Source organism: Mycobacterium sp. 852013-51886_SCH5428379 (assembly GCF_001665575.1).
Lineage (GTDB): Bacteria > Actinomycetota > Actinomycetes > Mycobacteriales > Mycobacteriaceae > Mycobacterium.
Window position 1 is genome coordinate 1 of record NZ_LZSU01000044.1, and the last position, 55,579, is coordinate 55,579.

Sequence of the window (55,579 nt, forward strand, 5' to 3'; positions counted from 1 at the left end):
GAAAAGTAGGACACCGCCGAACACCCTTTCAAGCCCTCGGCCCCCAACCACACAGTTGGGGGCCGAGGCATTTCTGCGTTCAGGCCTATGTCTCGAAGAGCGTCGGAACGGCGCAATGGAATTGCTTTTCCATTCCGAGGAGCATTTTCTTTCTTTCGATTCCACCGCCATATCCGGTGAGGCTGCCGCCGGCGCCGATCACGCGATGGCACGGGACGATGATGCTGATCGGATTGTGCCCATTGGCCAGGCCCACCGCGCGCGAGGCGCCGGGAGCGTCGATCTGGCGGGCGATCTCGCCATACGACCGAGTTTCTCCGTAGGGAATGGTGAGCAACGCTTCCCACACCCGGCGGCGGAACGCCGTCCCGACGAGATCGAGTTCGAGATCGAAAGTCATCCGTTCGCCGCTGAAATAGGCGGCCAATTGTTCCACCGCGTCCGGAAACACACGGTCGTCCTCGACCCAGTCCGCCCGGCTGGGCTCGTAGGTCTGATCGACCATCCGCAGGTGCATCAACCTGCCCTCGCGGCCGGCGAGGGTCAGCGGCCCGACGGGGCTTTCGACGGTACGGAATTGCAGAATCATGCTGACTTCTCCTTCGGGGGCCATTCATTGACCACGTGATCTAGCGCTGTCCATAGGTGCTGGGTGGCGTACGCCCGCCAGGGTCGCCATCGAGCACTTCGCTCGCCCAGTCCCCGCACGTCGTGCGGGAGCGAGAGCGCACGCGCAGCGGCGCGGACGCCGAGATCGCCGACCGGGAAGGCGTCCGGGTCGCCGAACCCTCGCATGGCCACGACCTCGGCGGTCCACGGCCCGATTCCGGGTACGGCCAGCAGCTGTTCCCGCGCGCTGTTCCAATCGCATCCCGGGTCGAGCACCACGTCGCCGGTTGCCAGCGCCTCGATCAGCGCCACGACGGTGCGTTGCCGGGTCTTGGGGAGCGCGAGGTGCGAGGGGTCGATGACAGCCAGTTGTCCGACGCTCGGGAACACGTGCGTCAGACCACCCGCCGGGTCATCGATCGGCGCACCGTAATTGCGGGCCAGGCGGCCGGCATGCGTGCGGGCGGCCTTCAACGACACCTGCTGTCCGAGCACCACCCGCAATGCGAGCTCGGCTTCGTCCACCGTACGGGGGATCCGCTGTCCCGGTGCCTTCCGCACCAGGGCCGCGAGCTCCGGATCGGCGCAGAGGGCGTCGACGACCGCCTCGGGATCGGCGTCGAGATCGAGCAGACGTCGGCACCGGGCGATGGCGCTGGTCAGATCGCGTAGATCGCCGAGATGAAGCCGGCACTGCACGTGATCATGATGCGGCGTGAGGCTCACGATGGCGTTGCCGTGCGGCAGGCGCAGCGTTCGGCGCAGTGCTCCGTCCCGGAATTCCTCCACACCGGGGACGGCGCTGGCCGCCAGATGTCCGAAGAGTCCTTCGAACGCGAACGGAGCGCGAACCGGGAGCCGCAGCGACAACGGGCCCGGTCCCCCGGGTGCCGCTGACGGGTGCGCGCGTGCCCGGCGGCGCAGCTCGGTCGGCGTGAGATCGCAGACCGCGCGGACGGTGTCGTTGAATTGCCGGATACTCGAGAACCCCGCGGCGAACGCGACATCGGAGAAGGGCAGCTCCGTCGTCTCGATGAGGATCCGCGCGGTCTGGGCCCGCTGCGCCCGTGCCATCGCCAGCGGATTGGCGCCCACCTCGGCCTGCAGGATGCGCTGCAGCTGACGCGTTGTGTAGCCCAACCGGTCGGACAGTCCCGCGACGCCCTCTCGGTCGACCACGCCGTCGCCGATCAACCGCATGGCGCGGGCGACGACGTCACCGCGGACGTTCCATTCCGGAGAACCCGGCGATGCATCGGGCCGACACCGTTTGCATGCGCGAAAACCGGCGGCCTGTGCCGCGGCCGCTGTCGCATAGAAGCGCAGATTGCGGGCGAACGGCGGTCGCGCCGGACAACTGGGCCGACAATAGATGCCGGTGGTCAGCACGGCCGTGACGAACCACCCGTCGAACCGGGAGTCCTTGGACTGGACGGCTCGGTAGCAGCGGTCGAAATCGTCGTGCACAGTTCCACACTTACACGCACCCACCGACGGCACTGGCGGAAAACGGACATGGCGGTGCGACGCCTGACATACCCTGTACGGGTGTATAGCACCGAGTTCGACTACGTCATCGCGGGCGCGGGATCCGCCGGCTGCGTGCTCGCTGACCGGTTGTCGGCCGACCCGACGGTCAACGTGCTGCTGCTCGAGGCGGGCGGCGGCGACCGGAATCTGTGGCTGCACATCCCCAAGGGCGCCGGCAAGCTGTTCGACAGCGAGAAGCACATGTGGCATTACGAGACCACGCCCTTCGGCCCGACACCGCACGTCGAGCAGTGGATGCGCGGCAAGGTGATCGGCGGATCGAGTTCGGTCAACGGCATGATCTACAACCGCGGAACCCGCGCGGATTACGACGGACTCGACCAGCTCGGCAACAAAGGCTGGGGCTGGGACGACATCCTGCCGATCTTCAAACGGTTCGAAAACCACCAGTTCGGCGGATCTGCGACGCGTGGCACGGGTGGTCCGCTGCACGTGTCGGTGCCTCGGGATCCTGATCCGTTGTGCGAAGAGATGCTCGACGCGGCTGTCGGCGCCGGCTTGTCACGGGTCCAGGACATCAACGACGCCGATGGTGAGCGGATCGGATATGCGACGTCGACGATCCGTAACGGCCGCCGGGTCAGCGCCGCAACGGCCTTCCTCCGGCCGGCCCTGGCCCGCCCGAATCTGACGTTGCGCACGGGCGCCGTTGTGCAGAGGGTGCTGTTCGAGCGCGATCGTGCCGTCGGATTCGAGATCGCGACCGGCAGGGGGACCGCACAGGTCAAGGCGACCCGCGAGGTGATCGTCGCCCTCGGCAGCCTGAACTCACCCAAGCTGCTACAGCTTTCGGGGATCGGGCCTCGTGAGGTGTTGGCGGCGGCGGGCGTGCCCGTGCGGCTCGATCGCGAACATGTCGGCCGGCGGATGCGCGAACACCGTTGCGCCACGCTGCGCTACCGATTGAAAGACGATCTCGGCTACAACCGTCGGCTGGCCACCAGCGTCGGACAGGCCCTCACCGGGATGAAGTATCTGGCCACGCGCAAGGGTCCGCTCGCCGCTCCGTCGTTCGACGTCCTCGGCTTCGTGAAGACACATCCCGAAGCCGACCGTCCCGACGGTCAGGTGATGATGGGGCCCTGGACACTGCCGCCCTACAACACCGGTGAACCCGTCGTCATCGAGCGTCAGCCCGGCCTCTCGTGTCTGGGCATGGTTCTGCGGCCCACCTCGCAGGGGCATGTCGAGATCACCTCCGCCGATCCCGCCGAGCCGCTGCGGATCACACCGAACTATCTGAGCACCGCCGACGACCGTGAGGGCACGGCGAATCTGCTGCGCAGGATGCGTGCGATCTTCGAAGAATCACCGATCGCCGAGCGGATCAGCCACGAGACCTACCCCGGGCAGCAGGTGACGAGCGACGAAGATCTCCTCGACGCTGCGCTCGACGGCGGCTATTGCGGCTACCACGCCGTCGGCACATGCGCGATGGGCCCGGACGATCAGGATGTGGTCGACAGCCGATTGCGCGTTCGCGGTGTCGACGGTCTTCGCGTGGTCGACTGCTCGGTGCTGCCCACCATGGTGGCGGGCAACCTCAACGGCCCGATCATGGCAATGGCCTGGCGGGCGGCGGACCTCATCCTCGACGGCCGTTGACACGCGGTGGGCGTCAGAACAGGTAGATGACGAAGACCGCGCCGAACAGCACGACCAGCCAGGCGTCGGTGGCGCGACGCAGCCAACGCGGCGCCGTGTGCACCTCCATGAAGTACCGGAAGATCAAGCGAACCTTGATGACCGTGAGAGCCAGGACGAGCGCGGTCACCGGTGTGCTCGCCTGCACGGTGGCGGTGAAGTGGGCGGGCGCCAGCCACCACGACCCCAGGGTGATCGCGACCAGGGCGGCCCACCCCCAGGTGATGGTCCGCGCAATGTGGTCCGGGCGCTGTGCGGCGGTGTCGGACATCGTCACCTCATCACGTAGAGCAGGCCGAAGATGACGACCCAGAGCAGGTCGACCATGTGCCAGTACACGGCGCCGGATTCAATCAACGTCGTGCGCCGGCGACCGGTGTTGCGTAGCTCGCGAACCATCACTCCCAGCACGACGAGTCCGATGATTACGTGCACCAGATGGACGCCGGTCAACACGTAGTAGAACGAGTAGAACGTCTCGGAGTTGGTGTGGCCCGCGGTGACCTTGCTGAACCACTCGTAGCTCTTGAAGGCGATGAACAGCAGACCGCAGATGCCACCCGCCCAGACGAACCGGACCGCCTGATCGTGACGTTCGGTCCGGCAGGCCAGGACGCTGCGCGCCACGAACCAGGAACTGGTCAAGAGGATCACGGTGTTCAGCACACCGATGTTGACGTCGAGATGCTGCTGCGCGCGCAGGAACTGCTCGGGGTTCATGCTCCGGTAGACCATGAAGATGATGAAGTAGCCGCCGAACACGATGAGGTCGCCGAGGACCATCACCCACATGTGGATATCGCCAGGAAGATGGGCCGACGACGGTTGACGCGGCGGTGATTTCGGTGGGGACTGGGATTGACTCATGCGTCTGCGGGCTCACTCACGCACGCGCGGCGCAGCAACACGATCAACGCGCCCAGCCACACGGAGAACACCACGACCGCCAGCCAGAACGACACTGAACCATTCCACGCGAACGGGCCCGAGTGGAAGACGAACATCTGGGTGGCGATGACCTCGGTGATGATCTGCCAGATGCTGATGTAGGCGAACCATTTCGGGAAGATGTCGTTCTTGTCGTACAGGATCGCCACGGCGAGTACGAGATAGGCGGCCGTGAAGCACCCGAGCGATCCGTTGTAGGAGAGCATGCCGAGGTCGTAGAGAAGGCTGACGATCTCAGGGTCCCGATCGGCGCGGAACGTGGCCGTCAGAAAGCACACGCACACCAGGAGGAATCCCGGCAGGGCGCCGACGCCCATCCCGCCGATATAGCCGTAGGCGAAGACCGGGCCCACCGACATCCGCATCATCTGGTACGCGACAAGGCCATTGGTCACTGCCGCGCCGCCGAGCAGGATCAGCAGCACCATGAAACCGATCTGGATGGTCAGGCCGTTGTCGGCGAAGAACGCGACCTTGTCGGCTGCGGTCACATCAGGTCGGGGTGGCGGCGTCACGCGGGCCAGCACGCAGATGATCACACCGAACACCGCGTACCACACGGGAAAGAACCAGGTGACCAGCCGGACATCGGGTTTGCCGCCCGGCGGCAGCGCCGTCACCTTCCGCAGCCGGCCGGGGGTCAGGACGGTCACCGGACAAGACCCTCGTCGACGGCCTGGCGCTGCACGGCGCGACGCAGCACGAAGAACATCACGATGACGAACGCGGCGAAGGCCCCGTTGCGCACCCAGAACGACAACAGCCCGTCCCAGGCCAGTGGTCCGTTCTGGAACACTGCAGCACCTGCGGCGGGCACCATCGCGATCGCGGTGAACAGTGAGTAGTGGCCGACCCAGCGGGGAAACACCGGATCCGGCCCGTCGTCGAAGTGCACCGCCACCGCCAGCAGCACGAACTGGGCCACCACCATGCCGACGGGTGCGATGAACACGATCCAGGCCAAATCGTTGAGCAGCATGACGAGTTCGGGGTCGCGCTCCGGCCGGAACGCAGCGACGAGGAAGAAGATGTTGGACAGCGCGAAGATCGTCGCACCGCTCACGGCAGCGGTGAGATAGCAGTAGGCCAGGACATGGCTCTGGCTCTTCATCCGCTTCATCTGCACGACGATGACCATGAAGAACGGCAGGACCAGGATGCCACACAGGTTGAATGTCACCTGGCTCAGGCGAATCCACGCGGTGTGCTCGGCGTAGAACGAGGCGACCTCGGCAGCGCTCCAGGTCGGTGACATCGGCGGCCAGAACACCGGGCACGCCAGCATCGCCACGAGCAACACTGCGCCGACGGCGGGACCGGTCCACAGGCTGATCCACTGGGCCTTGATGTTTCCGGCCTTCGGCGTGTCCTGCACCTGCTCGAGGATCTGCACCTCGTACCTCCACTATGACTCGAGTCAACGTTCAGGCGTCTGCGCCGGGCCGGGTTCCGGGATGGCGACGTCGGCGTTCAGGCCCAGAACAACGGGGTTGTCGCGCTCAGGGAACGGTATCGGGTCGACAGATCTAAGGGAAGAGTTTCCTGATTCCAGTCAGTTTTGCGCGGCTCTGCGTATCGTGGGGCGGACCGACGAGCAGATCGGATCTCCAGGTGTTGAAGTCGAGAACGTCCGAGCGAGGGCGCAAAGGGGAGCAGACGCGCGAACGCCTGCTGGGCGCGGCGATCGCCGAGTTCCAGCGCGACGGGATGGCGGCGGCCGATATCGGGGCCATCGTCGCGGCGGCCGGCGTGGCGCACGGCACGTTCTTCTTTCACTTCCCGACGAAAGAGCATGTGCTCGTCGAGTTGGAGATCCGTGAGCAGCAACGCATGGCCGCCGAACTGGCGCGCTTCTACGGCAAACCCCACGACGTGCGCGCGACGTTGGCCAAGACGGTCGAGATCCTCGAGGCGCTCGAACGCCGGTTGGGGAGCCGGCTGTTCAGAGACTTTCTGGCGCTGCACTTCTCGACGCGGCGGCCGCCGTCAGAAGAATGGGCGGTGCACCCGGTGATCGTCGCAGTCATCGAAGAGCTCGGACGCGCCCGCGACCGCGGAGAGATCCCGGCCGAGGTTGACGTGATGCTCGTCGGTATCTCGTTTCTGGCGGGGCTCTACGCGCTGCTGATCACCTTGCCGGAGTCACGGGAAGTCCGCGCACCCGTCCTCGATGAGTACGTCACGACCTACATGTATGGTCTGCGCGCTATGTGAGAACCGCGGGCATGCTGTCCCAACCGCGGACCGTCGACGTGCGCGACCGCCGTGCCCGGCTCATGTCGACAGTCCATTCCGGCCACCTCTTGAGCACCTCCTCGAGCGCGACGCGGCCCTCCAGGCGGGCTAGTGGCGCGCCGACGCAGAAGTGGGCCCCACGACCGAAGGTCAAGTGGCCGCCGGGCTTTCGGTGGATGTCGAAGCGGTCCGGGTCGTCGAAACGGCGTTCGTCGCGGTTGGCAGAGGCAAGCATCATCAGCAGGGGTCGTCCCGCAGGGATGGTGACCCCCTGGAAGGTGAGGTCGTCGGTGGCTACGTACCGCGCGACGTGCGGACCGGGCGGCTCGTAGCGCAGCAACTCTTCGATCGCGTTCGGGATCAGGCCGGGATCGCCCACCAACTCCTTTCGCTGATCGGGGTGTTCGGCGAGCACCTTGCCCATCCAGCCGAACAGGCGTCCCGTGGTCTCGACGCCGGCGCCGGCGACCACGGCGAGAAACACGACGAGCTCCTGTTTGGTCAATCTGCGTACCGTCGCGGTCTCGTCCTCGAACTCCACGTTCAGCAACTCGGTGATCAGATCGTCGGACGGGTTCTTTTCCCGCCATTCGACGTACTCGCCGAACATCTCACCGGTGAAGTAGCGGTCCTTGTCGATCGCCATCGGCTTGCCCGCCTCGTTGCGCAGCACTTCGTTGGCGTGCGCACGCACCGCCGGTTGTTCGGAATTCGGGATCCCGGCCAGCATGCCGATCGTGCGCATGGGCAACTCGGCGCCCAGATCCACGACGAAATCGAACCGGTCGCCGCCGACCAGCGGGTCCAGACACGCGACACAGAAGGCGCGGATCTTGTCCTCGATCGCCCGCATCTTCTTGGGCGTGAATGCTCTCGAGACGATCGCGCGGTGAATGGTGTGCAGCGGCGGGTCTTCGTTGATGAAGATGCCCGGCGGCATCACGGGATCCGCCATGACGACTTCGAGGATGTCGCCCTTGGCGGAGCTGAGTCGTGTCGTGTCCTTGAGCGCCGCGTCGACGTCGGCGTATCGGCTCACGGCCCAGAAATCATGGCGCTCATTGTGATACACCGGCTGCTCGTCACGCAGTCTGCGGTAGGTCGCATACGGGTCGATGTCGATGTCGACGTGCCATGGGTCGTAGTAGAGATCGCTCATGTGTGCTCCTCGCCGGGTGTTGGGCCGAGCATAGACGCTGTGCTATACATTCGTACAGCGACGAAAGGTGCAGCGGTGAGTCGAGTGGCGGTGGTGACCGGCGGCGCGTCGGGCCTTGGTCAGGCGATCTGCGCGAAGCTCGCCGCGGACGGCCATCGGGTGGCCGTGGTGGACGTCGACGCGCAAGCGGCCGCGGCGATCGCCGCCGAGGTGCGCGGCGCCGGCGGTTGGGCTGTCGCGGTGGAGGCGGACGTGTCCGACGAGGTCGCCGTCGAATCGGCCTTCGCCACCGTGCGAGCCGAATTCGGACCCGTCGGCATCCTGGTCACCAGCGCGGCGATCGGCGGCTTCACCCGCTTCGACAGGATCACCCTCGACGAGTGGAACCGCTATCTGGCGGTCAATCTGACCGGGACGTTCCTGAGCATCCGAGCGGCGTTGTCGGACATGGTCGAAGCGCGCTGGGGCAGGGTCGTGACGATCTCTTCGGCCGCGGGACAACAGGGCGCACCGCGTCAGGGACACTACTCGGCAACCAAGGGCGGGGTGATCGCCATGACGAAGACAGTGGCCCGCGACTACGCGAAGTACGGGATCACCGCGAATTCAGTGCCGCCCTTCGCAATCGAGACACCTATGCTTCAGCGCCAGCAGGCCGAGGGCGCGCTGCCTCCGGCGGAGTATCTCGTCCAGGCCATCCCCGCAGGACGCGTCGGCGCGCCCGCGGATGTCGCGGCGGTGTGCTCGTTCCTGTGTTCGGAGGGCGCCGGGTACGTCACCGGACAGGTCATCGGCGTCAACGGCGGCGCGGTGCTGTGAACATCGAAGACTCGGCGCAGGAACCCCGCTACCACTTCGACCGGCACAGCCCGGAATACCGAGAGCGCTTCCTCGACATCACCCGCGAGATGCACACCAGGTGCCCGCTGGCATGGACCGACACCTACGGCGGGCATTGGGTCGCGGCCGGTAGCGACGAGGTCTTCGAGTTGGCGCGGTGCCCGCACGTGTCGAATGACCACGACGTGGCCAACGAGCGCCGCGGCTACAAGGGGATCTCAATTCCGGCCATGGTGGAGGCCGAAGGCTTTCGGGGCGGAATGCTCGAGATGGACGATCCCGAGCACCGGGTCTACCGGACCGTGCTCAACCCGTACTTGTCGCCGGCGGCGGTCAAACGCTGGGAGCCGTTCGTCGACGAAATCGTGCGCGCGTGCATCGACGATCACATCGATTCTGGCCATATCGATTTCGTCGACGATCTGGCCAACGTGGTTCCGGCCGTCCTGACGCTGGCGATGCTCGGTGTGCCGCTGGACAAATGGGAGCTCTACAACGAACCCGCGCACGCGTCGGTGTACACCCCGCCGGACTCTCCCGACGCCGAGCGGGTCCGTGAGCTGTATCTGGCCATGGGGGTGGACCTGTTCACCAACCTGATCGAGATCCGGCACAATCCCCGCCCCGGGATCATCGACGCGTTGGCGACGATGCGCATCGCCGGCGAGGCGCCGCCCGACATCGAACTCATCGGGATGCTGAACCTGTTGATCGGCGGCGGCTTCGACACGACCACCGCACTGACCGCCCATGCGTTGGAATGGTTGTCCGAGCATCCCGACGAACGCGCCCACCTCAGTGCGCAGCGCGACAGGCTGCTCAACCCGGCGACCGAGGAGTTCCTTCGGTATTTCACCCCCGCGCCCGGAGACGGCCGCACGATCGCCGAAGACATGACGCTCGGTCACGTCGATCTGCGAGAGGGTCAGCGGCTGTGGCTGTCGTGGGCCATGGCCAACCGTGACCCGGCCGTCTTCGCGGATCCGGACAGGGTTGTTCTCGACCGAAAAGCCAATCGGCACTTCAGCTTCGGCATCGGCGTGCATCGCTGCATCGGGTCGAACGTCGCGCGCACCGTGTTCAAGTCGATGCTCACCGCGGTGCTCGACCGGATGCCGGACTACCGGTGCGATCCCGAACGGGCCGTGCACTACGACAGCATCGGTGTGATCCAGGGGATGCGGCACCTTCCGGCCACCTTCGCCCCCGGGCGGCGGCGCGGTCCGGGCGTCGAGGAAACGGTGGCCGCATTGCAACGCATCTGCGACGAGCAGGGGCTCGCGCGCCCGATCACCGAACATCGGGAGTCGGCGAGAATCCAGGAGTGGTCATGACAGGACGTCGCCCGGTCGCGGTGGTGACCGGGGCGAGCCGCGGTGCGGGCGCCGGGATCGCGCACGCGCTGGGTGCGCACGGGTGCACCGTCTACGTCACGGGCCGCACCGTGGACGGCGGTGGCGCCGCGCGCGGCACGATCGGTGAGACGGCCGCCAAGGTCACCGCCGCCGGCGGCGAGGGTATCGCCGTACAGGTCGACCACGGCGACGACGAGCAGGTCGCGGCGTTCTTCGATCGGGTCGCCCGCGAGCGCGGCCGCATCGACATCCTGGTCAACAACGCGGCCATCATCCGGGACGAGATGATGGGGCGCACCAAGTTCTGGGAAGAACCGATCAACGTCATCGACACCCTCGACGTCGGCCTGCGCAGTAGCTATGTCGCCACGGTGTACGCCGCCCCGCTCATGGTGCCCAACGGCAAGGGGCTGGTGGTGTTCACGTCGTCCTCGGGTGCAGTGCACTACGCCTTCGGGCCTGCGTACGGGGTGCCGAAGGCCGGCGTCGACAAGATGGCCGCCGACATGGCCTTCGACTTCCGGGACGTCGGTATCGCGGCGGTGTCGATCTGGATGGGTTCACTGCTCACCGATCGGGTGCGCGCGATCATCGCGGGCAATCCCGAGAAGTTCGGCCACATCCTCGACAGCGCCGAGACGCCCGAACTCACCGGACACGTCATCTGGGCCCTGGCGCACGATGCCGACCTGATGGCGGTCAGCGGGCAGACGCTCATCGGCGCCGAACTGGCGGTCAAGTACGGGATCACCGACGAGGACGGCCGCCAACCACCCTCGTACCGCGATCTTTTCGGCGTCCATCCGCCACAGCAGCACTCCCACGTGATGCGTTGACCGATGCGGATCGGACTGACCGGTGGCGGAACCTCGGTCGACAGTATCGTGGCCCAGGCCCAGGCCCAGCTGGCGGAGGAGGAGGGCTTCACCAGTTTGTGGTACGCCGGCGCGGTCGCCGGTGATCCGCTCGTTGCGATGGCGATCGCGGGACGGGCCACCACGTCGATCGAACTCGGCACCGCTGTGCTGCAGACTTATCCGTGCCACCCACTGCTGCAGGCGAACCGTGTCGCCGCGGCCGCCAACGCGATGGGGCGGCCAGGCCTCACGCTGGGTATCGGGCCGTCCCACGAGCCGATCGTTCGCGACGTGCTCGGCCTGTCCTACGACCACCCGGTCCGCAACACTCGCGAGTATCTGCAGATCATCACCGCGCTGCTTTCCGGCGAGGAACTCAACTCCGACGGCACGGACTGGAGCGTGCACAGCACCGGCCGCATGGTTGCGCTCGACCATCCGGTGCCGGTGCTGCTGTCGGCGCTGTCGCCCCGGATGCTTCGTATCGCCGCCGAGTTCGCCGACGGGGTGGTGCTGTGGTTGGCGTCGGCGGCGGTGATCGCCGAGCGGATCGCTCCGGCCCTCGCCGGCGGCCGCATCGTCGCGGGGCTGCCCGTCGCCGTGCACGCCGACGTCCGTGCGGCGCACGACGCGATCGGCGTAACGGCGTCGGGATACGAGCGAATGGCCAACTACCAGAACATCATCCGTGCCGGCGGTGGATACTCGGCCGCGGACGTCGGGATCGTCGGCGACGAAGCTGCGGTGACGAGGCAACTAGAAGAGCTGATCGAAGCCGGGGCGACGGATGTCTGGGCGCAGCCCGTCGCGGTGGGCGCCGATCGGGCGCAGCGCTCGGCGTCGGTGACACGTACACGAGCCTTGCTGGCCGAGTTGGCCCGGGCGGGCTAGTCACTTACCCCGTGGCCGCGCGCCGCGGCCATAGGTGATGTCGGCGCGTTCCAGGTCCCAGCGATTGCGGAACACCACGTCCGACAGCGGACGCCGGCGCACCGGACCGTGGCTGCCGCGGGGCCAGCCCACGACGACGTGCCCGGCCAGAAACCATTCGCCGGGGATGCCCGTGGCGTCGCGCAGCGCCTGTTCGCCACCGTAGGACGCCCAGCTGGTGATGCACGCGCCCAACCCCTGCGCCCGTGCGGCCAGGTAGAAATTCTGCATCGCGGGATAGATCGAACCGCCCTGCAAGAACTCCGAGGAGAACTCGTTTTTGAAGGCGGCGAACAGCACTGAGGTGAACTCGCCGGCCCGGTCGTGGAGTTCGTACGTGGCGCGGTTGTTTCGCGCCGCGCGACTGTCGTCGTCCGCGGCGGGCCGGGTCATCCCGTAGATGGATTCGATTGATTGCAGCGCGATCTGGGCGGCCTGTGCCACAGCTGCCCGCTGCTCGGGACCGTCGAGGACGATGAACCGCCACAGCTGGGCGTTGGCCCCGTTGGGCGCCCACGTCGCCGCCTGAAGGCACCGGTTCAGGGTCTCGTCGTCGACCGGATCGTCGGTGAACCGCCGTATTGATCGGGCGGTGGACAGCACTTCCCAGACATCGGTGGTCGGTTGCGACATGACCATTGGTGTACTCGACACAAGCCGGAGTGTCCAGCGCCGGAGTGCTGTACAGTCGTACTGCATACTGGTCTGGCCGACGGGAGTGACGCTGTGAGCGACAGGTTTTCGATGGAGGGCAGGGTCGCGGTCATCACCGGCGGCGGCAGCGGGATCGGACGCGCCTCGGCGCTGGTGCTCGCCGAGCACGGCGCCGACATCGTGCTCGCCGGCCGGCGTGTGGAGCCGCTCGAAGCGACCGCGGCCGACATCGAGGCCCTGGGTCGCCGCACCTTGGTCGTGCCGACCGATGTGACCAGTGCCGAGCAGTGCCAGGCACTCGTCGACGCGACACTCGCCAAGTTCGGCCGGCTCGACGTGCTCCTCAACAATGCCGGCGGCGGTGAGACGAAGTCGTTGATGAAGTGGACCGACGACGAGTTTCACCAGGTACTGGATCTGAATCTGTCGAGCGCGTGGTACCTGTCGCGAGCTGCGGCCAAGCCGATGATCGATCAGAAGAAGGGCGCGATCATCAACATCTCCTCCGGCGCCGGTCTGCTGGCCATGCCGCAGGCGCCGATCTATGGTGCCGCCAAGGCCGGTCTGCAGAACCTGACCGGATCTATGGCGGCGGCATGGACGCGAAAAGGATTGCGGGTCAACTGCATCGCGTGCGGCGCGGTCCGCACCCCCGGCCTGGAGGCCGATGCGCAGCGTCAGGGCTTCGACATCGACATGATCGGTCAGACCAACGGTTCGGGCCGCATCGCCGAACCCGACGAGATCGGCTATGGCGTGCTGTTCTTCGCCTCCGACGCGTCCAGTTACTGCTCGGGGCAGACGCTGTACATGCACGGCGGTCCCGGACCGGCGGGGGTGTGAGCATGGACGTCAGCCACATCGGGCTGCGCGTGCGGGATCTGGACGCATCGCAGAAGTTCTACGAGGTACTCGGATTCGCCGAGGTGAAGCGTCTGACAGTGCCCGATTAGGTGGCCGAAGGTCTGCTCGGACTCGCTCCGCCGATCGGCTTTGAAGCGGTGTACCTGCGCAACGGGGGCGTCGTGCTGCAGTTGCTGACGTTCTCGGGGTATCCGGCACCCGACGAGGCCGAGCGGGGGATGGTCGGTGCCGGCCTCACCCACCTCTCGCTGGCGGTGGCCGATGTGGCCGCGGTCCGGGACGCTATGGCCGCAACGCGCGGCACCGTCGTCGCCGATCCCGGTGGTGGATACGCCTGTATGGTGCGCGATCCCGACGGTCAGCTCATCGAGCTCGTCAGTGAACGGGTGCGGCCGGTGCGGGTCACCGAAGCTCGCTGACCAGCGGCGCATACTGATCGAGATACGCCCATGTGGTCGAGGCGTCGTCGCCGTCGCGGCGGCCCCCGCCGATCACCACCCGGGTGGATCCGAGATCGCGGTAACGGGCGAGGCGCTTCTCTGACGGGTTGCCCCACGCCATCACCGTCAGGTCCAGCGCCGCGTCGGCGATCGCCTCGGGTTCCATGACGGGCACACCGATGCGTTCGACGAGCGGCCGCCGGTCGCCGAGCACGCCGGTCTCGGTGATGCCTGGGCAGATCGTGTGCACGGCAATGCCTTCGGCGGCCAGGTTCGGGGCGATCGACCGCATCATCCCGACGACCGCATGCTTGCCCAGTGAGTAGACCGGGTCGGGATGCCAGGGCATCAGTCCGGCCAGCGACGACGTCGCGAGGATCGCCCGGTCGCCGGCGCCCGACGACCGCATGGCGCGCACGGCCGCACGCACACCGAACACGACGCCGTCGAGATTCACGCCGATCGAGCGCCGGTACTGGGTGAGATCGAGTGAGCCGATGTCACCCGACCAGTCGATGGTGACGCCGGCATTCAGGAAGGCGACATCCAGCCCGCCCAAGTCGGCCATGCAGGAGGCGAACGTCGCGTCGACCTGGTCGGGATCGGTTACATCACAACGTAATCCGACACCGCCGAGTGGTTCGGCGACCGCCTCTGCTGCCGCGCCTTCGATGTCGACCACGCATACCTGCATACCCTCGGCGGCCAGTCGGACCGCGGTCGCGCGGCCGATGCCGGACGCGCCGCCGGTCACCAGCGCGACGCGTCCCGCGAGCTTTACGTACTCACCACCGGTCGACGGGATCGTCCAGGTTCAGTGGCCGCAGGTAGGACGCATCGGTGGTGTCCCACCGGCCCTTGATGAAACCCTTGACCGCACCCTTACCGAGGATTGACGAGTCGCCGCTGATCATCCACTCGATGGTGCAGCGGCGCAGCGCGATCTTCCACACCCCGTCCCGGCGCTGCAGCCGGTCGATGTAGCGGCCGCCCATCAGCGAAACGATCCTGCCGCCCTTGACGCGCATCGCGCCCATTACGTAGCTCTCGGCGTGCGCTTCGTCGCCGTCGATCTCGCAGGTGTGGGTCGTGATGTTGTGCAGATGGTCCTCGAACACCGCGGTGTGCGCCTCGTTGGCCCAATCTCCGTATTCGGGACCAGTTTTGACGGTCGGTCCGTGCTCGTCGACACCGTCCTCGAAGTACACGCTGCCCATCAGTTCGGCGTCGTGGCGATCGTGGCCGCGTGCCTGCTTCATCACGCAGTCGAGGATCGCCGTCCGGTCCTCGAGGTACTGCACGCGCTTGCGGAGTTGTTCGAGTGCATCGGAATCAGTCACGAATCATCCTTTCCGGGGCCCATTGAATTGTACGAGTGTATAGCATCATGGGTCATGGCCTGGTTCCGGTGCTGCAGGAGCAGGGCATCATGCAGAAGGAGTATCGACCGGGGACGTTGCGTCAGAAATTGTTCGGGGAGACGGCGGACATCTCGCCATGGCACCCTGCGCACGGGTACCGAGGCATGTTCTGCTGAGTCAGCGGCTGCGCTTGCGGGCGCCGGATCTGCGCTTGGTCGCGGGTTCCACCGAATCCAGGTAACGCTCGAAGGATTCGGTCAGCTCGGCGTGTGCGGTCTCGACCCCGACGCCCTTCTCGAGGTTGAGGAACTTCGGCAGGCTCGAGATCAGCAGCTGCAGAGCCGGTAGGGAGAGATCGCCCCACGGCCGGGCGTCCGCTCCGAATTTCGCGACGAGCGCGTCGAGTTGGACCTTGCGCACGCTCTCGGTCACCGAGGCGATCTCGGTGCGGATCGACTTGCGATGGTTGCCCAGCGCCATGAACTCCGTCATCATCGCCCCGGTCGCCTCGTCCCAGCTGTACTCCCACAGCGCTCGCAGCGGATCCTCGGTTCGCTCCTCCAGCACTTTGTTCAGATAGGCGAGATTGCGCTCCGAATACCGCCGGATGCCGGCGACGAAGATGTCGTCGAGGGTGGGAAAGTAGTACTGCACGAGGCTGGGGGTCACACCCGCCTTGGCGGCCAGCGCCCGGTAGGTGACGCTGGCGTAGCCCTCCTCGAGCATCATCGTCTCGACGCAGTCGAGGAGGGTGTCCCTGGTCTTCGACGTTTCGGCGCCCACGCGCCGTGCGGATGAGGCCATGGTCTCCTCGTTCGGTCGATTGCGGTCATTGTCTCACCCGTGCTACCGCCCGGTGCGCCGTCCCTAAACTCGAAGGTATGGAAGGTGCTTCGGTTCAGGACGTCCCGGACGGGTTGCTACGCATCGAGGACTGCCTGGACGCGGACGGCCGCATCGCCCTCCCACCGGGCGTCACGCTGATCTCCCTGATCGATCGCAACATCGCCCACGTCGGCGACAGCGTGGCCTACCGGTACATCGATCACACCGGCGCGGGAGACGGAACCGTGACGGAACTGACCTGGGCTCGACTCGGGGTGCGGTTGCGCGCGGTCGGGGCCGAGGTGCAGCGGCGGTCCGCGCGCGGTGACCGGGTGGCGGTGCTGGCGCCCCAGGGCCTGGACTACATCACCGGATTCTTCGCCGCGATCAAGGCCGGCGCGATCGCGGTACCCCTGTTCGCCCCCGAATTGCAGGGCCACGCACAACGGCTGGAGACCGCGCTGCGCGACGCCCGCCCCTCGCTGGTGCTCACCACCTCCGCGGCGGCCGACGCCGTCGCGCACTTCCTGGCGGACCTGACGGGTGTCCCGACCCCGCAGATGGTGCTCATCGACGAGATCCCCGACAGCGCCGCTGTCGATTTCGTCGACACCGTGGTCGACGTCGATGATGTCTCGCACCTGCAGTACACCTCGGGTGCGACGCGCCCACCGGCAGGTGTCGAGATCACCCACCGCGCGGTGGGCACGAACCTGCTGCAGATGATCCTGGCGATCGACCTGCTCGACCGAAACACCCACGGCGTCAGCTGGTTACCGCTGTTCCACGACATGGGACTGTCGATGATCGGGTTCCCGGCGGTCTACGGCGGTCACTCCACCCTGATGTCGCCGACGGCGTTCCTGCGCAGGCCGCAGCGGTGGATCCGCGCGCTGTCCGACGAGTCGCGGCAGGGCCGGGTCGTCACCGCCGCCCCGAACTTCGCCTACGAATGGACCGCCGAGCGCGGCAGACCCGGCCCGGACGACGACGTCGACCTCGCCAATGTCGTGCTGATCGTCGGCTCGGAGCCGGTGAGTATGGCCGCCATCGAGGAGTTCAACGCGGCGTTCGGCCCCTACGGACTGCCTGCGACGGCGTTCAAACCGTCCTACGGCATCGCCGAGGCCACCCTGTTCGTGGCGACGATCGCACCTTCGGAGCGGGCCACGGCGTTGGCGGTCGACCTCGGTGAGTTGGGGGCCGGTCGGCTGGTACCGGCGGCCGGCGCCGACGCCGTCGAACTGGTCTCGTGCGGCCAGATCGCCAACAGCCAGTGGGCGGTGATCGTCGAACCCGAGTCGGGCAACGAACTCCCCGATGCGCAGATAGGGGAGATCTGGCTGCACGGGGACAACATCGGCCGCGGCTACTGGGGGCAGCCCGAGGCGACGGCGGCGTCGTTCCGAGCCCGGCTGGGGTCGCGGCTGACCGCAGGCAGCCACGCCGACGGGGTGCCGCCGGACGGCCGCTGGTTGCGCACCGGCGACCTCGGGGCCTACCTCGACGGCGAACTGTACGTCACCGGCAGGATGGCCGATCTGCTCATTGTGGACGGGCGCGCACACTACCCCCAGCACATCGAGGCGACCGCCGCCGATGCCTCCGCGCTGGTGCGCCGGGGATACGCCGCGGCGTTCACGGTGCCGGCGGCGAACGGGGTCGAGGTGGTGATCGTTGCCGAACGTGCCCCGGGCACGCGCGGGGCGGATCCGGGGGCGGCCGTGGCGGCGATCCGTGCCGCGGTGGCCGAGCGCCACGGGCCGACCGTCGCGCAGGTGCGCTTCGTGCCCGCCGGGTCCATCCCTCGCACTACCAGTGGCAAATTGGCGCGCCGCGCGTGCCGGGACGAATACCGCAGCGTCGTATCAGACCGGTAGCGCGAGCCGGGTCGGCTCGTCGTGCCCACGCAGGGTGACGGTGTCACCCAGGGTCCACCGTTCGCGTTCGGCCTCCGAGGCCCCGGCCACCGCCTCCGATGAGGCGACGAGCAGATCCGGTGCCTCCTTGGCGAGCTCGCAGAGCCGGGCGGCCTCGTTCACCGGTTCCCCGATGACGGTGTACTCGAAGCGTTCCTTGGCGCCCACGTTTCCGGCGACCACGATGCCGGCTGCGACGCCGATACCGGCTTTGCATTCCGGGACCTCCTCGGCCAGCCGGGTGGCGATCGCCCTTGCAGCGGCCAGCGCCTCGCCCTCCGCGTCGTCCAGCGCCACCGGCGCACCGAAGACGGCGAGCACGGCATCGCCCTCGAACTTGTTGACCAGGCCGTGGTGCCGATCCACCTCGTCGACGATCACCGCGAAGAAGCGGTTGAGCAATTCGACGATCTCCGACGCCGGCCGGCTGGTGACCATCTGTGTGGAGCCGATGATGTCGACGAAAACCACTGCGGCATGGCGTTCTTCACCACCGAGCTCGATCTGCTGCTGCTCCGCGGCCAAGGCGACTTCGCGGCCCACGTGGCGTCCGAACAGATCTCGCACCCGCTCCCGCTCCCGCAGGCCGTGCACCATCGAGTTGAAGCCGCGCTGCAGCTCCCCGAGTTCGGTGCCGTCGAACACGACCAGATTGCAGTCCAGATCGCCTTCCTCGACGTGCTTGAGCGCCGACCGCACGACCCGCACCGGTGTGGCGACCAGCCACGCCAGCAGCCACATCAGGATCATCCCGAAGGTCAGAGCGACCACCGCGATGATCATCACCGCCACCGCGAACTGCGTCATCGAGAGGTTCTGCATGGACAGGGTGAACACCGCGAGGAGGAGGATGCCGAGCACCGGCACTCCCGAACCGAGGAGCCAGACGGTCATCGTCCGGCCCATCACGCCGTGGGCCAGTCGGCGCGGCGGTCGGCCGGCCTCGAGGGCCTGTGCGGCGACCGGCCGCAGGGCGAACTCGGTGATCAGATAGCAGGCAGTCGCCACCACGATGCCGGGAAATCCCACTGCGAACAGGAACCGGGGGATGAACGCGGTGTCCTGCAGCCCGTAGAGCACCGCGAACAGCACGGTGCCGATACCCCAGAGCAGCAGGGCTTGCTTCGCCACCCGCCACGGCGCCAGGAAGACGTTGCGCTGATCGTTACGGGTCGGCGTCCGCTCCTCGATGGACCAGCGCAGCGAGTTGACCGTCCGCGAGGTGATCCACGCCGTGCCGCCCATGAGTGCGACCAGCATGTAGGCGGGCACGACGGCCCACGTCAGCCATGCCGGGGCGTCGGTGAAGACGCTGGGCACCGGAATGGCGACGGCGTTGAGCAGCAGCGAGACCGCGATGCCCAGGATGTTGGTGACCAGGAGGAAGACGGTGAGGATCACCTGGATGCGGACGCGTCGGTGACGCTGGTTCTCCTCCGGTCTACCGAGCAGCCACGACCCGTAGTCCGGCGTGCCGATCCGTCCGCTCTGTCGGGTGACCCGCTCGAGGACGTGGCCCAGGCGCCGCGGCACAGTGTTCGTGACGTTCATGGTGACGTCAGCCTAAGCCGCGGGACGACTGGGGCCTATGGTTGTCGGCGTGCGCCTCGTGATCGCCCAGTGCACCGTCGACTACGTCGGCCGGCTGACCGCCCATCTACCCTCGGCCCGGCGCCTGCTGCTGTTCAAGGCCGACGGGTCGGTGAGCGTGCACGCCGACGACCGTGCCTACAAGCCGCTCAACTGGATGAGCCCACCCTGCTGGCTCAAAGAGGAACCCGGCGACGCCCACCCGGTATGGGTCGTCGAGAACAAGGCCGGCGAGCAGCTGCGCATCACCGTCGAAGACGTCGAACACGATTCGAGCCACGAGCTGGGGGTGGATCCGGGTCTGGTCAAGGACGGCGTCGAGGCGCATCTGCAGAAGCTGCTCGCCGAACACGTGGAGTTGCTCGGCGAGGGCTACACACTGGTGCGGCGGGAGTACATGACCCCGATCGGCCCCGTGGACCTGCTGTGCCGCGACGCCGACGGCCGGTCGGTGGCCGTGGAGATCAAGCGGCGTGGGGAGATCGACGGCGTCGAGCAGCTCACCCGCTACCTCGAACTCCTCAACCGCGACAGCCTGCTCGCGCCGGTGGCGGGGGTGTTCGCCGCCCAGCAGATCAAGCCGCAGGCCCGCACTCTCGCTACTGACCGCGGAATCCGTTGTCTGACATTGGATTACGACCAGATGCGCGGAATGGACAGTAACGAGTTCCGGCTCTTCTGACGCTCTACACTGGAACGCATGCCCCGACGCCGCCCACCACCGCGGCAGTCCCGTACGTTACCGGCCGTATTCGGCACCCGGCGTGTGGAGACCGGGCCGGACGGCTACGACTACGAGGTGCGGGCCGTGGCAGGTGCCCGCGCGACGAAACTGTACCGCTGCCCGGGCTGCGATCACCAGATCGCGCTCGGCACACCGCATCTCGTGGTGTGGCCGGCGGACGGCGGGGAGAGCGCGGCGGAGGACCGCAGGCACTGGCACACCCCGTGCTGGGCGCGCCGCGGCACCCGCGGTCCTACGCGTAAGTGGTCTTAGGGAGGCGGCTCAGTGCGCTTCTGCGGCCGGCTCGACCAGCTCGATGAGCACGCCGCCGCCGTCCTTGGGATGGATGAAGTTGATGCGCGAATTCGACGTGCCGCGCCGCGGCGCGTCGTAGATCAACCGGACACCCTGCTCGCGCAGGCGGTCGCTGAGCGCATCGATGTCGCTGACCCGGTAGGCGAACTGCTGCAGGCCGGGGCCGCGCTTGTCCAGGAACTTCGCGATCGTCGACTCGTCGTTGATCGGCGCCATGAGCTGGAGCTGCGTGCTGCCGACCGGGGCGCCGCGCACGGCCAGCATGGCCTCGCGGATGCCCTGCTCCTCGTTGATCTCCTCATGCAGGACGATCATCCCGAGATGGTCGTGATACCACTTGATCGCGACGTTGAGATCGCGGACCGCGATACCGACGTGGTCGACGGCGGTGACCAGGGCGGTGGCCAGTACTGGACGGGCGTCAATTTGCTCGGCAGTCATATCGCAAAGGTAACCTAACGACATCGGTTCCGAAACGTGTGATCGGCTGTATAGCCTCGGCGGAGCCGCCCCAAACGCTTATGGAGGTAGAGATGACCACGTCGGTGATCGTTGCTGGCGCCCGCACGCCGGTGGGCAAGCTCATGGGTTCGCTCAAGGATTTCTCGGGCAGTGACCTCGGCGCGATCGCGATCCGGGCAGCCCTGGAGAAGGCCTTCCCGAATGTCGAGGCCGCCCCTTCGCTCGTCGAGTACGTGATCATGGGCCAGGTGCTGACCGCGGGCGCCGGTCAGATGCCCGCCCGTCAGGCTGCCGTCGCCGCGGGAGTCCCGTGGGACGTGCCGGCGCTGACGATCAACAAGATGTGCCTGTCCGGGATCGACGCGATCGCGCTGGCCGACCAGTTGATCCGCGCCGGTGAGTTCGACGTCGTGGTGGCCGGCGGTCAGGAGTCGATGAGCCAGGCCCCGCACCTGCTGGTGAACAGCCGCTCTGGCTACAAGTACGGCGACGTCACCGCGGTCGACCACATGGCCTACGACGGCCTGCACGACGTGTTCACCGATCAGCCGATGGGAGCGCTGACCGAGCAGCGCAACGACGTCGACAAGTTCACCCGCGCCCAGCAGGACGAGTACGCCGCGCAGTCGCATCAGCGCGCCGCCGCCGCGTGGAAGGACGGCGTCTTCGCCGACGAGGTGGTGCCGGTGTCGATCCCGCAGCGCAAGGGCGATCCGCTGGAGTTCAGCGAGGACGAGGGCATCCGGGCCAACACCACCGCCGAATCTCTCGCCGGGCTCAAGCCGGCGTTTCGCAAGGACGGCACGATCACCGCAGGCTCGGCGTCGCAGATCTCCGACGGCGCCTGCGCGGTCGTCGTGATGAACAAGGCCAAGGCCGAAGAATTGGGTCTGACCTGGCTCGCCGAGATCGGCGCCCACGGTGTCGTCGCCGGACCCGATTCGACGCTGCAGAGCCAGCCGGCCAACGCGGTGAAGAAGGCGATTGCCAAGGAGGGAATCACCGTCGATCAGCTCGACGTCATCGAGCTCAACGAGGCCTTCGCCGCCGTCGCACTCGCCTCGACCCAGGAACTCGGTGTCGACCCCGACAAGGTCAACACCTATGGCGGCGCGATCGCCATCGGCCATCCCATCGGGATGTCCGGCGCGCGGATCACGCTGCACGCGGCACTCGAACTGGCCCGCAGGGGGTCGGGGTACGCCGTGGCGGCCCTGTGTGGTGCGGGCGGTCAGGGCGACGCGCTCATCCTCCGTCGCCCCTGATCTCTACGACAGCGTGTAGTAAACGCGCGCGTCTTCAGGCACAATGGCGGCCATGACTGGCGCTTTCGATCTCCGCACCACCGCCGGCTGGCTCCGCTTCGTGGGGCTGCTGGAGGCCGTCAGCTGGGTGGGCCTGCTGACCGGCATGTACTTCAAGCACCTGGCGAGCCCGGGGACCGAGATCGGGGTGAAGATCTTCGGGCCGGCGCACGGCGGGGTGTTCGTCGCGTTCGTCGTGGTGGCCGTCATCGCGGGCATCGCCTTCGCATGGCGGCCCGGCACCTGGTTGCTGGCGGCGCTCGCCAGCATCGTGCCGCTGGGCACTGTGATCTTCCTCATATGGGCGGAGAAGACCGGGCGGATGGGCCGCGGCGACGCCGCGCCGGCGCTGGCTCGGCCGGGCCGGACGGTCACCGAAACGACGTGACAGACTTACCTCTGTGACACGTCCACGACCTTCGATCGGGCCCGCGCTCGCCGGCGCGGTCGACCTGTCAGCGCTCAAACAACGACCGGCCGCCGAGGGCGCAGCGCCCGGCGCCGCGGCAGGCGGCCCGGGTGGCGTCGAGGTCACCGAGGCCAATCTCGAGGCCGAGGTCCTCGTCCGGTCCAGTCAGGTCCCTGTGGTGGTGCTGCTCTGGACGCCGCGCAGTGACGCCAGCGTCGCATTGGGCCAGACCCTGTCCGAACTCGCGACCGCCGACGGGGGCAAGTGGTCGCTGGCGACGGTCAACGTCGACACCACACCGCGCGTCGCGCAGATGTTCGGCGTGCAGGCCGTGCCGACCGTCGTCGCCCTCGCCGGCGGGCAGCCGATCTCGAGCTTTCAGGGGCCGCAACCTGCCGACCAGCTGCGCCGGTGGATCGACTCCCTGCTCGAGGCCACCGCGGGCAAGCTCGCCGGCGGTCCCGACGGTGACGAGCCCGAGCAGGTCGACCCCGAAGTCGCGCGAGCCCGCGATCTGCTCGACCAGGGCGAGTTCGACGCGGCACTGGCGGCCTATGAGGCCATCCTCGCCGCCCAGCCCGGCAACGCCGAGGCCAAGGGCGCGGTACGCCAGATCGGGTTCCTGCAGCGCGCGACGACGCAGCGCCCCGAAGCCGTCGCAGCCGCCGATGCCGCACCCGAAGACATCGACGCCGCGTTCGCCGCCGCCGACGTCGAGATCCTGCAGCAGCAGGTCGAAGCAGCGTTCGAGCGGCTCATAGCTCTGGTCAAGCGCACCGCCGGCGACGACCGCACCCGGGTGCGTACCCGGCTGATCGAGTTGTTCGAGTTGTTCGACCCCGCCGACCCCGAGGTGATCGCGGGCCGGCGCAAGCTCGCCAACGCGTTGTACTGACGCCGTTCTACGACAGCGGCGGGTCGGTCGCGGGTTCCTGCTCGATCGGTGCGTCCTCGGGCGCCGGCTCGAACCACAGCGCCGACAGCGGCGGCAGCACCATCGCCGCCGACGCCGGTCGGCCGTGCCACGGCTCCTCGGTTGCGTACACCGCGCCGTAGTTCCCCGCGCCGCCGCCGTTGTAGGACGAGGCATCGGTGTTGAGCACCTCGCGCCAGGTACCTGCGTGCGGCAGGCCCAGTCGGTAGTGGCTGTGTTCGGCGCCGGAGAAGTTGAACACGCAGGCCAGGACCGACCCGTCGTCGCCGTACCGCAGGAAGCTCAGCACGTTGTTCGACGAATCGTTCGCATCGATCCACGAATACCCCTCGGGACTGGTGTCCCTGGACCAGAGCGCGCGGTGGCTGCGGTAGATCCGGTTCATGTCGGACACCATGCGCAGGATTCCGTCGGAATAGCTGTTCTCGTCGAGCTGATACCAGTCGACCCCGCGCTCCTCGGACCACTCCGCGCGCTGACCGAACTCCTGGCCCTGGAACAGCAGCTGTTTGCCGGGGTGCGCCCACTGGTAGGCCAGTAGCTGCCGCACACCGGCGGCCTTGCGGTGGTCGTCACCGGGCATCCGGCCCCACAGCGTGCCCTTGCCGTGCACGACCTCGTCGTGGCTGATCGGCAGCACGTAGTTCTCGCTGTAGGCGTACAGCATCGAGAACGTCATCTCGTGGTGGTGGAAGCTGCGGTGGATCGGGTCGCGCTTGATGAACGCCAGCGTGTCGTTCATCCAGCCCATGTTCCATTTCATCGAGAACCCGAGCCCACCGAGATTCGTCGGTCGGGTCACCCCCGGCCACGACGTCGACTCCTCGGCGACGGTCACGATGCCCGGCACCGCCTTGTGCACGGTCGCGTTCATCTCCTGCAGGAACTGCACGGCCTCGAGGTTCTCGCGGCCGCCGTAGATATTGGGCGTCCAGCCGCCCTCGGGGCGGGAGTAGTCCAGGTACAGCATCGAGGCGACGGCGTCCACGCGCAGGCCGTCGATGTGGAACTCCTGCAGCCAGTACAGCGCGTTGGCCACCAGGAAATTGCGCACCTCGGCCCGGCCGAAGTCGAAAACGTAGGTGCCCCAGTCCAATTGCTCACCGCGGCGCGGGTCGGCGTGTTCGTAGAGCGGAGTGCCGTCGAACCGGCCGAGCGCCCAGGAGTCCTTCGGGAAGTGTGCGGGCACCCAGTCGACGATGACACCGACACCGGCCTGGTGCAGGCGGTCCACCAGGTACCGGAAATCGTCAGGAGTTCCCAATCGCGACGTCGGCGCGTAGTACGAGGTGACCTGATAGCCCCATGAACCGCCGAACGGGTGCTCGGCAACCGGCAGCAATTCCACGTGGGTGAAGCCGTTCTCCACCACGTATTCGGTCAGCTGATCGGCGAGCTCCCGATAGGACAGGCCGGGTCGCCACGACATCAGGTGCACCTCGAGCGTGGACATCGGCTCGAACACCGGATTCTGTTCGGCGCGTTGGGCCATCCAGTCGTCGTCGGCCCATGTGTAGTCGCTCTTGGTCACCCGCGACGCCCGCTGCGGGGGAACCTCGGTGGCGAACGCCATCGGGTCGGCCCGTTCGGTGACCTGACCGTCGGCCCCGTGGATGCGGAACTTGTAGAGGCCGTCGACGGGAAAGTCCGGCCAGAACAGCTCCCAGACCCCGGTGGAGCCGAGCACGCGCATCTGCGCTTCGTTGCCCCAGTGGTTGAAGTCGCCGATCAGGCTGACGCCCTTGGCATTCGGTGCCCAGACCGCGAACGACACCCCGGACACCTCGCCGTCGGGGAGGTCGAACGTGTGGGGGTGTGCGCCCAGCACCTCCCAGAGCCGTTCGTGGCGGCCCTCGGCGAACAGGTGCAGATCCACCTCACCGAGGGTCGGCAGGAACCGGTAGGCGTCCGCGGTGCGATGGATGTGCGGCTGCTCGCCGCCGTGGTCGTAGCTGACCTCGAGGCGGTAGTCGATGAGATTGGTGAAGGGCAGGGCCACGGCGAAGACGCCGGCCTCGAGATGGGTGAATACGTACCGTTCGCCGCCGACGACCGCGGCCACCTCGGTGGCGTGCGGGCGGTAGGCCCGGATCACGGTGTGGTCCTCGTATTCGTGCGCGCCGAGGATCGAGTGCGGATCGTGGTGTTCACCCGCCAGCAGCCGGTTGAGGTCTGCGGTGTGCGGCCGGAGATTCGGGCTGGTGGTCTGCTTGGTCTTCGTCATGCGTGTCACTCCCTACGCAGTAGGTTGAGCCGTTGGTCGGCCGGGATCTGGGGCATGTTCAGCACATGTGCGACCGCCCTCGACGGTTCGATGCGCACATAGTTCGACTGGCCCCACTGGTACTCCTCACCGGTGATCTCGTCGCGCACCCAGAAGCGGTCATAGGGCTCCATGCCCAATGCGGCCATGTCCAACCACAGCGTGGCCTCTTCGGCGCCGAACGGGTTCAGGGTCACCACCACCAGCACCTGGTCGCCGGTGACCGGGTCGAATTTGCTGTAGGCCAGGATGGCGTCGTTGTCGGGGAAGTGGAACGTGATGGTGCGCAACTCGTGTAGCGCGGGATGGATGCGGCGAATCTCGTTGAGCCGCGCGATGAAAGGTTCCAGCGACTCGCCGTCGGCCAGCGCCGCCTCGAAATCTCGCGGCCGCAGTTCGTACTTCTCGGAGTTGAGGTATTCCTCGCTGCCCTCGCGCACCGCGCGCCCTTCGAACAGCTCGAACCCGGAGTACACGCCCCACACCGAACTCATCGTCGCCGCCAGCACCGCGCGGATCGCGAACATTCCCGGTCCGCCGTGCTGCAGGCTCTCGTGCAGGATGTCGGGCGTGTTGACGAAGAGGTTGGGCCGGGCGTAGTCGGCGTGTTCGACGATCTGCTCGCCGAACTCGGTCAACTCGCTCTTCGAGGTGCGCCACGTGAAGTACGTGTAGGACTGGGTGTAGCCCAGTTTGGCCAGCCCGTACAGCCGCGCGGGCCGGGTGAACGCCTCAGCCAGGAACAGGACGTCGGGGTCCTCGTTCTTGATCTGGCCGATCAGCCACGCCCAGAAGTTCGGCGGTTTGGTGTGCGGGTTGTCCACCCGGAACACCTTGACCCCGTGCGAGATCCAGAACCGGACCACCCGCAGCACCTCTTCGTACAGGCCGGCGGGGTCGTTGTCGAAGTTCAGCGGATAAATGTCCTGGTACTTCTTCGGCGGGTTCTCCGCGTAGGCGATGGTGCCGTCGGGCAGCACGGTGAACCACTCCGGGTGATCCCGCGCCCACGGGTGGTCGGGCGCACACTGCAGGGCCAGATCGAGGGCCACCTCGAGGCCCTCGGCGCGGGCCGCGGCGACGAATTCGTCGAAGTCCTCGATCGTCCCCAGGTCCGGGTGCACCGCGTCGTGACCGCCCTCGTCACTGCCGATGGCCCACGGCGACCCGACATCGCCGGGGGCAGCGGTCACGGCGTTGTTGCGGCCCTTGCGGTGCACCTTTCCGATCGGATGGATCGGGGGGAGGTAGACCACGTCGAACCCCATGCGGGCGATACGCGGTAACGCCTTGGTCGAGGTGGCGAACGTGCCGTGCACCGGATTGCCGTGGCTGTCCCAGCCGCCGGTCGAGCGCGGAAAGAATTCGTACCAGGAGCCGAACCGGGCCAGCGGACGGTCCACCCAGATGCCGTACTGCTCGCCGCGGGTGATCAGCTCGCGCAGCGGATACTGCTCGAGCATCTCGGTGACGTCGGGGGCCAGCGCGCCGGCCGCCCGGGTGAACGGGTCACCCGGCTGGCGCAGCCGTTCGGCCGCCTCGATCAGCGGATACCGGTCCTGCCGGGGGACCCCGGCCGCCGCGCGTTCGAGCAGTTTCGCGCCGATCAGCAGATCGTTGTTCAGCTCGGACTCACTCTGACCGGCGTCGAGTTTGGCGTTGACAGCCTTGCGCCAGGTCGCGATGGGATCGCCCCAACCGTCGACGCGGTAGGTCCACAGCCCCACCGCGTCGGGGACGAAATGGCCGTGGAAGACGTCGGGTGTGCGGCCCTCCGCCATCGGCAGCGCTTGCGGCCGCTTGCGGGGACCCGGCGCGACGAGATCTTCGATGGGCACCGGCGGGGTCGTCACGCGGCCCGCCGGATCATCGGCGAGCTGCGGATACGCCGTCCCGTGATACCGCACGACCAGCGTCGCGGCGACGGCGTCGTGGCCTTCCCGCCACACCGTGGCGCTCACCGGCACCACTTCGCCGGTGACCGCTTTGGCCGGATACCGTCCGCCTGATACGACGGGCTGGACGTCATCGATGCCGATACGACCGGCCACCACTACTCCTTAGTTTCGGCGCAGCAACGAACGTCGTCGCGCGCGGCTCTCGGGATCGGCTGCACTCCGCAGGACAGCACTTTCATCCTCTCCCGCGGCCTATACCCACACCAGGCTCCGGCCCAACCGTAAGCGGCGCACCGATTCGCGGCCATCTCGGCGGACTGCCCGCAGAGACTCGCGGCGGGCGCAGAAGTCAGTAAGGTAAAGCCGCGTGAAAGCACTGCGCCGGTTCACCGTCCGCGCCCATCTGCCCGACCGGCTCGCCGCCCTGGAGCGGTTGTCGGTGAACCTGCGTTGGTCGTGGGACAAACCCACCCAGGATCTGTTCGCCGACATCGATCCGGGCCTGTGGAAACAGCTGGGCTGCGACCCTGTCGCACTGCTGGGCGGCGTCACCCCGGCCCGGCTCGACGAGCTCGCCGGTGACCAGAGCTTCCTGCGGCGACTCGATGCGCTGGCCGCCGATCTCGACGACTACCTGAGCCGGCCGCTGTGGTACCAGCAGCAGAGCGCCGAGGGTGTCGAGCTGCCCAGGGGCATCGCCTACTTCTCGATGGAGTTCGGCGTGGCCGAGGTGCTGCCCAACTACTCGGGCGGTCTCGGCATCCTCGCCGGTGACCACCTCAAGAGCGCCTCCGACCTGGGGTTGCCGCTCATCGCCGTCGGGCTCTACTACCGGTCCGGCTACTTCCGGCAGTCGCTGACGGCCGACGGCTGGCAGCACGAGAACTACCCGTCGCTCGACCCGCAGGGGCTGCCGCTGCGGCTGCTCACCGACGCGACCGACACCCCGGTGCTCGTGGATCTCGAACTGGAGGAGAGCCGGCTCTACGCCCGGGTCTGGATCGCCCAGGTGGGCCGCATTCCGCTGCTGCTGCTCGACTCGGACATCCCCGAGAACGAACACGATCTGCGCGGGGTGACCGACCGCCTCTACGGCGGTGATCAGGAGCACCGGATCAAGCAGGAGCTCCTGGCCGGCATCGGCGGTGTGCGGGCGATCCGCGCCTTCACCGAGATCGAAGGCAGGCCCGCCCCCGAGGTCTTCCACATGAACGAGGGCCACGCCGGGTTCCTCGGCGCCGAACGCATCCGCGAGCTGATCGACGCGGGGCTGGACTTCGACACCGCGCTGACCGTGGTGCGGTCCTCGACGGTGTTCACCACCCACACGCCCGTGCCTGCCGGGATCGACCGGTTCCCCGTGGACATGGTGACGAGGTACTTCGGCGACGTCAGCGGAACCACGCGGCTGCTGCCCGGGGTGCCGCTGGACCGGATCCTCGCCTTCGGCGCCGAGGACGATCCGTCGAAGTTCAACATGGCCCACATGGGGCTGCGACTCGCGCAGCGGGCCAACGGGGTGTCCCTGCTGCACGGCCGGGTCAGCCGGGAGATGTTCAACGAGCTGTGGCCGGGCTTCGACCCCGCCGAGGTGCCGATCGGTTCCATCACCAACGGTGTGCACGCTCCGACGTGGGCGGCCCCGCAGTGGATGGAACTCGGCCGCGAACTGCTCGGCAGCGACGACCTCGGGCTGCTGCGCGAGACCGACACCTGGGAGCGGCTGCAGGAGGTGGACCCCGGTCACATCTGGTGGATCCGCTCGCAGCTGCGCAAGGCGCTCGTCGAAGACGTCCGTGCGCGGGTGCGCCGCAGCTGGCTGGAACGTGGCGCATCGGACGCCGAGTTGGGTTGGATCGCAACGGCATTCGATCCCGATGTGCTCACCATCGGATTCGCCCGACGGGTGCCGACCTACAAGCGGCTCACCCTCATGCTGCGCGACTCCGAGCGGCTCACCCGCCTGCTGCTCGACCCCGAGCGACCGGTGCAGTTGATCGTCGCGGGTAAGTCGCATCCCGCCGACGACGGTGGTAAGGCGCTGATCCAGCAGGTGGTGCGCTTCGCCGACCGTCACGACGTCCGGCACCGGATCGCGTTCCTCCCGGACTACGACATGTCGATGGCGCGCCAGCTGTACTGGGGATGCGACGTCTGGCTGAACAACCCGCTGCGTCCACTCGAGGCGTGCGGTACGTCGGGGATGAAGAGCGCGCTCAACGGCGGGCTGAACCTGTCGATCCGCGACGGCTGGTGGGACGAGTGGTTCGACGGCGAGAACGGCTGGGAGATCCCCACCGCCAACGGTCTGGCCGACGAGGGGCGCCGCGACGACATCGAGGCCGCCGCCCTCTACGACCTGATCGAGCAGTCGGTGGCACCGAAGTTCTACGAGCGCGACGAGCGCGGCGTGCCGCTGCGCTGGGTCGAGATGGTCCGCCACACGCTCAGGGTGCTCGGACCCAAGGTGCTGGCGTCGCGGATGGTGCGCGACTACACCGAGAAGTACTACGCGCCCGCAGCGCAGTCGCTGCGCCGCACGGTCGAGGCCGCCGACGGCGAGGCGTTCGGTGCGGCCGGGGAACTGGCCGCCTACCGGCGGCGGGTCCGCGAGGCCTGGCCGCAGATCGAGATCACCGACGTCGACAGCTACGGTCTGCCCGACACCCCGCTGCTGGGCTCCGAGCTGACCCTGACGGCCACGGTGCAGCTGGCCGGGCTGCGGCCCGACGAGGTGTCGGTGCAGGCGGTGCTGGGCCGGGTCGACGCCGGCGATTCGCTGGTCGAGCCGTCCACCGTGCCGATGACCCACACCGGGACCTCCGATGGCGGCGCCGAGATCTACTCGACGACGACGCCGCTGCCGCTGGCCGGACCCGTCGGCTACACCGTGCGGGTGCTGCCGCACCATCGGCTGCTCGCCGCCGACAACGAGCTGGGTCTGGTCACGCTGGCGTGAGCAGGGCCCGCACCGTCACCGTCGACGGCGGACCCTATGCGCTGGCCGCAGGCCCCGACGGCGCCATGTGGGTGACGCTGGTGCACGCCGGCGAGATCGCCCGGATCGACGCCGGGGGCACCGTCGAGCGGTTCGTCGTCGGCGCCGGCACGCGGCCGTCGGTCATCGCCGCCGGCTCCGACGGCGCGCTGTGGTTCACCCGCAACGGCGATGACCGGATCGGCCGGATCAGCACTGCCGGGGAACAGACCGAGTTCGCGCTGCCGGAGGGCACCGCCCCCTACGGCATCTGTGCGGGACCCGACGGCGCGCTGTGGTTCACCGAGATGACCGCGGGCGGTATCGGGCGCATCACCGTCGACGGCGAGATCACCGGTCACCCGGGGGTCGGCCGGACGCCGGCCATGATCACCCGCGGCCCCGACGGCGCGCTGTGGTTCACCCTCAACCAGGACAATGCGATCGGACGGCTGCACCCGCGCGACGGACTGACCGTGCGACCGCTGCCGCACCCGAACTGCGGGCCGGTGGGTATCGCGGCCAGCCATGACGACGCCGTGTGGTTCACCGAGATCCAGGCCGATCGGCTCGGACGCATCCCGGTCGACGGCGCCCTGCAGGAACTGGAGCTGCCCGGGCGGCCGCACGCCGTGCTCGCCGACCCCGACGACGGGGTCTGGGTGACGCTGTGGGGTGCCGATCAGATCGCCCGGGTCGGCAACGACGGGGATGTCGCGACGTTCGACCTGCCCGCGGGCAGCGAACCCCACGGGCTGGCCCTCGGTGCCGACGGTGCGGTGTGGGTGGCGCTGGAGGCCGGGCACGTTCTGCGGCTCCCGAACTGACCCGATGACAGTTTCCCCGACACTTCTCGGCGCCGGCCGACCGCGTTGTAGGTTGCTCGTTTAGCTCGGCTAGTTTTTACCGGGTGAGTGCGAGAGGCAGGCGTGTGAAGGTGTCGGAGATGCTGCGGCGCAGCACGTTGGTGGTCGTCCTGTGCGCGGCGCTCTGCGCTGTCGACCCGGCCGTGGGCTCGGCCCAGCCGGACGCCGAACCGGTCGCCGCCGACGTACCCGCACCCGACGGTGTGCCGCCACCTCCGCCGGACGGGGCGGTGCTGTCGACACCGCCCGCCATCCTCGAGACCCCGGGCGGCTGGACGCTCACGTTGTCGGCGGACAAGGAGACGCAGGCCGCGATACCGCCACTGACGACCGCGCTGTCGTCGCGGGAGTACGTCGTCGGCGGCACGTTCAGCGGAGATCTGACCGGACCGGACAGCGGCGAGCCGCCCACGGGCATCCTCGAGGTCGGCTACGAGATCGGCTGCGGCATCGACATGAGCACGTCGAACGGCGTGGCCCTGACCGGCACCGCAGGGTTGAACTCGTCGCTCGGTTTGTTCGGCACCGACTTCGTCTCACCGTTGCCCGACGGCATCGTGCCCGGTATCGGGGGCAATATCGGCGGCGGTGTCACCGTCGGGCTCAAACCCGGTCTGATCAACGTCGTGCCCGTGACGGAGAAGGAGTTCACCGGCACGAAGCCGTGGGTGATGGTCAGCAACTTCCGGGTGAAGATCGACGGTTGCGTCGGACAGTCCTTCATCCGCTCCTATGCGTTGTTGACCCATGAGACCGAGATGAGCGAAGCGGTGCTCGCCTGGTACGGCACCACCAAGATGATCTGAGCGGCTTGATCTGCGATCCGGGTCAGGGGAACCGGGTCAGGCAGCGCTGCTGATCGCCGAGAACGCCGACGCGGAACGCGTCGATGCGCGAGAAGCCCGACGGCACCGACTCGCCGTTGACGTTGCCGGCCGCCAGCCCGTTGGTCAGGATTCCCGAGACGGCCTCGTCGAGGTCCCCCGCGGTGAGCGCGATGGTGGCACCGCCCGGGGTCGTGATGTCCTGCGAGAGTTCGGTGGTGGCCACGCCGGTCAGACACGCGGTGCGCAACGCCGCCTCGGCCGAGTCGAGGACCAGACCCTTCTCGTGCTGGACCGCCTGCAGGTACCGCGACATCAGCACCGAGTAGGCGGTGTTGTCGCCGGCGGCCAGGCCTTCGGATCCGTCGTCGGGTTGGGCTCCCATCGCCTCGAGTTCGGCGAGGTCGACGACGACGGCGTTGGTGGCGGGGCAGTAGGAGACCGGCGGACTGGGCCGCGCGTCGGGGCAGTTCTTCGCCGCGTCGGCGTCGAAGACGAGCTCCGGGGGTTTCGCCGGCGCGAAGACGACATTCATCGCGTCGACGATCGAGCGCACCGACTCCTCGGTGACAGGCAGTTCGCCGGTGTGGTCGTCGGGCAGCAGCACCGGCAGATCCCCGCGGCGCTGACCGATCTCGCGCAGATCGATCGCCGCGCACGACGCGGCGCCGTCGGTGAAGCCGAACTGGAAGGCCGACACCCGCTCGAACGCCGAACCGTGTTCGTCGACTCCCGCCATCGCGTCACCCTCGTTGAACAGCGGATCGCGGAACGCGATCACGGCCGCGAGCACACCGTTGAGACCATCGCCGGTGTTGAGGGAGAAGCGCGGCGATTCGCCTTCGGCCACCCAGCGCATGTAGGCGCCGGCGAAGCAGTCCGCCTGCTGCTCGGTGACCAGCACCGGGGCGTCCGGGACGTTGAACTGGGCCTGGTGCTGGACGGCATGCCCGTACTCGTGGGCGAGCACCATCGCCACGCCCATGTCCCCGTTGGCCGAACGCAGCGAAGGCAGCAGCGCACCGCGGTCCCACCCGATCGTGTTGTCGAGTTCGCAGAAGCCGGCGTTGACCATGTCGTAGGTGTCGCTGTCACAGAAGTAGCCGTCGAATCCGCCGGAGTCCCAGGAGATCAAACCGTCGACGGGGACGAACGCGTTGTCGAACACCTCGGGGTAGGTCATGGCCCAGAAGTCCTCGATGTCACTGATCGCCGAGGCGGCCAGCCGGTCCATCTCGCCGCCGTCGGTGTTGTCCACCTCCCGGGACGGTGCCGCGGCGTCGGGGCGCAGCCCGGTCGGGCCGTCGGTGGCGACCATGCCGGCCACCCGGAAGGGATCGTCGAACACCGAGACGGGCCTGCCCTGCAGCGTCGTGGTGCAGCCTGCGGTCGACACGGCGCACAGCGCCAGCGCGGTGGTGACCGTGCCGAGCAGCCGTCGTCGGCCCATGTGCGTCCCCTCCCCGTTTTCGTTTCAGAGGATAGTGACGTCAGGCGCCGTGGCGGAGCCGTTCGAGAGCGGCCAGTACGCGTGTGGTGTCGGTGGTGGCCCAGAACGGCGGCAGCGACGCCCGCAGGTAGCCGCCGTAGCGGGCGGTGGCCATCCGCGAGTCGAGGACGGCCACGACGCCGCGGTCGTCGGTGCGGCGCAGCAACCGGCCCGCGCCCTGGGCGAGCAGCAGCGCGGCGTGCGAGGCCGCGACCGCCATGAACCCGTTGCCGCCGTGCGCGGTCACCGCCCGCTGACGCGCGGTCAGCAGCGGATCGTCGGGACGGGGGAACGGGATCCGGTCGATCAGCACCAGCGACAGCGACGGTCCGGGGACGTCGACGCCCTGCCACAGCGACAGGGTGCCGAACAGCGAACACTCGGGGTCGTCGGCGAACCGCTGCACCAGCAGCGACGTGGCGTCCTCGCCCTGACACAGCACCGGGGTGTCGAGCCGCTCGCGCATCACCTCGGCCGTCGCCCTGGCGGCGCGCATCGACGAGAAGAGACCGAGGGTGCGCCCGCCCGCGGCGGTGATCAGCGCCTCGATCTCCTTGAGCTGTTCGGCCGAGCCGGTGCCGTCGCGGCCCGGCGGCGGCAGATGCGCGGCGACGTAGAGGATTCCCGCCTTGGCGTGCTCGAACGGCGATCCCACGTCCAGGCCCTGCCATCGGGTTTCGGTGAGCCCCCACGCACGGGCCATCGCATCGAACGATCCGCCGACGGTCAGCGTCGCGGAGGTCAGTACCGTCGTCGCGTGATCGAACAGCCGGGTGCGCAGCAGACCGGCGACCGAAAGCGGCGCCACGCGCAACACCGCCCGCGTCGTACCGCGCATGTCCTCGTGGTCGAGCCACACCACATCGGTGCGGTCGGGGATGGCGGGGACGAACGAGTCGACGACGCGTGACGCCGTGGCGCTGATGTCGCCGAGCGCGGTGACGGCCTCGGCGCGCGCGGCGGCCGCGGCGGGATCGGTCGGGCGGGTGTCGATCGTCGCGCGGGCGCGGTCGGCGGCGTCACGCAGTGCGGTCAGATAGGTGGCGAGTTCGTCGTCGAGGCGGTCGATCCGGCCCGGTGTGGCGTCGTGCAGCGCCGACATCAGCGTCGCGGAGATCGCCTCGAAGCGTTCGGCGAGTTCGGGATCCACCAGCCGGGCGGCCCGCCGTTGCGCGACACCCAGTGCGGCGGAGGACAGTTCGGCAGTTGCCACCGAGGTCACCCGGTCGGCGAGCTCGTGTGCCTCGTCGACGACGACGAGGGTGTGTTCGGGCAGGACCGCGGCATCGGAGATCGCGTCGATGGCCAGTAGTGCATGGTTGGTCACGACCACATCGGCAGCGCCGGCGCGCCCGCGCGCCTTCTCCGAGAAGCAGTCCGTGCCGAACGGACAGCGGGCCACCCCGATGCACTCGCGGGCCGACACGCTGACCTGGCTCCACGACCGGTCGGCCACCCCGGGTTTCAGTTCGTCACGGTCCCCGGTCTCGGTGTCCGACGACCAGGCGGTCAGCCGTTTGACGTCCCGGCCCAGTGCGGTGGCCGCGACCGCGTCGAACAGTTCCTCCTGCGGGCGGTCGGCCGGTTCGTCCGCGGCGCTGCCGTTGTGGATCTTGTTCAGGCACAGGTAGTTTCCGCGGCCTTTGAGCAGCGCGAAGCGCGGCCGCCTCGGCAGCACCGCGGTCAGGGCGTCGGCGAGGCGGGGCAGGTCGCGGTCGACGAGCTGGCGTTGCAGGGCGATGGTCGCCGTCGAGATCACCACCGGCTCCTCCGCGGCCAGCGCATGGGCGATGGACGGCACCAGATAGGCCAGCGACTTGCCGGTGCCCGTACCCGCCTGGACGGCCAGATGCTCACCGGCGTCGAACGCGTGGGCCACCGCCTCGGCCATCCGCACCTGGCCGGGCCGCTCGGCGCCGCCGACCGCCGCGACGGCGGCGGCGAGCAGGTCGGCGACGGCGTTACCGGTCATACGTGCGCGGCGCGGCCATGCGCGTCGGGATCGCGGGTTCGCCGCGCGACAGTGCCAGCCCGTCCCACGGCAGGCTTTTCAGCCCTGCGGCCACCCGCTCGCGGCCCGCGGCCAGATCGGGTGTGCCGACGGGTTCGCCGGCCCGGACGAATTCGGTGGTCAGCTGACGCGACGACAGCGCGGCCGAGAGCGAGGCAAGGTCGGCGGGCGGTTCGCCTGCGAAGTACGCGACCTCCTCGACCACGGTGCCCGACGCCCGCGCCAACCGCATCGCCGCCTTGCGACCGCCGTGGGATTGCTTGTGAGTGCTGCGCTTCTCCACCGGGATCCCGTCGACTTCGACGAGTTTGTAGACCATGCCGGCCGTCGGCGCCCCCGAACCGGTCACCAGCGAGGTGCCCACCCCGTAGATGTCGACCGGTTCGGCGCGCAGCGCGGCGATCGCGAATTCGTCGAGGTCGCCGGAGACGACGATGCGGGTATCGGTGGCGCCGAGGCCGTCGAGTTGCTCGCGCACCTGCCGCGCCAGCACACCCAGGTCGCCGGAGTCGATCCGCACCGCCCCCAGTTGCGGACCGGCCACCTCGACGGCGTTGGCCACGCCCGCGGTGATGTCGTAGGTGTCGACGAGCAGCGTGGTGTCCACGCCGAGCGCGTCGACCTGTGCGCGGAAGGCGGCCCGTTCGTCGGGTCCGTTCGAGGTGGTGTGCAGCAGGGTGAACGCGTGCGCGCTCGTCCCGAGCGCCGGCACGCCGTAGCGGCGCTGCGCCTCCAGATTCGACGTCCCGGCGAAACCGGCCAGATACGCCGCCCGCGCCGCCGCGACTGCGGCGTACTCATGGGTGCGGCGCGACCCCATCTCGATGATCGGCCGGCCCTCGGCGGCCGAGACCATCCGCGCGGCGGCCGAGGCGATGGCGCTGTCGTGGTTGAAGATGGACAGCGCCAGCGTCTCGAGGACCACGCATTCGGCGAACGTGCCGTGCACCGACAGCACCGGTGACCCGGGGAAGTAGAGCTCACCCTCGGCGTAGCCGTCGATGTCCCCCCGGAACCGGTAATCCCGCAGATAGCGGAGGGTGACCGGGTCCAGGAAGTCCTCGAGGGAGCGCAACGCGTCGTCGTCGAAGACGAATTCCTCAACCACCTCGAGAAACCGCGCGGTGCCCGCGACGACGCCGTACCGCCTGCCCTCGGGCAACCGCCGGGCGAACACCTCGAACGAGGCACGCCGCTGCGCGGTGCCGTCGCGCAACGCGGCTGCCAGCATTGTGAGTTCGTACTTGTCGGTCAGCAGCGCGGCCGTCACAGGTGTCACCGTAGCCGTTGCGGGCGCCCCGGTATCCTGGCGACATGGTTACGCCGGCGAAGGCCCGCCCGGAAACCCACGAGGACCGTGACGTGGAGACGGGGGAGGCCACCGACACCCCCTGGGTGACCATCGTCTGGGACGATCCGGTGAATCTGATGACCTACGTGACCTACGTGTTCCAGAAGCTCTTCGGTTACAGCGAGCCGCACGCCACCAAACTGATGATGCAGGTCCACAACGAGGGCAAGGCCGTGGTCTCGGCAGGTAGTCGCGAGTCCATGGAAGTCGACGTCACCAAGCTGCACGCTGCCGGTCTGTGGGCGACCATGCAGCAGGACCGCTGACCGGCGGGCCACGGAGTGCGGAAATGGAAGCGGGTGGAGACCTCCCGGGGCGTGCGGCTCCGGTCTGCCGTCGAAGCCCATGAGGCGGCGCTGCTGCGCAACCTGGTGACGTCGCTGTCCACCATGCTCGACGAGCGTGAGTCATCCGCTCCCGCAGACGAACTCGAAGAGATCACCGGAATGCGCACCGGGCACTCCAGCCCCCCGCAGGACGCGACGATGAAACGACTGCTGCCCGACTTCTACCGCGCGCCGACCGACCATCCGGCGGGCTCCGGAACCGCCGAGAGCCTCAACAGCGCGCTGCGCAGCCTGCATGAACCGGGGATCATCGAAGCCAAACGCGAGGCTGCGCAACGGGTCCTGGCCACCGTGCCGGCCGGCGGCGGGAAGATCGAGTTGACCGAGGACGACGCCCACGCGTGGGCGGCCGCCATCAACGACGTGCGGCTGGCGCTCGGTGCGATGCTCGACATCGGACCGCACGGCCCGGACCGGTTGCCGCCGGAGCATCCGATGGCCCACCACCTCGACGTGTACCAGTGGCTGACGGTGCTGCAGGAGTACCTGGTGGTGGGCCTGATGGGCGGGCGAAACCCATGAGCTCGATCACCGACGTCGGCGGTATCCGCGTCGGCCAGCACCACCGCCTCGAGCCGGACGCCACCCTGGGTACGGGGTGGGCCAGCGGCACCACCGTGGTGCTGACCCCGCCCGGCACCGTCGGCGCGGTCGACGGCCGCGGTGGCGCGCCCGGCACCCGCGAGACCGATCTGCTCGAGCCGAGCAACTCGGTGCGCCACGTCGACGCGGTGGTGCTCACCGGCGGCAGCGCCTTCGGGCTGGCCGCCGCGGACGGGGTGATGACCTGGCTCGAGGAGCAGGGCCGCGGGGTGGCGCTCGACGGCGGCGTCGTGCCCATCGTCCCGTCGGCGGTGATCTTCGACCTTCCGGTGGGCGCGTGGTCGTGTCGGCCGACCGCCGAATTCGGTTACGCCGCAGCGCAATCCGCTGGTACCGAGGTGGCTGTGGGCGCTGTGGGCGCAGGAGCCGGCGCCCGCGCAGGCGTGCTCAAGGGTGGGGTCGGCACAGCGTCGACGGTGCTCGACTCCGGGGTCACCGTCGGGGCGCTGGTGGTGGTCAACTCCGCAGGCGAGGCCTTCGACACCACGACCGGGCTGCCGTGGATGGCCGAACACATCGGTGAGTTCGGCCTGGCGGCGCCCCCCGCCGACCAGGTGGCGGCCTACGCCGATCGGCACGCCGAGTTCGGTCCGCTGAACACCACCATCGCGGTGGTGGCGACCGACGCGGTGCTGTCGAAGGCGGCGTGCCGCCGGGTGGCGGTCGCCGCGCACGACGGGCTGGCCCGTACGCTGCGGCCCTGTCACACCCCGCTTGACGGCGACACGGTGTTCGCCCTCGCCACCGGTGCGATCGAGGTGCCACCGGACCCGGAGACACCGGCGTCGATGTCACCCGACGTGCCGTTGGTCACCGCGATCGGTGCCGCCGCGGCGGATTGCCTGGCGCGCGCGGTCCTCGTCGGCGTACTGGCGGCCGAGGGTGTGGCAGGAATACCCACGTACCGGGACCTGTTGCCCGGAGCGTTCAGGTGAGACGTCTGCGAATCGATAGGGGAGTGCTGTGCTGGTGATCCGTGCCGATCTGGTCGATGCCATGGTCGCGCACGCCCGTGCCGACCACCCGGATGAGGCGTGCGGGATCCTCGCCGGTCCGGAGGGCTTCGACCGGCCCGAACGCCACATCGCGATGGTCAACGCCGAACGGTCGCCGACGTTCTACCGATTCGACTCGATGGAGCAGTTGCGCGTGCACCGCGAGCTGGAGGCGGCGGGCGAGGTGCCCGTCGTCATCTACCACTCGCACACCGGTACCGAGGCCTATCCCAGCCGGACCGACGTCTCGATCGCCCAGGAACCCGACGCCCACTACGTCCTGATCTCCACCCGAGACCCCGACGACCACGAACTGCGCAGCTACCGCATCGTCGACGGGGTCGTCACCGAAGAGCCCGTCAGCATCGTCGAGCAGTACTGAGTAAAGGAACCACCGCATGTCCGTCACCGTCGAGATCCCGACCATCCTGCGCACCCACACCGGGGGTGAGAAGCGCGTCAGCGCGTCCGGCGCGACGCTCGCCGATGTCATCAAGGACCTGGAGAGCAACTACTCCGGCATCTCCGAGCGACTCGTCGACCCTGACAAGCCGGGCAAGCTGCACCGCTTCGTCAACATCTACGTCAACGACGAGGACGTGCGGTTTTCCGGCGGGATGGAGACCGCGATCTCCGACGGCGATTCGGTGACGATCCTGCCCGCAGTCGCGGGCGGATGAGCGGGGCCGGATGACCAGGCACGATTCGCTGTTGCAGGCGCTCGGCAACACCCCGCTCGTCGGGCTGCCGAGGCTGTCCCCACGCTGGGACCCGGTCGTCGACGGCGAGCGCACGTTTCCGCACGTGCGGCTGTGGGCCAAGCTCGAGGACCGCAATCCGACGGGTTCGATCAAGGACCGGCCCGCGCTGCGGATGATCGAACAGGCCGAACGCGACGGTCTGCTCCAGCCCGGCGCCACCATCCTGGAACCGACGTCGGGCAACACCGGCATCTCCCTGGCGATGGCCGCCAAGCTCAAGGGCTACCGGATGATCTGCGTGATGCCCGAGAACACCTCGGTCGAACGCACCCAGGTGCTGGCGCTCTACGGCGCCGAGATCATCTTCAGCCCCGCCGAGGGCGGCTCCAACACCGCGGTGGCCAAGGCCAAAGAACTGGCCGCCGAACACCCCGAGTGGGTGATGCTCTACCAGTACGGCAACCCGGCGAACGCCGACGCCCACTACTACGGCACCGGCCCCGAACTGCTCGCCGACCTGCCGGAGATCACCCACTTCGTCGCCGGCCTGGGCACCACCGGCACCCTCATGGGCACCGGACGGTTCCTGCGCGAACAGGTGCCGGACATCCAGATCGTGGCGGCCGAACCGCGCTACGGCGAAGGTGTCTACGCGCTGCGCAACATCGACGAGGGTTTCATCCCGGAGCTCTACGACCCCGAGATCCTCACGACCCGCTATTCGGTGGGGTCGTTCGACGCGATCCGGCGCACCCGCGAGATCGTCGAGCAGGAGGGCATCTTCGCCGGCATCTCGACCGGGGCGATCCTGCACGCGGCGCTGGGCATGGCAGCCAAAGCCGTGAAGGCAGGTGAGCGGGCCGACATCGCGTTCGTGGTCTGCGACGCCGGATGGAAGTACCTTTCGACCGGCGCTTACGCCGGTAGCCTGGACGACGCGGAGGACGCGTTGGAAGGGCAGCTATGGGCATGACCGGTCCGGGCGGATACCCGGCCGACTTCTCCGGCCGGTCCACGCCGCGCAAGGACCGGCCGGCCTGGGTGGTCGGCGGCGCCACGATCGTCAGTTTCGTGGTCCTGCTCTACGTCATCGAGCTGTTCGACTCACTGACCGGGCACCGCCTCGACGAGAACGGCATCCGCCCCCTGGAGACCGACGGGCTGTGGGGGATCATCTTCTCCCCGCTGCTCCATGCCGATTGGCAGCACCTGATCGCCAACACCGGCCCGGCGCTGGTGCTCGGATTCCTGATGACGCTGGCCGGGATGGCGCGCTTCATCTACGCCACCGCGATCGTGTGGATTCTCGGCGGACTGGGCACCTGGCTGATCGGCAACATCGGTGCGCCCACCTACCGCGGCATCCCGGTCGAGACCAACCACATCGGCGCCTCCGGACTGATCTTCGGGTGGCTGACGTTCCTGCTGGTGTTCGGTTTCTTCACCCGCAGGGTGTGGGAGATCGTCGTCGGGGTGGTCGTGCTGTTCGTCTACGGCGGAATCCTGCTCGGCGTGCTGCCGGGCACCCTCGGGGTGTCGTGGCAGGCCCATCTGTGCGGCGCGGTCGCCGGGGTGGTGGCCGCCTACCTGCTGTCGAGCCCGGAGCGAAAATCCCGGGAGCTGCGCCGGGCTCCCACGACACCACGTCTCCCGCGGTGAGCCTCGCGGTCGATCTGAATTCGGCGCCGGTCGGTATCTTCGATTCCGGGGTCGGCGGTCTGACCGTGGCACGCGCCATCATCGATCAGTTGCCCGACGAGAACATCGTCTACGTCGGCGACACCGGCAACGGCCCCTACGGACCGCTGTCGATCGCGCAGATCCGCGCCCACGCCCTGGCGATCGGCGACGACCTCGTGCAGCGCGGGGTTAAGGCACTGGTCATCGCGTGCAACTCGGCGTCGTCGGCCTGTCTGCGCGATGCGCGCGAACGCTACGCCCCGGTGCCGGTCGTCGAGGTGATCCTGCCCGCGGTCCGGCGTGCCGTCGCGACCACCCGGACCGGGCGTATCGGGGTCATCGGGACGGCCGCCACGATCGCCTCCGGCGCCTACCAGGATGCGTTCGCCGCGGTTCCCGACGTCGAGGTGCTGGGAGTGGCCTGCCCCCGGTTCGTCGACTTCGTCGAGCGTGGCGTCACCAGCGGGCGGCAGGTGCTCGGCCTGGCCGAGGGGTATCTGGAGCCCTTGCAACGCGCGGAGGTCGACACGCTGGTGCTCGGCTGCACGCACTATCCGATGCTGTCGGGCCTGATCCAGCTGGCGATGGGCGATCACGTGACGCTGGTGTCCAGCGCGGAGGAGACGGCCAAGGATCTGCTGCGCGTGCTGACCGAGCGCGACCTGCTGCGTCCGCACCCCGAGGAGCCCGGCGCCGCCGGACCGACCCGGCTGTTCGAGTCCACCGGGGACCCCGACGCGTTCACCGCGCTGGCCGCACGGTTCCTCGGCCCGAGTCTGGACGGCGTGCAGCGGGTGCGGCGTCACATCGACGCGTGACGTGACGATCCGGTGATCAGCGGCGACAAACCGGCGATGTTTTCGTCACCGGGTCTCTGGGCATGGCAAGCTAATGGGCGTGCGAATCACCGTTCTGGGGTGCTCCGGCAGCGTCGTCGGACCTGATTCGCCCGCGTCCGGATACCTCGTGACGGCACCGGGCACACCTCCGCTGGTGCTGGATTTCGGGGGCGGCGTGCTCGGCGCGCTACAGCGCCACGCCGATCCCAACGAGATCCACGTGCTGCTGTCGCATCTGCATGCCGACCACTGTCTGGATCTGCCCGGGCTGTTCGTGTGGCGGCGCTACCACCCGTCGCCGGCCACCGAGCGCGGCGTCGTCTACGGTCCGGCCAACACATGGGCCCGGCTCGGCGCCGCATCGTCCCCCGAGGGCGGCGAGATCGACGACTTCTCCGACATCTTCGAGGTGCGGCAGTGGTCGGACAACCATCCGGTGCAGATCGGCGAGCTGACGGTGCTGCCGCGGCTGGTGTGTCATCCGACGGAGTCCTACGGGATGCGGATCACCGATCCCTCCGGTGCGACGTTCGTCTACAGCGGTGACACCGGCGTCTGCGATTCGGTCGTCGAACTCGCCCGTGGCGCCGACGTGTTCCTGTGCGAGGCGTCGTGGACGCACTCGCCGGATCGGCCGCCCAACCTGCACCTGTCGGGCACCGAGGCCGGGCAGTTGGCCGCCCGCGCCGGCGTCGGTGAACTGCTGTTGACCCACATCCCGCCGTGGACCTCGCGGGAGGACGTCATCAGCGAGGCCAAGGCCGAGTTCGACGGCCCCGTGCATGCGGTTGTGCGCAACGAGTCGTTCGACGTCACCCGCTAGGGTTGGCGCGTGTCCAGACGAGAAGACGGCCGCCTCGACGACGAGCTCCGGCCGGTACGGATCACCCGCGGATTCACCTCTCACCCGGCCGGATCGGTCCTCGTGGAGTTCGGTCAGACCAGGGTGATGTGCACCGCCAGCGTCACCGAAGGGGTGCCACGCTGGCGTAAGGGTTCGGGGCTGGGTTGGCTGACCGCCGAGTACGCGATGCTGCCTGCGGCTACTCATGACCGCTCGGACCGCGAATCGGTGAAGGGCCGGGTCGGCGGGCGCACCCAGGAGATCAGCCGGCTGATCGGGCGGTCGCTGCGTGCCTGCATCGACTTGAACGCCTTGGGCGAGAACACGATCGCCATCGACTGTGACGTCCTGCAGGCCGACGGCGGCACCCGCACGGCGGCGATCACGGGAGCCTACGTCGCCCTGGCCGATGCGGTGACCTTCCTCGCCGCGGCCGAGAAGCTGTCCGATCCGCGGCCGCTGTCCTGCGCGATCGCCGCGGTCAGCGTCGGCGTCGTCGACGGCCGGGTGCGCGTCGATCTGCCCTACTCGGAGGATTCGCGCGCCGAGGTCGACATGAACGTCGTCGTCACCGACACCGGCACGCTGGTGGAGATCCAGGGCACCGGCGAGGGGGCGACGTTCCCCCGCTCGACGCTCGACAAACTGCTCGACCTCGCGATGGCGTCCAGCGAGCAGCTGTTCGCCGTCCAGCGCGAGGCGCTCGAGGCGCCGTATCCCGGTGTCTTGCCCGAGCCGAAATCACCGCCGAAGAAGGCGTTCGGCAGCTGATCGCAGCTAGCTCAGCGCCAGTTCGAGGCGGTCGAGCCGGCGTACCAGCAGGCTGGGCAGCCAGCGGCCGGCACTGGTGGCTGTGACGTCCGTGGTGCGCTCCAGCAGATGTTCGAACACCAGCCGGGCCTCCAGACGCGCCAGCGCCGCTCCGACACAGAAGTGCACACCCCGGCCGAAGGCGAGGTGGCCCTTGGCTCCCTGGCGGTCGAGCCGGAACTCGTCGGGCTCCTCGAAGTGCGTCGGATCCCGATTGGCCGCGCCCCACAGCAGGAGCAACCGCGCACCGGCGGGCAGGTCCACCCCGGCGAGCGTGGTGTCGGCGACCACATGCCGGTAGTGGCCCCGGAACGGCGGCTCGAACCGCAGGGTCTCCTCGAGGAACGCACCGAGCAGCTGCGGATCGTCTCGCACTGCCTGCTGCACGTCGGGCCGGCTCGTCAGAATCCAGGCCGCGGAGCCGATGAGTGACGCGGTCGACTCACCACCGGCGCTGAACAGCGTGATCATCATCGTGAGCGCGGCGGTGTCGTCGAGCGAACCGTCGGCGCACGCGGTCGCCAGATCACCGAGCAGGTTGTCCGGCGAATCGGCCGCTGCCTGCTGGAACTGCTCCATGATGTACCCGGCCAGTTCCATCACCGCCACCCCGGCCGCTTCCAGCTGCTCGGGGGTGACCAGGCCCTCGACGACCTGCGTGGCGGCGTAACCCCACCGGATGAGCCGGTCGACGTCCGTGTCGGGTACGCCGATGATTCGCGCGACGATCCGCATCGGCAGTCGGTTCGCCATCGCCCCCATCCACTCGACGTCACCCCCGTCGGCAGCTGCCCGGAACATCTCGGTCACTGTGTCGGTGATGATCGGTTCGAACGCCCGGATGCGTCGTGCGGCCAGCTGCGGCAGGATCGCCTTACGGTGAACGGCGTGCACCGGGTCGTCGGCGGTGGCCAAAGCCTGCGTGGGCCCGCCCAATTCACCGATGGGAAATGCCTGAACGGGACCGCCGGGCTGATACGTCATCGTCGCGGTCAGGTTCGAGGAGAAGGCGTCGCAGCGATCGACTGCCGCATTGACCGCGTCCCAGCCGCATACGGCGTAGAAACCGGAATCGCCGATGCGGTGCACCGCGCCCTGCCGGTGCATCTCCGCGTAGAGCGGATACGGGTCCTGCAGATGCCGGTCGTCGAAGAGTGCGAGGCCGAGTGCGCCGTCCGCGGGTGTCATCGCACCACGGTGACGGGAGGGCGACGGCGGCGTCAACGGTTGGCGACGAAGCCGAAACCGACGGTGGGTGCTTCGAGGTGTGATCGTCTCACCGCACCCCGCTGAACTCGGTAGATGCCGAGAAAACGGCCGGGATCCGTCTCAATGTTGAGAGGATGGGGCAACACTGACGCAGAGGAATCACATAGCGATGACCCGCCCCGACTGGGTGGCCGGCGGCGATCGCCGGCAGATCGCGGCCGAGCGCATCCACCGCGCCGCGACGGAACTCGTCCTGGCCGACGGATTCGACGGGCTCGACATCGAGACGCTGGCCAGACGGCTGCACTGTTCGCGGGCCACGGTCTATTGGTACGCCGGAGGCAAGGCGCAGATCCGCGACGCCGTTCTGATGAATCTGGCCGGGGGTGTCGTCGCCGACGTGCGCGACGCCGTCGACGGACTCTCCGGACCGGAGCGGGTGATCACCGCCATCGAAGTGGCGCTCGATCGCATCAGGTCCGATCCGATGAGCCGGTTGATGCACAGCGCGGCGACTGCGCCGGGTCTGGGCGACCTGCACTCCTCACCGGTGCTGGCCCGACTCGCGGCCGACCTGACCGGCATCACCGACGACGATCCCCAGGCCGCGCAGTGGGTCGTTCGCGTCGTGGTCTCGCTGGCCTTCTGGCCGACCGGTGACAGACGCACCGAGGAGATGCTGTTACGGCGGTTCGTCGCGCCGGCATTCTCGTCGCGATCGTGATGGGTCAGAATTTACCCATGACCCGACTGCTCGTGGCATCGCGCAACCGCAAGAAGCTGGCCGAACTCCAGCGTGTGCTCGACGCAGCGGGCATCTCCGGTCTGACGCTGCTCTCGCTCGACGACGTCGCGCCCTTCGACGAGGCGCCGGAGACCGGGGCGACGTTCGAGGAGAACGCGTTGGCCAAGGCCCGGGACGCCTATCGCGCCACGGGGATGGCGTCGCTCGCCGACGATTCGGGTATCGAGGTGGACGCGCTGAACGGGATGCCCGGGGTCCTGTCGGCCCGGTGGGCGGGCGAACACGGCCGCGACGAAGCGAACACCGCGCTGCTGCTCGCGCAATTGCGCGACGTCCCGGACGGGCGCCGCGGCGGCGGCTTCGTCTCGGCCTGCGCGCTCGTGAATGACCGGGGCGAGGCGGTCGTGCGCGGCGTGTGGCGGGGATCGATCGTTCGCGCGGCCCGCGGCGACGGCGGCTTCGGCTACGACCCGGTGTTCCTGCCGGACGGTTCCGACCGCACCGCCGCAGAGCTGACGCCGGAGGAGAAGGACGCCGCGTCACACCGCGGGCGCGCGCTGGCGCAACTCGTCCCGGCGTTGCGCGCGCTCGCCTGACCGGCGGAGTTTTAGATAGCTAACCTAATGGGTAGCATCCCCGTCGTGAATCGGCAGGCGACTTCCCACCCGAGCGTGCTCGTCGCCGTCCTGTGCGCGGCAGGCATCAGCGTGTCGCTGATGCAGACACTGATCATCCCGCTCATCCCGGCGCTGCCGACGCTGCTGCAGACCAGTTCGGACAACGCGTCGTGGGCGATCACCGCGACTCTGCTCACCGCTGCGGTGGCCACTCCGCTGTTCGGCCGGCTCGGTGACATCTACGGGCCGCGGCCGATCCTCATGCTGTGCGCGGCGCTGCTGACCGTCGGTTCGGTGCTCGCCGCGGTCACCACCTCGCTCATCCCGGTGATCATCGGGCGCGGGCTGCAGGGGTTCGGGATGCCGATCATCCCCCTGGGCATCAGCGTGCTGCGGGCCGCGGTGTCGCCGCAGAAGGTCGGCCCGGCAATGGGTCTGATGAGCGCCTCGCTCGGGGTCGGGGGAGCGCTGGGCCTGCCGCTGTCGGCGATCATCGCCGAGCGCTACAGCTGGCATGTGCTGTTCTGGTTCGCCGCGGCACTCGGCGTCGGCGCGCTTCTCGCGTTCGCGCTGCTCATCCCCGCGGTCGGCACACGCAGCAGTGAACGGGTGGACGTGCTCGGTGCGGTCGGTCTGGCCGGTGGCCTGGTGACCCTGCTGCTCGGGATCTCCAAGGGTCAGACGTGGGGCTGGACGAGCGTCACGACGCTCGCCATGTTCATCGCCTCACCGCTGATCTTCGCGCTGTTCGGCTGGTGGCAGCTGCGAACGCCGTCGCCGATCGTCGACCTGCGGACCACGGTTCGCCGCCCGGTGCTGACGACCAATCTGGCCTCGGTCGGCGTCGGGTTCGGTCTGTTCGCCCTTTCGCTGGTGGCGCCGCAGATCCTGGAGATGCCGCCGGAGACCGGCTACGGCCTCGGACAGTCGGTGCTGCACACCGGGCTCTGGATGGCGCCCGGCGGTCTGGCGATGATGGTGTGCGCACCGATCGCGGCGCGCGTCGCCGCGCGGTACGGACCCCGGGCCACGCTCGTCGCGGGATGTGCGGTCATCGCTGCGTCCTACGTCTCCGGGCTGTGGCTGCTGGACAGCCCGTTCGAGGTGCTCCTGCTGAACGTCTCGATCAGCGTCGGGGTGGGGTTCGCGTTCGCCTCGCTGCCCGCTCTGATCAACGCGGCGGTTCCGGTCACCGAGACGGCGGCGGCCAACGGCATCAACGCCCTGTCGCGCTCGCTGGGCACGTCGATCTCCAGCGCGGTGATGGGTGCGGTCCTGGCGGGAATGACCACGACACTGGCCGGCCGCGCCGTCCCCTCACTCGAGGGGCTGCACACCGCGCTGATCATCGCCGCGTGTGCGGCCGCCCTGGCCGGTCTGCTCGCGCTCGCGATCCCGAAACCCACGGCGCCCGCATCTGTTCCGGTGCCGGACGGCCTCCGCGCCGTGGCCGGGGTCAGATCCCGAACCGCTCCTTGAACTCCCGGCTCTGCCGCTGCTCCACGATGATGCCGAGCAGCGGCACGGTGCCGGCGAGCAGGATGCCGATGGTCTTGCCGATCGGCCAGCGCACCTTGACCGCGAGGTTCGCCGTCACCAGCAGGTAGGCGAAGTAGACCCAGCCGTGAATCGGGGCGACGATCCATAGGAACGGCCAGTCGACCTTGACGATGTACTTCAACACCATCTCGGCACACAGCACGATGAGCCAGATACCGGTGGCCCAGGCGAGCACCCGGTAGTTGCGGACCGCTTTGCGAACGGTCTCTATCGACACGCCCGCGGGCGTCGGCGATGCGGTCATGAGGGGGTTCTGCCTTCGTTGTCGGCGTCGGATCGGTCAGCTTCGGCCAGATCGGCCAGGTAGGCGTTGTACTCCCGCAGTGCGGGATCGTCGTCGTTGAAGTCGGTGGCGCCGGCGCGGGTCGCGACGGGCCGTTCGGGTAGCAGGCCCGCCGGCAGTTCGGTGACCGCATCGGTGCGGTGCACCTCGGGCGGCGATTCCTCGTAGCGGACGAACTTGAAGTAGGCGTAGAAGCAGAAGACCGCGAAGGCCGGCCACTGCATGGCGTATCCGAGGTTCTGGAAGCTGCCCGAAGTCGACTCCCAGCGCGACCACTGCCACCAGGCCAGCGCGAGGCAGCCGGCCGCGGCGACGACGACCAGCGAGATGAGCGCCGGTCTCCTACGCCGTGTAGTGGACATACCCCCACGGTACCGTCCGGCCTGCGGCGCGGCGGTGACGCCTGCGCGGGCGGTAAGGTGAGCACGCCTGCGGGCGTGGTGGAATTGGCAGACACCCGGGCTTTAGGTGCCCGTGCTCGAAAGAGCGTGAGGGTTCGAGTCCCTCCGCCCGCACTTGATCAGAGCCGTCTTCCGCATCCTGCTCGGCGTCGTCCTGGTGTACGCGGGTGTGTCCCACCTGAGTTTCGCGCGCGCCGAGTTCCAGGCGCAGGTGCCGCCGTGGCTGCCGCTCGACCCCGATTTCGTGGTCCTCGCCTCCGGTGTGGTCGAGGTCGGGCTGGGCGCGGCGCTTGTCCTGTTGCCCCGGTGGCGCGTCCCGCTCGGATGGCTCACCGCGGCCTTCTTCGTCGTGATCTTTCCCGGCAACATCTCCCAGTTCGTCACGCACACCGACGCATTCGGGCTGGACTCCGACCGCGACCGGGCCGTCCGACTGCTGTTCCAGCCGCTGCTGGTGGTGTGGGCACTGTGGTCGTCGGGGGCGTGGGCGGCGTGGCGGCGGCGCCGGGCTGCGGCGCCCGGCGCGCACGACCGCGCATGATGGGGTGATGGCAGAACGCGATCGCGACGACGCCGGCCGGCCTCTCAACAGCCGACCGCGCGACGAGCTCGGCCGCCCTTTGCCGCCCGGCAGCCCCGGCGTGGAGCGGATCCCCGACGATCTGCACCTGCCGCCGGCCGAATCCCTGACGTATGCCCAGGATCTCGTCGACCGCGGCAGGGCATTCCATGCCCATGAGGTGCTCGAAGCCGCGTGGAAGGACGGACCCGACGACGAGAAGCTGATGTGGCAGGGCCTCGCCCAACTGATGGTCGGCATCACCCACATCCAGCGCGGCAACGTCCGGGGTGCCCGGACGCTGCTGGTACGCGGCTCCGAACGGCTCGCCCCGTTCCGGGGCTCGGCCCCGCACGGTGTCGACGTCGCAGGCCTGATCGGCCACGCGGCGCAGCTCATCTCCGACCTCGACGCCGGGGTGGACATCGCCGCGGGCCGGCTACGTCCGCAACTGGTCGCCACCAACTCGTAAGCACCCCGCTCAATGCCTGCTTATGCGGGTAAGTGCGGTGTACCGTCTCACCGTCATGGAGGAGAACACGGCAACGGACGCGGCGGTGCGCAAGGCCATCACCGGCGCCTCCATCGGTAACGCGGTCGAGTGGTTCGACTTCGCCATCTACGGGTTCCTCGCGACGTTCATCGCGGCGAACTTCTTTCCGGCCGGCGACGACACCGCCGCGCTGCTCAACACCTTCGCGATCTTCGCCGCGGCGTTCCTGGTCCGTCCGCTCGGCGGGTTCGTCTTCGGGCCACTCGGCGACCGCATCGGACGGCAGCGGGTGCTCGCCGTGGTGATCCTGCTGATGTCGGCCGCCACCCTGGGCATCGGGCTGTTGCCGACCTACGCCAGCATCGGGGTCGCGGCACCGCTGTTGCTGTTGCTCCTGCGGTGTCTGCAGGGGTTCTCCGCGGGTGGCGAATACGGCGGCGGCGCAGTGTATCTCGCCGAATACGCGCGAGACTCCCGGCGCGGACTGACCGTCACGTTCATCGCGTGGTCCGGTGTGTTGGGGTTCCTGCTCGGATCGGTGACGGTCACGTTGTTGCAGGCGCTGCTGCCCGCCGAGGCGATGGAGAGTTACGGCTGGCGCATCCCGTTCCTGATCGCCGCCCCGCTCGGCCTGGTCGGCCTCTACATCCGGTTACGCCTCGACGACACCCCGCAGTTCGAGGCGCTCAGCGAGGCCGACCGGGTTGCCGCCTCACCGCTACGCGAGGCCGCCACGACCGCATGGCGGCCCATCCTGCAGGTGATCGGTCTGTTCATCGTGTTCAACGTGGGCTACTACGTGGTGTTCACATTCCTGCCGACGTACTTCATCAAGACCCTCGAGTTCAGCAAGACCGCCTCGTTCGTGTCCATCACCCTGGCCAGCCTCGTCGCGCTCGTGCTCATCCTTCCGTTCGCGGCGCTGTCGGACCGGGTGGGCAGGCGCCCTCTTCTCATCGGGGGTGCCGTCGCGTTCGTCGTGCTGGCCTATCCGCTGTTCGTGATACTCAACTCCGGTTCGGTGGTCGCCGCCGTCGTGGCGCACTGCATCCTCGCGGCGATCGAGTCGGTGTACGTGTCGACGGCCGTCACCGCGGGCGTGGAACTGTTCGCCACGCGGGTCCGCTACAGCGGATTCTCGATCGGATACAACATCTCCGTCGCGGCGTTCGGCGGCACGACGCCGTATGTGGTGACCTGGCTGACGGCGGGCACCGGCAACAACCTCGCGCCCGCGTTCTATCTCATCGTGGCGGCCGTCGTCTCACTGCTCACGCTGGTCACCCTGCGCGAGAACGCCGGCCGGCCGCTGGCCGCTGTCGGTACCGCCGACGTGCGACGATGATGCGGTGAGCACGAGGGGAGCGGCCCGACCGACCAAGGCCGACGTGGCGCGCCTGGCCGGTGTGTCCACGGCGACGGTGAGCTACGTGCTCAACAACGTCTCCTCGCAACGCATTTCGTCGCGCACCCGCGACGCGGTCCACCACGCCGCGAAATCGCTGGGCTACCGCCCGAACCTCGCCGCGCGCAACCTCGCCCGGGGCCGCAGCGGCGTGGTGCTCTACATCGTCCCCCGCCTGTCGCTCGGGGAGCTGCTCATGGAGGTCGGCAGCCGGTTGACGACGGCGCTGGCCCGGCACGGCATCGTGCTGTCACTGCAGTTCGAGACCGAGGACGGCCAGAACGTCGTCGACGCCATCAACGATCTCAACCCGATTGCGGTGACCAGCGTCTTCCCGCTCACCGGGTCGGCATTGGTCGCCGCCGAGGCGGCGGCCGTCCCGCAGATCCACATAGGTAGCGCCCAACTGCGTGCGCTGGGCGAACTCCACCTGTCGATCGGGGAGTTGCGCATCGAGCACCTCGTCTCCCGGGGTCACCGGCGAATCGCGTTCGCGTACTCCGACATCGCACCGCTGCGGGCGCTGGGTGACTACTGGCTGGCGGGCCTGCGCGCTGCCTCGGGCCGCCGGGGCCTGCCCGAGATGTCGGTGGGCACGCTGCGCACCGACGGGACCGACGCCGCGACCACGGTGGCGGACTGGGTCGCGGACGGGGTGACCGCGGTCTGCGCCCAGAGCGACGAGACCGCATTCGTCGCTCTGCACGGCGTGCGCGAGGCGGGTCTGCGCTGTCCGGAGGATCTGGCCGTGATGGGTGTCGACGCCCGCCCGCTCGGTGCGGTCAGCGGGCCCCCGCTGACCTCGGTCGCCTTCGATGCCGAGGTGATCGTCGACGTCTCGGTCGCGGCGATGATGGCCGAACTCGGCTATCCCGCCGACTCCGAGCCGAGCGGCCACGACGTCGCGCGGCTGGTCCGGCGCGCCACCACCTGAGGATTACAAAACATCTCGCTATTGTCACTCGCGGCGTGCACTTACGCGTGTAAGGTCCACGCCGAAAGAGAGGTGACAGCGTGACCGTGAGTGCCAACTCCGACGTCTACTTCGATCCCTACGATGTCGAACTCAATGCCGATCCCTACCCGATGTTCAAGCGCCTGCGCGAGGAGGTGCCGCTCTACTACAACGCCGAGTACGACTTCTACGCCGTCAGCCGCTATGCCGACGTGTGTGAGGCGCTGGTCGACCACGAGACGTACAGTTCCGCGCGCGGCGCGATCGTCGAACTGATCAAGGCCAATATCGAGATGCCACCGGGCACCGTCATTTTTGAGGACCCGCCGATCCACGACATCCATCGCAAACTGCTCGCGCGGATGTTCACCCCGCGCAAGGTCAACGCCCTGGAGCCGAAGATCCGCGAGTTCTGCGCGCAGAGCCTCGATCCGCTGGTCGGCTCCGACGGCTTCGACTTCATCACCGATTTCGGCGCGCAGATGCCGATGAAGGTGATCAGCTCGCTGCTGGGCATCCCCGAGGACGACCAGGAGATGATCCGCGACCACGCCAACGCCCAATTGCGCACCGAGGCGGGTAAACCGATGTCGGCTGCCGAAGAGGGCATGCTGGCCGGCGACATCTTCGAGGCCTACATCGACTGGCGTAAAGACAATCCGTCCGACGACATCATGACCGAGTTGCTCAACGTCGAGTTCGTCGACGAGACCGGAACGCTGCGAAATCTGCGGCGCGAAGAACTGCTCGTCTACCTCAACGTGGTGGCGGGGGCGGGCAACGAGACGACGACCCGGTTGATCGGTTGGGCGGCAAAGGTTCTCGCCGAGCATCCCGATCAGCGTCACGAGCTGGTCGAGAACCCGTCGCTGATCCCGCTGGCGGTGGAGGAGCTGCTGCGCTTCGAGCCGCCCGCCCCGCACGTCGCGCGCTACGTCACCCGCGACGTCGAGGTCCACGGCCAGACGGTGCCCGAGGGCAGCGTGATGATGATGCTCATCGGGGCGGCCGTGCGCGACCACCGCCAGTTCCCGCCCGACGGCGACGTTTTCGACATCCACCGCGAACCGCGTCAGCACCTCGCCTTCAGCGTCGGCACGCACTACTGCCTGGGTTCGGCGCTGGCCCGCCTCGAGGGCCGCATCGCGCTGGAGGAGATGCTCAAGCGCTTCCCCGAATGGGACATCGATCTCGCCAACGCCAAGCTGTCGCCGACATCGACGGTGCGCGGCTGGGATTCGATGCCGGCCGTGCTGCGATGAGCACCGCAGAGCTCACCGTTCCGAAGGACTGGGTCGAGATCAGCCCGCAGTGGATGACCGCCGCGCTGGCCGGCCACCACCCGGACGCCACGGTCGACAGCGTGACCGTCGAACTGCGCGACGACGGGACCAACCGGCGCGCCCGACTGCGGCTGACGTACTCCGCGGGCGAGGGGCCGGCGACGGTGTTCGTCAAGGCCGTCGACCCGGGCCACCGCGATCTGGTCCGCCTGACCAGCGGGCTGTACCACGAACCGCGGCTGTTCAACTCGGCTGTCGAACTGCCCCTGGAACATCCGACCGTCTACACCGCGCTCGTCGACGAGGCCGCCGAGGACTTCATCCTGGTGATGGAGGATCTGACGGCCCGCGACGCCGATCCGCGGGACGCCACCCGGCCGCTGACCGTCGAACAAGCCGCCACCGGCGTCCGCGGTCTGGCCAGGATGCACGGCCGGTTCTGGGGGCGACGGGTCACCGACGAGCCGACCCTGCAGTGGCTGGAACCGTTCGTACCGTGGGAGGGGATGGGCGCCGCCCCGCTCGAGGAGGCGCTCAACCGGCTCGGCGACGACGCACCGGATGCGGTGATGGCGCTGACCATCGGTGAACTGATCGAGGACATCTGGAAGCCGTACATCCGGACGCTGACCACGTCACCGCAGACGCTGCTGCACGGAGACCCCCACATCGGCAACACGTATCTGCTGCCGTCGGGTGAGGTCGGATTCCTGGACTGGCAGGTCGCCCGCCGCGGCAACTGGTCCCTGGACCTGGGCTACTTCCTGCAGGGTGCGCTGACCATCCCGGATCGCCGTGCGGCCGAACGGGAGCTGCTCGAGGAGTACCGCGATGCCCTGGGCCTGCCCGCGGACGAGCTGCCGTCCCTCGACGAGCTCTGGCTGCGCTACCGGGCGTCGGTGGCTCACGGTCTGACGCTGTGGCTGTGCACCGCCAGCGCGGGAGAGCTGTGGCAGCGTCCGGACATCGCCATCGCACTGGCGCAACGGTATTCGGCGGCCTACGCCGATTTGCACACCGGCGAGGCGATCGCCGACATCAGCGGCTGACGGCGGCCCGCCTGCCGGGTCGCCACGGACCCGGCAGCAGGCTGACCGACACCGCCGACACGACGGAGACGCCGATCAGGTAGGCCGCGATCGCGTCGCTGGTCCGCGTCGCGGAGTACAGGGCGGTGGCGATGGTGGGGGCGAAGGCGGAGCCGACGACCTGAGACATGGTGTAGCCCAGCGACACCCCGCTGTAGCGGACGTCGGGATCGAACACCAGGCTGAACAGCGATCCGGTCACCCCTGCCGCCGGCGCCATCGCCAAGCCGAAGACGAGGACCAGTGCGACGAGGAACAGGGTCGGATCGCCGGTGTTGATCAACGCGAACACCGGGAACACCGATGCGCCCATCGCGATGACACCGGCCAGAAACACCGGTTTGCGGCCGACGGTGTCGGACAGCGCGCCGAAGAGGGGATAGGTCACCACGGCGACGACCGCGGCCACGCACACCCCGAAAAGCGCCTGGGTGCGGTCGATTCCAGCCACCGACGTCGCGTACGACACCAGGTAGGCCACGCAGATGTAGGCGAAAACGCCCTGGGAGAGATAGGAACCCGCCACGAGCAGTATCTGTCGCCAGTGCCTGCGG

The 55,579-nt window shown here is 68.4% G+C and carries 57 protein-coding genes, 1 tRNA gene and 1 pseudogene (1 of these 59 cut by a window edge); 37 read left to right on the top strand and 22 right to left on the bottom strand.

Annotation, left to right across the window (positions count from 1 at the left end; all coding sequences use genetic code 11):
* Nucleotides 1–85: 85 nt before the first annotated feature.
* Entirely contained in the window at nucleotides 86–589 is a 504-nt protein-coding gene (locus A5757_RS19245; RefSeq protein ID WP_066837260.1) for a methylated-DNA--[protein]-cysteine S-methyltransferase, read from the bottom strand.
* Nucleotides 586–2,076, bottom strand: coding sequence for a DNA-3-methyladenine glycosylase 2 (locus A5757_RS19250; protein WP_082929582.1), 1,491 nt, complete (start codon nucleotides 2,074–2,076; stop codon nucleotides 586–588). Before A5757_RS19250 ends, A5757_RS19245 begins: the two co-directional genes overlap by 4 nt.
* 81 nt (nucleotides 2,077–2,157) lie before the next feature.
* On the opposite strand from A5757_RS19250, the gene A5757_RS19255 reads away from it, so the two are divergent.
* Nucleotides 2,158–3,765, top strand: coding sequence for a GMC family oxidoreductase (locus A5757_RS19255; RefSeq protein WP_369815977.1), 1,608 nt, complete (start codon nucleotides 2,158–2,160; stop codon nucleotides 3,763–3,765).
* Between the two features lie 13 nt (nucleotides 3,766–3,778).
* Here the strand turns inward: A5757_RS19255 and A5757_RS19260 are convergent, their stop codons facing one another.
* Genes A5757_RS19260 through A5757_RS19275 form a run of 4 tightly spaced genes read right to left on the bottom strand, consistent with a single transcriptional unit; the run spans nucleotide 3,779 to nucleotide 6,145 of the window.
* Nucleotides 3,779–4,075, bottom strand: coding sequence for a cytochrome C oxidase subunit IV family protein (locus tag A5757_RS19260; RefSeq protein WP_066837269.1), 297 nt, complete (start codon nucleotides 4,073–4,075; stop codon nucleotides 3,779–3,781).
* Between the two features lie 2 nt (nucleotides 4,076–4,077).
* Nucleotides 4,078–4,671 (bottom strand): cytochrome c oxidase subunit 3 family protein, encoded by a 594-nt coding sequence (locus tag A5757_RS19265; protein ID WP_066837272.1) that lies wholly within the window; start codon nucleotides 4,669–4,671, stop codon nucleotides 4,078–4,080.
* On the bottom strand, nucleotides 4,668–5,405 hold the full coding sequence (locus A5757_RS19270) for a hypothetical protein (RefSeq protein WP_066837274.1): 738 nt from the start codon (nucleotides 5,403–5,405) through the stop codon (nucleotides 4,668–4,670). Before A5757_RS19270 ends, A5757_RS19265 begins: the two co-directional genes overlap by 4 nt.
* Entirely contained in the window at nucleotides 5,402–6,145 is a 744-nt protein-coding gene (locus A5757_RS19275) for a hypothetical protein (RefSeq protein ID WP_066837276.1), read from the bottom strand. Before A5757_RS19275 ends, A5757_RS19270 begins: the two co-directional genes overlap by 4 nt.
* A gap of 218 nt (nucleotides 6,146–6,363) precedes the next feature.
* Between A5757_RS19275 and A5757_RS19280 the strand changes: the two genes are divergently transcribed.
* A complete protein-coding gene (locus A5757_RS19280) occupies nucleotides 6,364–6,966 on the top strand; it encodes a TetR/AcrR family transcriptional regulator (RefSeq protein WP_066837280.1) in 603 nt (200 codons plus the stop codon).
* Here the strand turns inward: A5757_RS19280 and A5757_RS19285 are convergent.
* Entirely contained in the window at nucleotides 6,959–8,146 is a 1,188-nt protein-coding gene (locus A5757_RS19285) for a cytochrome P450 (protein ID WP_066837288.1), read from the bottom strand. The genes A5757_RS19280 and A5757_RS19285 overlap by 8 nt on opposite strands.
* A gap of 75 nt (nucleotides 8,147–8,221) precedes the next feature.
* Here A5757_RS19285 and A5757_RS19290 point away from each other — a divergent pair, with 75 nt between their 5' ends.
* The 4 genes from A5757_RS19290 to A5757_RS19305 are packed head-to-tail and all read left to right on the top strand — an operon-like array spanning nucleotide 8,222 to nucleotide 12,089.
* The gene (locus A5757_RS19290; protein ID WP_066837290.1) at nucleotides 8,222–8,965 is read left to right on the top strand and encodes an SDR family NAD(P)-dependent oxidoreductase; all 744 of its coding nucleotides are present in this window, start codon (nucleotides 8,222–8,224) and stop codon (nucleotides 8,963–8,965) included.
* Nucleotides 8,962–10,320: a cytochrome P450 gene (locus A5757_RS19295; RefSeq protein ID WP_066837292.1), complete on the top strand. Its 1,359-nt coding sequence runs from the start codon at nucleotides 8,962–8,964 to the stop codon at nucleotides 10,318–10,320. Before A5757_RS19290 ends, A5757_RS19295 begins: the two co-directional genes overlap by 4 nt.
* Nucleotides 10,317–11,177: an SDR family NAD(P)-dependent oxidoreductase gene (locus A5757_RS19300; protein WP_066837439.1), complete on the top strand. Its 861-nt coding sequence runs from the start codon at nucleotides 10,317–10,319 to the stop codon at nucleotides 11,175–11,177. The genes A5757_RS19295 and A5757_RS19300 overlap by 4 nt, the downstream gene beginning before the upstream one ends.
* Before the next feature lie 3 nt (nucleotides 11,178–11,180).
* The gene (locus A5757_RS19305) at nucleotides 11,181–12,089 is read left to right on the top strand and encodes a TIGR03564 family F420-dependent LLM class oxidoreductase (protein ID WP_066837294.1); all 909 of its coding nucleotides are present in this window, start codon (nucleotides 11,181–11,183) and stop codon (nucleotides 12,087–12,089) included.
* Here A5757_RS19305 and A5757_RS19310 read toward each other — a convergent pair whose 3' ends face one another.
* Complete coding sequence (locus A5757_RS19310; RefSeq protein WP_156618563.1) at nucleotides 12,090–12,761, bottom strand: nitroreductase family protein; 672 nt, start codon at nucleotides 12,759–12,761, stop codon at nucleotides 12,090–12,092.
* 93 nt (nucleotides 12,762–12,854) lie between these two features.
* Here A5757_RS19310 and A5757_RS19315 point away from each other — a divergent pair, with 93 nt between their 5' ends.
* Nucleotides 12,855–13,625, top strand: coding sequence for an SDR family NAD(P)-dependent oxidoreductase (locus A5757_RS19315; RefSeq protein WP_066837299.1), 771 nt, complete (start codon nucleotides 12,855–12,857; stop codon nucleotides 13,623–13,625).
* A gap of 2 nt (nucleotides 13,626–13,627) precedes the next feature.
* Nucleotides 13,628–14,065, top strand: a pseudogene (locus tag A5757_RS19320) (VOC family protein).
* On the opposite strand, the gene A5757_RS19325 reads toward A5757_RS19320, so the two are convergent.
* From A5757_RS19325 to A5757_RS19335, 3 genes are all read right to left on the bottom strand, one after another.
* The gene (locus A5757_RS19325; RefSeq protein ID WP_197497395.1) at nucleotides 14,049–14,840 is read right to left on the bottom strand and encodes an SDR family oxidoreductase; all 792 of its coding nucleotides are present in this window, start codon (nucleotides 14,838–14,840) and stop codon (nucleotides 14,049–14,051) included. The pseudogene A5757_RS19320 and the gene A5757_RS19325 overlap by 17 nt on opposite strands.
* A gap of 31 nt (nucleotides 14,841–14,871) precedes the next feature.
* Nucleotides 14,872–15,426, bottom strand: a complete 555-nt coding sequence (locus A5757_RS19330) for a nuclear transport factor 2 family protein (RefSeq protein WP_066837302.1) — start codon at nucleotides 15,424–15,426, stop codon at nucleotides 14,872–14,874.
* Between the two features lie 198 nt (nucleotides 15,427–15,624).
* The gene (locus A5757_RS19335; RefSeq protein WP_066837305.1) at nucleotides 15,625–16,251 is read right to left on the bottom strand and encodes a TetR/AcrR family transcriptional regulator; all 627 of its coding nucleotides are present in this window, start codon (nucleotides 16,249–16,251) and stop codon (nucleotides 15,625–15,627) included.
* Nucleotides 16,252–16,328: 77 nt separating this feature from the next.
* Here A5757_RS19335 and A5757_RS19340 point away from each other — a divergent pair, with 77 nt between their 5' ends.
* Complete coding sequence (locus tag A5757_RS19340; RefSeq protein ID WP_066837308.1) at nucleotides 16,329–18,152, top strand: fatty acyl-AMP ligase; 1,824 nt, start codon at nucleotides 16,329–16,331, stop codon at nucleotides 18,150–18,152.
* Here the strand turns inward: A5757_RS19340 and A5757_RS19345 are convergent.
* Nucleotides 18,141–19,742 (bottom strand): adenylate/guanylate cyclase domain-containing protein, encoded by a 1,602-nt coding sequence (locus tag A5757_RS19345; protein WP_066837310.1) that lies wholly within the window; start codon nucleotides 19,740–19,742, stop codon nucleotides 18,141–18,143. The two genes, A5757_RS19340 and A5757_RS19345, sit on opposite strands and share 12 nt — an antisense overlap.
* A gap of 49 nt (nucleotides 19,743–19,791) precedes the next feature.
* Between A5757_RS19345 and nucS the strand changes: the two genes are divergently transcribed.
* Nucleotides 19,792–20,463, top strand: a complete 672-nt coding sequence (gene nucS, locus A5757_RS19350) for an endonuclease NucS (protein WP_066837442.1) — start codon at nucleotides 19,792–19,794, stop codon at nucleotides 20,461–20,463.
* Between the two features lie 18 nt (nucleotides 20,464–20,481).
* Complete coding sequence (locus A5757_RS19355; protein ID WP_066837312.1) at nucleotides 20,482–20,778, top strand: hypothetical protein; 297 nt, start codon at nucleotides 20,482–20,484, stop codon at nucleotides 20,776–20,778.
* Nucleotides 20,779–20,787: 9 nt separating this feature from the next.
* Here the strand turns inward: A5757_RS19355 and mce are convergent, their stop codons facing one another.
* On the bottom strand, nucleotides 20,788–21,261 hold the full coding sequence (gene mce, locus A5757_RS19360; RefSeq protein WP_066837314.1) for a methylmalonyl-CoA epimerase: 474 nt from the start codon (nucleotides 21,259–21,261) through the stop codon (nucleotides 20,788–20,790).
* Between the two features lie 92 nt (nucleotides 21,262–21,353).
* Between mce and A5757_RS19365 the strand changes: the two genes are divergently transcribed.
* From A5757_RS19365 to A5757_RS19375, 3 genes are read left to right on the top strand one after another with little or no spacing between them, the layout of a single operon-like run.
* Complete coding sequence (locus tag A5757_RS19365) at nucleotides 21,354–22,547, top strand: acetyl-CoA C-acetyltransferase (RefSeq protein ID WP_066837444.1); 1,194 nt, start codon at nucleotides 21,354–21,356, stop codon at nucleotides 22,545–22,547.
* A 43-nt stretch (nucleotides 22,548–22,590) separates the two neighbouring features.
* Nucleotides 22,591–22,974: a DUF3817 domain-containing protein gene (locus A5757_RS19370; protein ID WP_066837318.1), complete on the top strand. Its 384-nt coding sequence runs from the start codon at nucleotides 22,591–22,593 to the stop codon at nucleotides 22,972–22,974.
* A 13-nt stretch (nucleotides 22,975–22,987) separates the two neighbouring features.
* Nucleotides 22,988–23,890 carry a tetratricopeptide repeat protein gene (locus A5757_RS19375; RefSeq protein ID WP_066837320.1) on the top strand — a complete coding sequence of 301 codons (903 nt, stop codon included), beginning with the start codon at nucleotides 22,988–22,990 and terminating at the stop codon, nucleotides 23,888–23,890.
* 7 nt (nucleotides 23,891–23,897) lie between these two features.
* Here the strand turns inward: A5757_RS19375 and glgB are convergent, their stop codons facing one another.
* Together glgB and A5757_RS19385 are read right to left on the bottom strand one after the other, a co-directional pair.
* Nucleotides 23,898–26,153, bottom strand: a complete 2,256-nt coding sequence (gene glgB, locus A5757_RS19380; RefSeq protein ID WP_066837449.1) for a 1,4-alpha-glucan branching protein GlgB — start codon at nucleotides 26,151–26,153, stop codon at nucleotides 23,898–23,900.
* Between the two features lie 5 nt (nucleotides 26,154–26,158).
* Nucleotides 26,159–28,243 carry an alpha-1,4-glucan--maltose-1-phosphate maltosyltransferase gene (locus tag A5757_RS19385; protein WP_066837446.1) on the bottom strand — a complete coding sequence of 695 codons (2,085 nt, stop codon included), beginning with the start codon at nucleotides 28,241–28,243 and terminating at the stop codon, nucleotides 26,159–26,161.
* 214 nt (nucleotides 28,244–28,457) lie between these two features.
* Here A5757_RS19385 and glgP point away from each other — a divergent pair, with 214 nt between their 5' ends.
* The 3 genes from glgP to A5757_RS19400 all read left to right on the top strand — a co-directional run bounded on the left by glgP (nucleotide 28,458) and on the right by A5757_RS19400 (nucleotide 32,739).
* Entirely contained in the window at nucleotides 28,458–31,049 is a 2,592-nt protein-coding gene (gene glgP, locus A5757_RS19390) for an alpha-glucan family phosphorylase (protein ID WP_066837322.1), read from the top strand.
* A 65-nt stretch (nucleotides 31,050–31,114) separates the two neighbouring features.
* On the top strand, nucleotides 31,115–31,894 hold the full coding sequence (locus tag A5757_RS19395; protein ID WP_231984062.1) for a virginiamycin B lyase: 780 nt from the start codon (nucleotides 31,115–31,117) through the stop codon (nucleotides 31,892–31,894).
* A gap of 119 nt (nucleotides 31,895–32,013) precedes the next feature.
* Complete coding sequence (locus tag A5757_RS19400) at nucleotides 32,014–32,739, top strand: MspA family porin (RefSeq protein ID WP_066837452.1); 726 nt, start codon at nucleotides 32,014–32,016, stop codon at nucleotides 32,737–32,739.
* Between the two features lie 22 nt (nucleotides 32,740–32,761).
* On the opposite strand, the gene A5757_RS19405 is transcribed toward A5757_RS19400, so the two are convergent.
* The 3 genes from A5757_RS19405 to A5757_RS19415 are packed head-to-tail and all read right to left on the bottom strand — an operon-like array spanning nucleotide 32,762 to nucleotide 37,488.
* A complete protein-coding gene (locus A5757_RS19405) occupies nucleotides 32,762–34,207 on the bottom strand; it encodes a neutral zinc metallopeptidase (protein ID WP_066837327.1) in 1,446 nt (481 codons plus the stop codon).
* Nucleotides 34,208–34,247: 40 nt separating this feature from the next.
* The gene (locus A5757_RS19410) at nucleotides 34,248–36,218 is read right to left on the bottom strand and encodes an ATP-dependent DNA helicase (protein WP_066837336.1); all 1,971 of its coding nucleotides are present in this window, start codon (nucleotides 36,216–36,218) and stop codon (nucleotides 34,248–34,250) included.
* Complete coding sequence (locus tag A5757_RS19415; protein WP_231984063.1) at nucleotides 36,208–37,488, bottom strand: nicotinate phosphoribosyltransferase; 1,281 nt, start codon at nucleotides 37,486–37,488, stop codon at nucleotides 36,208–36,210. Before A5757_RS19415 ends, A5757_RS19410 begins: the two co-directional genes overlap by 11 nt.
* 83 nt (nucleotides 37,489–37,571) lie before the next feature.
* Between A5757_RS19415 and clpS the strand changes: the two genes are divergently transcribed.
* The 10 genes from clpS (at nucleotide 37,572) to rph (ending at nucleotide 44,388) form a co-directional block, all read left to right on the top strand.
* Nucleotides 37,572–37,874 carry an ATP-dependent Clp protease adapter ClpS gene (gene clpS, locus A5757_RS19420; protein WP_066837343.1) on the top strand — a complete coding sequence of 101 codons (303 nt, stop codon included), beginning with the start codon at nucleotides 37,572–37,574 and terminating at the stop codon, nucleotides 37,872–37,874.
* A 15-nt stretch (nucleotides 37,875–37,889) separates the two neighbouring features.
* Nucleotides 37,890–38,477, top strand: coding sequence for a DUF2017 domain-containing protein (locus A5757_RS19425; protein ID WP_066837346.1), 588 nt, complete (start codon nucleotides 37,890–37,892; stop codon nucleotides 38,475–38,477).
* Nucleotides 38,474–39,493 (top strand): P1 family peptidase, encoded by a 1,020-nt coding sequence (locus A5757_RS19430; RefSeq protein WP_066837348.1) that lies wholly within the window; start codon nucleotides 38,474–38,476, stop codon nucleotides 39,491–39,493. The genes A5757_RS19425 and A5757_RS19430 overlap by 4 nt, the downstream gene beginning before the upstream one ends.
* A 28-nt stretch (nucleotides 39,494–39,521) precedes the next feature.
* On the top strand, nucleotides 39,522–39,935 hold the full coding sequence (locus A5757_RS19435; protein ID WP_066837350.1) for a Mov34/MPN/PAD-1 family protein: 414 nt from the start codon (nucleotides 39,522–39,524) through the stop codon (nucleotides 39,933–39,935).
* Nucleotides 39,936–39,951: 16 nt separating this feature from the next.
* Nucleotides 39,952–40,233, top strand: coding sequence for a MoaD/ThiS family protein (locus A5757_RS19440; RefSeq protein ID WP_066837352.1), 282 nt, complete (start codon nucleotides 39,952–39,954; stop codon nucleotides 40,231–40,233).
* Between the two features lie 10 nt (nucleotides 40,234–40,243).
* Complete coding sequence (locus A5757_RS19445) at nucleotides 40,244–41,227, top strand: cysteine synthase (RefSeq protein WP_066837355.1); 984 nt, start codon at nucleotides 40,244–40,246, stop codon at nucleotides 41,225–41,227.
* Nucleotides 41,218–41,913, top strand: coding sequence for a rhomboid family intramembrane serine protease (locus tag A5757_RS19450; protein WP_066837358.1), 696 nt, complete (start codon nucleotides 41,218–41,220; stop codon nucleotides 41,911–41,913). The genes A5757_RS19445 and A5757_RS19450 overlap by 10 nt, the downstream gene beginning before the upstream one ends.
* Nucleotides 41,914–41,927: 14 nt before the next feature.
* A complete protein-coding gene (gene murI / locus A5757_RS19455; protein WP_197497398.1) occupies nucleotides 41,928–42,752 on the top strand; it encodes a glutamate racemase in 825 nt (274 codons plus the stop codon).
* Between the two features lie 73 nt (nucleotides 42,753–42,825).
* A complete protein-coding gene (locus A5757_RS19460) occupies nucleotides 42,826–43,596 on the top strand; it encodes a cyclic nucleotide-degrading phosphodiesterase (RefSeq protein WP_066837365.1) in 771 nt (256 codons plus the stop codon).
* Between the two features lie 9 nt (nucleotides 43,597–43,605).
* On the top strand, nucleotides 43,606–44,388 hold the full coding sequence (gene rph / locus A5757_RS19465; RefSeq protein ID WP_066837368.1) for a ribonuclease PH: 783 nt from the start codon (nucleotides 43,606–43,608) through the stop codon (nucleotides 44,386–44,388).
* Nucleotides 44,389–44,394: 6 nt separating this feature from the next.
* Here rph and A5757_RS19470 read toward each other — a convergent pair whose 3' ends face one another.
* Nucleotides 44,395–45,615: a cytochrome P450 gene (locus A5757_RS19470; RefSeq protein ID WP_066837371.1), complete on the bottom strand. Its 1,221-nt coding sequence runs from the start codon at nucleotides 45,613–45,615 to the stop codon at nucleotides 44,395–44,397.
* A 190-nt stretch (nucleotides 45,616–45,805) separates the two neighbouring features.
* Between A5757_RS19470 and A5757_RS19475 the strand changes: the two genes are divergently transcribed.
* Genes A5757_RS19475 through A5757_RS19485 form a run of 3 tightly spaced genes read left to right on the top strand, consistent with a single transcriptional unit; the run spans nucleotide 45,806 to nucleotide 48,477 of the window.
* Nucleotides 45,806–46,360, top strand: a complete 555-nt coding sequence (locus A5757_RS19475) for a TetR/AcrR family transcriptional regulator (RefSeq protein ID WP_066837374.1) — start codon at nucleotides 45,806–45,808, stop codon at nucleotides 46,358–46,360.
* Between the two features lie 17 nt (nucleotides 46,361–46,377).
* Complete coding sequence (gene rdgB / locus A5757_RS19480) at nucleotides 46,378–46,977, top strand: RdgB/HAM1 family non-canonical purine NTP pyrophosphatase (protein ID WP_066837377.1); 600 nt, start codon at nucleotides 46,378–46,380, stop codon at nucleotides 46,975–46,977.
* 27 nt (nucleotides 46,978–47,004) lie between these two features.
* Nucleotides 47,005–48,477 (top strand): MFS transporter, encoded by a 1,473-nt coding sequence (locus tag A5757_RS19485; protein ID WP_066837386.1) that lies wholly within the window; start codon nucleotides 47,005–47,007, stop codon nucleotides 48,475–48,477.
* Here the strand turns inward: A5757_RS19485 and A5757_RS19490 are convergent.
* Together A5757_RS19490 and A5757_RS19495 are read right to left on the bottom strand one after the other, a co-directional pair.
* Nucleotides 48,455–48,802: a DUF3817 domain-containing protein gene (locus A5757_RS19490; RefSeq protein ID WP_066837387.1), complete on the bottom strand. Its 348-nt coding sequence runs from the start codon at nucleotides 48,800–48,802 to the stop codon at nucleotides 48,455–48,457. The two genes, A5757_RS19485 and A5757_RS19490, sit on opposite strands and share 23 nt — an antisense overlap.
* Entirely contained in the window at nucleotides 48,799–49,203 is a 405-nt protein-coding gene (locus A5757_RS19495; protein ID WP_066837389.1) for a hypothetical protein, read from the bottom strand. Before A5757_RS19495 ends, A5757_RS19490 begins: the two co-directional genes overlap by 4 nt.
* A gap of 69 nt (nucleotides 49,204–49,272) precedes the next feature.
* On the opposite strand from A5757_RS19495, the gene A5757_RS19500 reads away from it, so the two are divergent.
* The 7 genes from A5757_RS19500 to A5757_RS19530 all read left to right on the top strand — a co-directional run bounded on the left by A5757_RS19500 (nucleotide 49,273) and on the right by A5757_RS19530 (nucleotide 54,986).
* A tRNA-Leu gene (locus tag A5757_RS19500) sits at nucleotides 49,273–49,356 on the top strand.
* Nucleotide 49,357: 1 nt separating this feature from the next.
* The gene (locus A5757_RS19505; RefSeq protein WP_066837391.1) at nucleotides 49,358–49,783 is read left to right on the top strand and encodes a DoxX family membrane protein; all 426 of its coding nucleotides are present in this window, start codon (nucleotides 49,358–49,360) and stop codon (nucleotides 49,781–49,783) included.
* Nucleotides 49,784–49,790: 7 nt separating this feature from the next.
* Nucleotides 49,791–50,273 carry a DUF309 domain-containing protein gene (locus A5757_RS19510; RefSeq protein WP_066837393.1) on the top strand — a complete coding sequence of 161 codons (483 nt, stop codon included), beginning with the start codon at nucleotides 49,791–49,793 and terminating at the stop codon, nucleotides 50,271–50,273.
* 55 nt (nucleotides 50,274–50,328) lie between these two features.
* The gene (locus A5757_RS19515) at nucleotides 50,329–51,639 is read left to right on the top strand and encodes an MFS transporter (RefSeq protein ID WP_066837395.1); all 1,311 of its coding nucleotides are present in this window, start codon (nucleotides 50,329–50,331) and stop codon (nucleotides 51,637–51,639) included.
* Between the two features lie 4 nt (nucleotides 51,640–51,643).
* Nucleotides 51,644–52,633, top strand: coding sequence for a LacI family DNA-binding transcriptional regulator (locus tag A5757_RS19520; protein ID WP_066837398.1), 990 nt, complete (start codon nucleotides 51,644–51,646; stop codon nucleotides 52,631–52,633).
* 80 nt (nucleotides 52,634–52,713) lie between these two features.
* Nucleotides 52,714–53,916, top strand: a complete 1,203-nt coding sequence (locus A5757_RS19525; protein WP_066837402.1) for a cytochrome P450 — start codon at nucleotides 52,714–52,716, stop codon at nucleotides 53,914–53,916.
* The gene (locus tag A5757_RS19530; RefSeq protein ID WP_066837405.1) at nucleotides 53,913–54,986 is read left to right on the top strand and encodes a phosphotransferase; all 1,074 of its coding nucleotides are present in this window, start codon (nucleotides 53,913–53,915) and stop codon (nucleotides 54,984–54,986) included. The genes A5757_RS19525 and A5757_RS19530 overlap by 4 nt, the downstream gene beginning before the upstream one ends.
* On the opposite strand, the gene A5757_RS19535 is transcribed toward A5757_RS19530, so the two are convergent.
* Nucleotides 54,976–55,579, bottom strand: partial view of an MFS transporter gene (locus tag A5757_RS19535; protein WP_066837408.1) — the 3' end only. It continues 698 nt past the right edge of the window; 604 of the gene's 1,302 nt are visible here — the last part of the coding sequence; its start codon lies beyond the right edge, outside the window; the stop codon is at nucleotides 54,976–54,978. The two genes, A5757_RS19530 and A5757_RS19535, sit on opposite strands and share 11 nt — an antisense overlap.

What these genes read in the sequence shown, in the direction of transcription:
- A5757_RS19355 (WP_066837312.1), top strand. Translation starts at nt 20,482, where the DNA reads ATGCCCCGACGCCGCCCACCACCGCGGCAGTCCCGTACGTTACCGGCC.
- A5757_RS19450 (WP_066837358.1), top strand. Translation starts at nt 41,218, where the DNA reads ATGGGCATGACCGGTCCGGGCGGATACCCGGCCGACTTCTCCGGCCGG.
- A5757_RS19470 (WP_066837371.1), bottom strand. Translation starts at nt 45,615, where the DNA reads ATGACACCCGCGGACGGCGCACTCGGCCTCGCACTCTTCGACGACCGG.
- mce (WP_066837314.1), bottom strand. Translation starts at nt 21,261, where the DNA reads ATGACTGCCGAGCAAATTGACGCCCGTCCAGTACTGGCCACCGCCCTG.
- clpS (WP_066837343.1), top strand. Translation starts at nt 37,572, where the DNA reads ATGGTTACGCCGGCGAAGGCCCGCCCGGAAACCCACGAGGACCGTGAC.
- A5757_RS19495 (WP_066837389.1), bottom strand. Translation starts at nt 49,203, where the DNA reads ATGTCCACTACACGGCGTAGGAGACCGGCGCTCATCTCGCTGGTCGTC.
- A5757_RS19405 (WP_066837327.1), bottom strand. Translation starts at nt 34,207, where the DNA reads ATGGGCCGACGACGGCTGCTCGGCACGGTCACCACCGCGCTGGCGCTG.
- A5757_RS19530 (WP_066837405.1), top strand. Translation starts at nt 53,913, where the DNA reads ATGAGCACCGCAGAGCTCACCGTTCCGAAGGACTGGGTCGAGATCAGC.
- A5757_RS19285 (WP_066837288.1), bottom strand. Translation starts at nt 8,146, where the DNA reads ATGAGCGATCTCTACTACGACCCATGGCACGTCGACATCGACATCGAC.
- rdgB (WP_066837377.1), top strand. Translation starts at nt 46,378, where the DNA reads ATGACCCGACTGCTCGTGGCATCGCGCAACCGCAAGAAGCTGGCCGAA.
- A5757_RS19430 (WP_066837348.1), top strand. Translation starts at nt 38,474, where the DNA reads ATGAGCTCGATCACCGACGTCGGCGGTATCCGCGTCGGCCAGCACCAC.
- glgB (WP_066837449.1), bottom strand. Translation starts at nt 26,153, where the DNA reads ATGACGAAGACCAAGCAGACCACCAGCCCGAATCTCCGGCCGCACACC.
- A5757_RS19245 (WP_066837260.1), bottom strand. Translation starts at nt 589, where the DNA reads ATGATTCTGCAATTCCGTACCGTCGAAAGCCCCGTCGGGCCGCTGACC.
- A5757_RS19410 (WP_066837336.1), bottom strand. Translation starts at nt 36,218, where the DNA reads ATGACCGGTAACGCCGTCGCCGACCTGCTCGCCGCCGCCGTCGCGGCG.
- A5757_RS19490 (WP_066837387.1), bottom strand. Translation starts at nt 48,802, where the DNA reads ATGACCGCATCGCCGACGCCCGCGGGCGTGTCGATAGAGACCGTTCGC.
- A5757_RS19305 (WP_066837294.1), top strand. Translation starts at nt 11,181, where the DNA reads ATGCGGATCGGACTGACCGGTGGCGGAACCTCGGTCGACAGTATCGTG.
- A5757_RS19310 (WP_156618563.1), bottom strand. Translation starts at nt 12,761, where the DNA reads ATGTCGCAACCGACCACCGATGTCTGGGAAGTGCTGTCCACCGCCCGA.
- A5757_RS19260 (WP_066837269.1), bottom strand. Translation starts at nt 4,075, where the DNA reads ATGTCCGACACCGCCGCACAGCGCCCGGACCACATTGCGCGGACCATC.
- A5757_RS19340 (WP_066837308.1), top strand. Translation starts at nt 16,329, where the DNA reads ATGGAAGGTGCTTCGGTTCAGGACGTCCCGGACGGGTTGCTACGCATC.
- A5757_RS19395 (WP_231984062.1), top strand. Translation starts at nt 31,115, where the DNA reads ATGTGGGTGACGCTGGTGCACGCCGGCGAGATCGCCCGGATCGACGCC.
- A5757_RS19445 (WP_066837355.1), top strand. Translation starts at nt 40,244, where the DNA reads ATGACCAGGCACGATTCGCTGTTGCAGGCGCTCGGCAACACCCCGCTC.
- A5757_RS19415 (WP_231984063.1), bottom strand. Translation starts at nt 37,488, where the DNA reads ATGCTGGCAGCCGCGTTGCGCGACGGCACCGCGCAGCGGCGTGCCTCG.
- A5757_RS19265 (WP_066837272.1), bottom strand. Translation starts at nt 4,671, where the DNA reads ATGAGTCAATCCCAGTCCCCACCGAAATCACCGCCGCGTCAACCGTCG.
- A5757_RS19300 (WP_066837439.1), top strand. Translation starts at nt 10,317, where the DNA reads ATGACAGGACGTCGCCCGGTCGCGGTGGTGACCGGGGCGAGCCGCGGT.
- A5757_RS19485 (WP_066837386.1), top strand. Translation starts at nt 47,005, where the DNA reads ATGGGTAGCATCCCCGTCGTGAATCGGCAGGCGACTTCCCACCCGAGC.
- A5757_RS19400 (WP_066837452.1), top strand. Translation starts at nt 32,014, where the DNA reads ATGCTGCGGCGCAGCACGTTGGTGGTCGTCCTGTGCGCGGCGCTCTGC.
- A5757_RS19510 (WP_066837393.1), top strand. Translation starts at nt 49,791, where the DNA reads ATGGCAGAACGCGATCGCGACGACGCCGGCCGGCCTCTCAACAGCCGA.
- A5757_RS19365 (WP_066837444.1), top strand. Translation starts at nt 21,354, where the DNA reads ATGACCACGTCGGTGATCGTTGCTGGCGCCCGCACGCCGGTGGGCAAG.
- A5757_RS19335 (WP_066837305.1), bottom strand. Translation starts at nt 16,251, where the DNA reads ATGGCCTCATCCGCACGGCGCGTGGGCGCCGAAACGTCGAAGACCAGG.
- A5757_RS19370 (WP_066837318.1), top strand. Translation starts at nt 22,591, where the DNA reads ATGGCGGCCATGACTGGCGCTTTCGATCTCCGCACCACCGCCGGCTGG.
- A5757_RS19515 (WP_066837395.1), top strand. Translation starts at nt 50,329, where the DNA reads ATGGAGGAGAACACGGCAACGGACGCGGCGGTGCGCAAGGCCATCACC.
- A5757_RS19475 (WP_066837374.1), top strand. Translation starts at nt 45,806, where the DNA reads ATGACCCGCCCCGACTGGGTGGCCGGCGGCGATCGCCGGCAGATCGCG.
- A5757_RS19345 (WP_066837310.1), bottom strand. Translation starts at nt 19,742, where the DNA reads ATGAACGTCACGAACACTGTGCCGCGGCGCCTGGGCCACGTCCTCGAG.
- A5757_RS19440 (WP_066837352.1), top strand. Translation starts at nt 39,952, where the DNA reads ATGTCCGTCACCGTCGAGATCCCGACCATCCTGCGCACCCACACCGGG.
- A5757_RS19460 (WP_066837365.1), top strand. Translation starts at nt 42,826, where the DNA reads ATGGGCGTGCGAATCACCGTTCTGGGGTGCTCCGGCAGCGTCGTCGGA.